This is a genomic window from Marinobacter sp., from assembly GCF_033722195.1.
Classification (GTDB): domain Bacteria; phylum Pseudomonadota; class Gammaproteobacteria; order Pseudomonadales; family Oleiphilaceae; genus Marinobacter.
The window spans coordinates 1-56,848 of record NZ_JAWVZL010000006.1; the positions used below are offsets into that span (position 1 = coordinate 1).

At 64.2% G+C, this 56,848-nt stretch carries 53 protein-coding genes and 1 tRNA gene (1 of these 54 cut by a window edge); 38 read left to right on the top strand and 16 right to left on the bottom strand.

The genetic code is table 11. The features are described 5' to 3' along the window. The 3 genes from R3280_RS02170 to R3280_RS02180 all read left to right on the top strand — a co-directional run. The coding region (locus tag R3280_RS02170) for a cupin domain-containing protein (protein WP_318996937.1) at positions 1–573 on the top strand (573 nt) is incomplete at its 5' end. An 85-nt stretch (positions 574–658) separates the two neighbouring features. Beyond that, positions 659–2,008: a hypothetical protein gene (locus tag R3280_RS02175; protein ID WP_318996938.1), complete on the top strand. Its 1,350-nt coding sequence runs from the start codon at positions 659–661 to the stop codon at positions 2,006–2,008. Positions 2,009–2,041: 33 nt separating this feature from the next. After that, complete coding sequence (locus R3280_RS02180; protein ID WP_318996939.1) at positions 2,042–2,419, top strand: hypothetical protein; 378 nt, start codon at positions 2,042–2,044, stop codon at positions 2,417–2,419. A 40-nt stretch (positions 2,420–2,459) separates the two neighbouring features. Here R3280_RS02180 and R3280_RS02185 read toward each other — a convergent pair whose 3' ends face one another. Continuing rightward, positions 2,460–3,029 carry a cold shock domain-containing protein gene (locus R3280_RS02185; protein ID WP_318996940.1) on the bottom strand — a complete coding sequence of 190 codons (570 nt, stop codon included), beginning with the start codon at positions 3,027–3,029 and terminating at the stop codon, positions 2,460–2,462. 276 nt (positions 3,030–3,305) lie between these two features. Between R3280_RS02185 and R3280_RS02190 the strand changes: the two genes are divergently transcribed. Beyond that, positions 3,306–3,524 carry a SlyX family protein gene (locus R3280_RS02190; RefSeq protein ID WP_318996941.1) on the top strand — a complete coding sequence of 73 codons (219 nt, stop codon included), beginning with the start codon at positions 3,306–3,308 and terminating at the stop codon, positions 3,522–3,524. Between the two features lie 3 nt (positions 3,525–3,527). Here R3280_RS02190 and dapE read toward each other — a convergent pair whose 3' ends face one another. From dapE to map, 6 genes are all read right to left on the bottom strand, one after another. After that, positions 3,528–4,658: a succinyl-diaminopimelate desuccinylase gene (gene dapE / locus R3280_RS02195; protein WP_318996942.1), complete on the bottom strand. Its 1,131-nt coding sequence runs from the start codon at positions 4,656–4,658 to the stop codon at positions 3,528–3,530. A gap of 231 nt (positions 4,659–4,889) precedes the next feature. After that, complete coding sequence (locus tag R3280_RS02200) at positions 4,890–5,852, bottom strand: DapH/DapD/GlmU-related protein (RefSeq protein WP_318996943.1); 963 nt, start codon at positions 5,850–5,852, stop codon at positions 4,890–4,892. Between the two features lie 45 nt (positions 5,853–5,897). Next, on the bottom strand, positions 5,898–6,239 hold the full coding sequence (locus R3280_RS02205) for an ArsC family reductase (protein WP_318997001.1): 342 nt from the start codon (positions 6,237–6,239) through the stop codon (positions 5,898–5,900). 37 nt (positions 6,240–6,276) lie between these two features. After that, positions 6,277–7,473 carry a succinyldiaminopimelate transaminase gene (gene dapC / locus R3280_RS02210; protein ID WP_318996944.1) on the bottom strand — a complete coding sequence of 399 codons (1,197 nt, stop codon included), beginning with the start codon at positions 7,471–7,473 and terminating at the stop codon, positions 6,277–6,279. Then, complete coding sequence (locus R3280_RS02215) at positions 7,470–10,115, bottom strand: [protein-PII] uridylyltransferase (protein WP_318996945.1); 2,646 nt, start codon at positions 10,113–10,115, stop codon at positions 7,470–7,472. Before R3280_RS02215 ends, dapC begins: the two co-directional genes overlap by 4 nt. After that, the gene (gene map, locus R3280_RS02220; protein ID WP_318996946.1) at positions 10,116–10,886 is read right to left on the bottom strand and encodes a type I methionyl aminopeptidase; all 771 of its coding nucleotides are present in this window, start codon (positions 10,884–10,886) and stop codon (positions 10,116–10,118) included. It abuts the gene before it with no gap. Between the two features lie 340 nt (positions 10,887–11,226). On the opposite strand from map, the gene rpsB reads away from it, so the two are divergent. The 16 genes from rpsB to R3280_RS02300 all read left to right on the top strand — a co-directional run bounded on the left by rpsB (position 11,227) and on the right by R3280_RS02300 (position 26,367). Next, entirely contained in the window at positions 11,227–11,973 is a 747-nt protein-coding gene (gene rpsB / locus R3280_RS02225) for a 30S ribosomal protein S2 (RefSeq protein ID WP_318996947.1), read from the top strand. Positions 11,974–12,182: 209 nt separating this feature from the next. Further along, positions 12,183–13,052, top strand: a complete 870-nt coding sequence (gene tsf / locus R3280_RS02230; protein WP_318996948.1) for a translation elongation factor Ts — start codon at positions 12,183–12,185, stop codon at positions 13,050–13,052. Between the two features lie 272 nt (positions 13,053–13,324). Continuing rightward, the gene (gene pyrH, locus R3280_RS02235; RefSeq protein ID WP_318996949.1) at positions 13,325–14,092 is read left to right on the top strand and encodes a UMP kinase; all 768 of its coding nucleotides are present in this window, start codon (positions 13,325–13,327) and stop codon (positions 14,090–14,092) included. A 51-nt stretch (positions 14,093–14,143) separates the two neighbouring features. After that, on the top strand, positions 14,144–14,701 hold the full coding sequence (gene frr, locus R3280_RS02240; protein WP_318996950.1) for a ribosome recycling factor: 558 nt from the start codon (positions 14,144–14,146) through the stop codon (positions 14,699–14,701). Between the two features lie 61 nt (positions 14,702–14,762). Then, positions 14,763–15,548 (top strand): polyprenyl diphosphate synthase, encoded by a 786-nt coding sequence (gene uppS / locus R3280_RS02245; RefSeq protein ID WP_318996951.1) that lies wholly within the window; start codon positions 14,763–14,765, stop codon positions 15,546–15,548. Between the two features lie 22 nt (positions 15,549–15,570). Beyond that, a complete protein-coding gene (locus tag R3280_RS02250; RefSeq protein WP_318996952.1) occupies positions 15,571–16,410 on the top strand; it encodes a phosphatidate cytidylyltransferase in 840 nt (279 codons plus the stop codon). Then, entirely contained in the window at positions 16,407–17,588 is a 1,182-nt protein-coding gene (ispC, locus tag R3280_RS02255; RefSeq protein ID WP_318996953.1) for a 1-deoxy-D-xylulose-5-phosphate reductoisomerase, read from the top strand. The genes R3280_RS02250 and ispC overlap by 4 nt, the downstream gene beginning before the upstream one ends. Positions 17,589–17,673: 85 nt before the next feature. After that, positions 17,674–19,023: an RIP metalloprotease RseP gene (gene rseP / locus R3280_RS02260; RefSeq protein ID WP_318996954.1), complete on the top strand. Its 1,350-nt coding sequence runs from the start codon at positions 17,674–17,676 to the stop codon at positions 19,021–19,023. A gap of 43 nt (positions 19,024–19,066) precedes the next feature. Further along, positions 19,067–21,385 carry an outer membrane protein assembly factor BamA gene (gene bamA / locus R3280_RS02265; protein WP_318996955.1) on the top strand — a complete coding sequence of 773 codons (2,319 nt, stop codon included), beginning with the start codon at positions 19,067–19,069 and terminating at the stop codon, positions 21,383–21,385. A 41-nt stretch (positions 21,386–21,426) separates the two neighbouring features. Further along, positions 21,427–21,924 carry an OmpH family outer membrane protein gene (locus tag R3280_RS02270; RefSeq protein WP_318996956.1) on the top strand — a complete coding sequence of 166 codons (498 nt, stop codon included), beginning with the start codon at positions 21,427–21,429 and terminating at the stop codon, positions 21,922–21,924. Between the two features lie 72 nt (positions 21,925–21,996). Then, on the top strand, positions 21,997–23,022 hold the full coding sequence (gene lpxD / locus R3280_RS02275; protein ID WP_318996957.1) for a UDP-3-O-(3-hydroxymyristoyl)glucosamine N-acyltransferase: 1,026 nt from the start codon (positions 21,997–21,999) through the stop codon (positions 23,020–23,022). 11 nt (positions 23,023–23,033) lie between these two features. Beyond that, on the top strand, positions 23,034–23,471 hold the full coding sequence (fabZ, locus tag R3280_RS02280) for a 3-hydroxyacyl-ACP dehydratase FabZ (protein ID WP_318996958.1): 438 nt from the start codon (positions 23,034–23,036) through the stop codon (positions 23,469–23,471). Next, entirely contained in the window at positions 23,471–24,262 is a 792-nt protein-coding gene (gene lpxA, locus R3280_RS02285) for an acyl-ACP--UDP-N-acetylglucosamine O-acyltransferase (protein WP_318996959.1), read from the top strand. Before fabZ ends, lpxA begins: the two co-directional genes overlap by 1 nt. After that, positions 24,262–25,440: a lipid-A-disaccharide synthase gene (gene lpxB / locus R3280_RS02290; RefSeq protein WP_318996960.1), complete on the top strand. Its 1,179-nt coding sequence runs from the start codon at positions 24,262–24,264 to the stop codon at positions 25,438–25,440. The genes lpxA and lpxB overlap by 1 nt, the downstream gene beginning before the upstream one ends. Then, entirely contained in the window at positions 25,440–26,123 is a 684-nt protein-coding gene (gene rnhB, locus R3280_RS02295) for a ribonuclease HII (RefSeq protein ID WP_318996961.1), read from the top strand. The genes lpxB and rnhB overlap by 1 nt, the downstream gene beginning before the upstream one ends. A gap of 167 nt (positions 26,124–26,290) precedes the next feature. Continuing rightward, positions 26,291–26,367: transfer RNA gene (locus R3280_RS02300), tRNA-Met, on the top strand. Between the two features lie 63 nt (positions 26,368–26,430). Here R3280_RS02300 and R3280_RS02305 read toward each other — a convergent pair. Together R3280_RS02305 and R3280_RS02310 are read right to left on the bottom strand one after the other, a co-directional pair. Next, on the bottom strand, positions 26,431–27,159 hold the full coding sequence (locus R3280_RS02305; RefSeq protein WP_318996962.1) for an RNA methyltransferase: 729 nt from the start codon (positions 27,157–27,159) through the stop codon (positions 26,431–26,433). 2 nt (positions 27,160–27,161) lie between these two features. Beyond that, complete coding sequence (locus R3280_RS02310; protein WP_318996963.1) at positions 27,162–28,805, bottom strand: NAD(P)/FAD-dependent oxidoreductase; 1,644 nt, start codon at positions 28,803–28,805, stop codon at positions 27,162–27,164. Positions 28,806–28,981: 176 nt separating this feature from the next. Between R3280_RS02310 and rlmE the strand changes: the two genes are divergently transcribed. Continuing rightward, positions 28,982–29,611 (top strand): 23S rRNA (uridine(2552)-2'-O)-methyltransferase RlmE, encoded by a 630-nt coding sequence (gene rlmE / locus R3280_RS02315; protein ID WP_318996964.1) that lies wholly within the window; start codon positions 28,982–28,984, stop codon positions 29,609–29,611. On the opposite strand, the gene R3280_RS02320 is transcribed toward rlmE, so the two are convergent. Beyond that, entirely contained in the window at positions 29,599–31,080 is a 1,482-nt protein-coding gene (locus R3280_RS02320) for an amidase (RefSeq protein WP_318996965.1), read from the bottom strand. The two genes, rlmE and R3280_RS02320, sit on opposite strands and share 13 nt — an antisense overlap. A 126-nt stretch (positions 31,081–31,206) precedes the next feature. Further along, positions 31,207–32,211: a hypothetical protein gene (locus tag R3280_RS02325; RefSeq protein ID WP_318996966.1), complete on the bottom strand. Its 1,005-nt coding sequence runs from the start codon at positions 32,209–32,211 to the stop codon at positions 31,207–31,209. Between the two features lie 238 nt (positions 32,212–32,449). Here R3280_RS02325 and trhA point away from each other — a divergent pair, with 238 nt between their 5' ends. The 3 genes from trhA to R3280_RS02340 are packed head-to-tail and all read left to right on the top strand — an operon-like array spanning position 32,450 to position 38,516. After that, positions 32,450–33,100 (top strand): PAQR family membrane homeostasis protein TrhA, encoded by a 651-nt coding sequence (trhA, locus tag R3280_RS02330; protein ID WP_318996967.1) that lies wholly within the window; start codon positions 32,450–32,452, stop codon positions 33,098–33,100. Further along, positions 33,100–34,812 carry an autotransporter assembly complex family protein gene (locus R3280_RS02335; protein WP_318996968.1) on the top strand — a complete coding sequence of 571 codons (1,713 nt, stop codon included), beginning with the start codon at positions 33,100–33,102 and terminating at the stop codon, positions 34,810–34,812. The genes trhA and R3280_RS02335 overlap by 1 nt, the downstream gene beginning before the upstream one ends. Next, positions 34,809–38,516, top strand: a complete 3,708-nt coding sequence (locus tag R3280_RS02340) for a translocation/assembly module TamB domain-containing protein (protein ID WP_318996969.1) — start codon at positions 34,809–34,811, stop codon at positions 38,514–38,516. Before R3280_RS02335 ends, R3280_RS02340 begins: the two co-directional genes overlap by 4 nt. 23 nt (positions 38,517–38,539) lie before the next feature. Here the strand turns inward: R3280_RS02340 and R3280_RS02345 are convergent, their stop codons facing one another. The 3 genes from R3280_RS02345 to R3280_RS02355 form a co-directional block, all read right to left on the bottom strand. Further along, complete coding sequence (locus R3280_RS02345) at positions 38,540–39,235, bottom strand: SIMPL domain-containing protein (RefSeq protein ID WP_318996970.1); 696 nt, start codon at positions 39,233–39,235, stop codon at positions 38,540–38,542. Between the two features lie 177 nt (positions 39,236–39,412). Further along, the gene (locus R3280_RS02350; RefSeq protein ID WP_318996971.1) at positions 39,413–40,183 is read right to left on the bottom strand and encodes a type 1 glutamine amidotransferase; all 771 of its coding nucleotides are present in this window, start codon (positions 40,181–40,183) and stop codon (positions 39,413–39,415) included. Then, on the bottom strand, positions 40,176–41,177 hold the full coding sequence (locus tag R3280_RS02355) for an amidoligase family protein (RefSeq protein ID WP_413468732.1): 1,002 nt from the start codon (positions 41,175–41,177) through the stop codon (positions 40,176–40,178). The genes R3280_RS02350 and R3280_RS02355 overlap by 8 nt, the downstream gene beginning before the upstream one ends. A gap of 154 nt (positions 41,178–41,331) precedes the next feature. On the opposite strand from R3280_RS02355, the gene lexA reads away from it, so the two are divergent. Both lexA and R3280_RS02365 read left to right on the top strand, forming a co-directional pair. Next, positions 41,332–41,940, top strand: a complete 609-nt coding sequence (lexA, locus tag R3280_RS02360; RefSeq protein WP_318996973.1) for a transcriptional repressor LexA — start codon at positions 41,332–41,334, stop codon at positions 41,938–41,940. A gap of 61 nt (positions 41,941–42,001) precedes the next feature. Continuing rightward, a complete protein-coding gene (locus R3280_RS02365; RefSeq protein WP_318996974.1) occupies positions 42,002–42,541 on the top strand; it encodes a cell division inhibitor SulA in 540 nt (179 codons plus the stop codon). A gap of 78 nt (positions 42,542–42,619) precedes the next feature. On the opposite strand, the gene R3280_RS02370 is transcribed toward R3280_RS02365, so the two are convergent. Both R3280_RS02370 and R3280_RS02375 read right to left on the bottom strand, forming a co-directional pair. Next, positions 42,620–42,883, bottom strand: a complete 264-nt coding sequence (locus R3280_RS02370; protein ID WP_318996975.1) for a hypothetical protein — start codon at positions 42,881–42,883, stop codon at positions 42,620–42,622. Positions 42,884–42,965: 82 nt separating this feature from the next. Continuing rightward, positions 42,966–43,439, bottom strand: coding sequence for a DUF6586 family protein (locus R3280_RS02375; RefSeq protein ID WP_318996976.1), 474 nt, complete (start codon positions 43,437–43,439; stop codon positions 42,966–42,968). A gap of 106 nt (positions 43,440–43,545) precedes the next feature. Here R3280_RS02375 and R3280_RS02380 point away from each other — a divergent pair, with 106 nt between their 5' ends. The 12 genes from R3280_RS02380 to R3280_RS02435 form a co-directional block, all read left to right on the top strand. Then, positions 43,546–43,866 (top strand): SOS cell division inhibitor, encoded by a 321-nt coding sequence (locus R3280_RS02380; protein WP_318996977.1) that lies wholly within the window; start codon positions 43,546–43,548, stop codon positions 43,864–43,866. A gap of 239 nt (positions 43,867–44,105) precedes the next feature. After that, complete coding sequence (locus tag R3280_RS02385) at positions 44,106–45,557, top strand: sigma-54 dependent transcriptional regulator (RefSeq protein ID WP_318996978.1); 1,452 nt, start codon at positions 44,106–44,108, stop codon at positions 45,555–45,557. A 214-nt stretch (positions 45,558–45,771) separates the two neighbouring features. Next, the gene (locus tag R3280_RS02390) at positions 45,772–47,025 is read left to right on the top strand and encodes a sensor histidine kinase (protein WP_318996979.1); all 1,254 of its coding nucleotides are present in this window, start codon (positions 45,772–45,774) and stop codon (positions 47,023–47,025) included. 15 nt (positions 47,026–47,040) lie between these two features. Then, positions 47,041–48,477, top strand: a complete 1,437-nt coding sequence (locus tag R3280_RS02395; RefSeq protein ID WP_318996980.1) for a sigma-54 dependent transcriptional regulator — start codon at positions 47,041–47,043, stop codon at positions 48,475–48,477. A gap of 295 nt (positions 48,478–48,772) precedes the next feature. Beyond that, on the top strand, positions 48,773–49,141 hold the full coding sequence (gene fliE, locus R3280_RS02400; RefSeq protein WP_318996981.1) for a flagellar hook-basal body complex protein FliE: 369 nt from the start codon (positions 48,773–48,775) through the stop codon (positions 49,139–49,141). Between the two features lie 15 nt (positions 49,142–49,156). After that, positions 49,157–50,866, top strand: a complete 1,710-nt coding sequence (gene fliF / locus R3280_RS02405; protein ID WP_318996982.1) for a flagellar basal-body MS-ring/collar protein FliF — start codon at positions 49,157–49,159, stop codon at positions 50,864–50,866. Continuing rightward, positions 50,859–51,905 carry a flagellar motor switch protein FliG gene (fliG, locus tag R3280_RS02410; protein WP_318996983.1) on the top strand — a complete coding sequence of 349 codons (1,047 nt, stop codon included), beginning with the start codon at positions 50,859–50,861 and terminating at the stop codon, positions 51,903–51,905. The genes fliF and fliG overlap by 8 nt, the downstream gene beginning before the upstream one ends. Then, positions 51,905–52,936 carry a flagellar assembly protein FliH gene (locus tag R3280_RS02415; protein ID WP_318996984.1) on the top strand — a complete coding sequence of 344 codons (1,032 nt, stop codon included), beginning with the start codon at positions 51,905–51,907 and terminating at the stop codon, positions 52,934–52,936. The genes fliG and R3280_RS02415 overlap by 1 nt, the downstream gene beginning before the upstream one ends. Further along, a complete protein-coding gene (gene fliI, locus R3280_RS02420) occupies positions 52,917–54,275 on the top strand; it encodes a flagellar protein export ATPase FliI (RefSeq protein WP_318996985.1) in 1,359 nt (452 codons plus the stop codon). The genes R3280_RS02415 and fliI overlap by 20 nt, the downstream gene beginning before the upstream one ends. Continuing rightward, on the top strand, positions 54,275–54,715 hold the full coding sequence (gene fliJ, locus R3280_RS02425; RefSeq protein ID WP_318996986.1) for a flagellar export protein FliJ: 441 nt from the start codon (positions 54,275–54,277) through the stop codon (positions 54,713–54,715). The genes fliI and fliJ overlap by 1 nt, the downstream gene beginning before the upstream one ends. Before the next feature lie 125 nt (positions 54,716–54,840). Then, positions 54,841–55,146, top strand: a complete 306-nt coding sequence (locus R3280_RS02430; RefSeq protein ID WP_318996987.1) for an STAS domain-containing protein — start codon at positions 54,841–54,843, stop codon at positions 55,144–55,146. A gap of 36 nt (positions 55,147–55,182) precedes the next feature. Next, on the top strand, positions 55,183–56,848 hold the 5' portion of the coding sequence (locus R3280_RS02435) for a SpoIIE family protein phosphatase (protein ID WP_318996988.1). 68 nt of this gene lie beyond the right edge of the window; the window shows 1,666 of its 1,734 coding nt (coding positions 1–1,666); its start codon is at positions 55,183–55,185; its stop codon lies beyond the right edge, outside the window.

The following is a 56,848-nucleotide window of genomic DNA, read 5'->3' on the forward strand; positions in this document are numbered from 1 at the left end:
ATCCAGCCCCAGGACGCCAACGGCAACGTCTGCCGCGGCGATGTCATCACCGAGGATGTGTCCGGTTCCTATATTCACTCCGAGGGCCGGCTGATTGCCGCCCTGGGGGTCAGCAACCATGTGATCGTGGAAACCGACGATGTGGTGCTGGTGGCGGACCGCTCCAAGGTTCAGGACGTCAAGAAGCTGGTGGCCCAGGTCAAGGCCCAGGGCCGCCTTGAGCACCGCTTTCACAAGAAAGTGCACCGGCCCTGGGGCACCTACGAGGGTATCGCCATGGGCGGCCGCTTCCCGGGCAAGCGCATTACCGTCAACCCGGGCGCTGCGCTGTCCCTGCAGAAGCACCATCATCGCGCCGAGCACTGGGTGGTGGTCAGGGGCACCGCCATGGTCAATCGGGGCAACGAGGAATTGCTGCTGACCGAAGATCAGTCCACCTACATCCCGCTCGGGGTCACCCACCGGCTCACCAACCCCGGTGTGATCCCGCTGGAACTGATCGAGGTGCAGACCGGCAGCTACCTGGGGGAGGACGACATCGTCCGCTTCCAAGACACCTACAACCGGGTCTGAGCACCCGGCGAACACCCCACTGCCAGGATGGCGGTGGCGATAGACACAGGGCCTGCCGGAAGGCCCTCTGACAAAGGAAGGACCCATGGAAGACTGGCAAGGATGCCTGAGTCCCCGCTGCCAGACCGCACTCCAGCAGGCCCGGAGTTCGGTGCTGGACCGCGGCGGCGCCGCCATCACGATCGAAGATTTTCTGCTGGCATTGATCGACCAGGAGCCCGCCTTGCCGGTGTTCCTGCGCCAGCGTGGCGTGGACCTGGACGAACTTACCCGCACCATCCAGTGCGAACAGCCCATCGTGACCGAGATCCGCAGTGAGCAGTTACTGTCGTCGCAGCTTCAGTACTGGCTGGCCCTGAGTCGGGAGATATCATCTTCTCCCTGGCTCGACTGGGCCACGCTGCTGCAGGCCCTGACCTGTTCCGCCGACCGGCTGGCGGGCAAGGCCTACGTGGCGGTGCTGGAACAGGTGGGGGAAAACTGGCCCCAGCCGGAGGCGGATCTCCAGCTGACCGGACCTCCGGCGCCGGCTGCGTCCGGGCCGGTGGTGGTCACCCAGGCGTCCTGGTTGCAGCTGGCGCAGGACGTGGCGGTGCTGGCGGCCGCCCGGCCCAAGGGTCTGCTCTGGCTCACCGGTCCGTCCGGTTCGGGTAAGACCACCTGGTTGCAGACTCTGGTGCCGGCACTTTCCATTCCCTACCTGGCACTGGATCTGCGGGCCGAGGCCGAGGTGATGGGCTCGGATGTCCCGGTGTTTCCGGTCGCGGGCACTGACGGGGTCGATGCTCCGGCGCCGCTGCTGATCCTGGATAACGTTTCGCCGGCGGCCCTGAACACGCTGATGGCCGATCCGGCGGGCCTGGCCCGAACCCTGCTGCCGGCCCACACCGGACCCATTCTGCTGTTGAGCAAGGCCGAGGAGGGCGTACACGCCGGATTGCTGGAGCACCGCCTGGGTCGTGCCGTGCATCGGCTGGCCATGCCCGGCTGCAAAGCGGGCCAGCATCGGGCGATTATGACCGCCCACCAGCCGCGAATTGAGCGGCAGTGGGGTGTGGAGCTGGCTGACGGAGCGCTTCGTTACGCCAGTTCCATGGCGGGTCTGACCAAGTTGACGCCGGGAGAGGGCCTCAGCTGGCTCGCGGCGGCAGCGGCCAGGGTGAGCACGCTGGCGGATCAGGGCGCCGTCGAGACCCAGCGGCTGGCTGGTGAGGTGGATACCCTACAGCGGCAGATCCTGGTGGCCATGGCCCGGGGTGAGCCGCTACAGGAGCTGGAAGCGGCGCTTGCGAGGGTTAGCCTGGAGCGCACCGCCTCCGAGGTGAGCTGGCACGAACGCCGTGCCGCCGGTCACCAGAGGCGTGTACTGGTGGAGGACCTGAAGCGGGAACGTGAGGGCGCCACCGCTTCCCTTCCGCTGGCGCATTCGGCATGATTCGGCCTTTGGCGAACAGAAGGAGAGGCCAGGGTGCAGGATCTGGAGATTTACGTGCGGGATCTGGAGCCAGGTCAGCTGAGCGGCTGGCTGGGGCAGCAGCTGGACAACCTGACACTGCCGGACGACGAGCTCACCGGCAAAGCCATGAAAGGGCGCGGCCACTATCGCGGCGACACGGTCACGGTGAGTGTCTACCCGGGCGCGTTCGGCAAGCGCTACACATCGGTGATCCTGGAGGGCGAGAACCTGCCCTGGGGCGGGGATCTGGACTGTGCCCGCAGTGCCTGGCGGGCGCTTGAGACCGAAATCCGGTGCAGCACCGGCGACTGGCAGGAAGGTGACCCGGTGGAGGACGAGAAATGGTGGCGCCTGGATGAGCGCGGCGAACAGCAGGTGGTGTGGAACTGAGCCAGGCCACCGGAGCGGCAGCCTGGCCCGTTGTCAGTGATCAGTCCAGGGTGGAGACGTTGTCCGCCTGCAGGCCCTTGTCGGCCTCCACCACATCGAACCGTACCAGTTGACCCTGGCGGAGGACCCGGCGGCCACGGCCTCGGATGGCGCGGAAGTGGACAAAGACCTCGTCGCCGCTTTCACGGACGATAAAACCAAAGCCCTTCTTCACGTTGAACCACTTCACGGTGCCTTCTTCCGCACCCTCAGGGGTGCTCTCGTCGAAGTCGTCCTCTTCGTCGTCCTGCTGCTGAGCCTGGCGGGCCTGACGCTTGGGCTGCCGGATCTGACGGGGTTCCGGGCTCGGGCCGCGGGGCTCGGAGCGCGGCGCCAGTGCCACGGTGAAAAAGCCCACCAGACCGAACACCACAAAGCTCAGGATATAGGCGGCGATGCCCTGGGGGCTGCCCAGAATGAAACTGGGACTGCTGGCAAGCTCACTCTGTCCGGACTGGGCGAGAATCTGGAATACTTCCGGGGTCAGCAACGACAGCAGGGCGGCCAGTATGAAGGGCGCGGGAATAGCAATCAGAACCGCCAGAAGAATCACTCTACCTGGATTACGCATTGACGAAAGTCTCTCCATTGATCAGTAACACAACAAAAAACCGGATATCGGGTAACATGGATGCCAATACGCTGATATCCCGTCTATCCAGTCGATGAAAACCGCCGCGACAAACCTGTAAAGACGCCCTGGCGGTGCAAAAGCGGCATGATACCAGATAACCCCATTTGCTGACCAAAGTGACGGCCCAATCGCCTGTGACGGTCGTCATGGACGGATTGACGAAGGGTTAAAGGGTTAAAGGGTTAAACGAATCAGGAACGGATCAACAACGGCATGAATGCACAGCAACTCGAAGCACGGATGGATGAGCTGGAAACCCGGCTCGCCTTTCAGGACGATCTGATCGCCACCCTGAGCGATCAGGTGGCGCGCCAGGAACTGGACCTGCGCAAGTTGTGGGAGGCCAAGCAGCTGCTCAATAAACAGCTCTCGGAAATCTCACCGTCCAACATCAAGCGGGACGAGGACGAGACGCCGCCTCCCCATTACTGAGCCTCAGGCCAGCAGCTTGACCAGGATCTGCTCGTAGATCTCCGAGAGGGTGTCCAGGTCGTCGGCTTTGACGCACTCGTCGATCTTGTGGATGGTGGCGTTGAGGGGGCCCAGTTCCACCACCTGGGCGCCGGTGGGCGCGATGAAGCGTCCGTCCGAGGTACCGCCGGAGGTGGACAGTTCGGTGTCGCGGCCGGTGACCGAGCGGATGGCGTCCTGGGCGGCTTCCACCAGCGCGCCGCGCGCCGTCAGGAAGGGCTCGCCGCTGAGGTGCCACTGCAGGTCGTAGCGCAGGCCGTGGCCATCGAGGATTTCCCGGACCCGGGTCTGCAGGCTCTCGGCGGTGTTCTCGGTGCAGTAGCGGAAGTTGAAGTGCACCAGCAGCTCGCCGGGTATGACATTGCTGCCGGTACCGGCCTCCACCCGGGTGACCTGGAAGGTGGTGGCGGGGAAGAACTCGTTGCCCTGATCCCACTGTTCGGCCGCCAGCGCGGTCAGGGCCGGCGCCGCCCGGTGCACCGGGTTTTCCGCCAGGTGCGGGTAGGCGACATGGCCCTGGATGCCGTGGACCGTGAGGTAGCCGTGGAGGGAACCCCGGCGGCCATTCTTGATGACATCCCCCACCTGATGGGTGCTGGACGGCTCGCCGATCAGGCACCAGTCCATCTTCTCGCCCCGGGCCTCCAGGGTTTCCACCACTTTCACGGTGCCGCTGTGGGCGGGGCCTTCTTCGTCGCTGGTGATCAGCAGAGCGATGGATCCGCGATGGTGCGGGTGGCGCTGGACGAAGCGCTCGCAGGCGGTGACAAAAGCGGCCAGGCTGCCTTTCATGTCGGCCGCGCCACGGCCAAACAGGTAGCCACCGTGGATGCCCGCTTCGAAGGGCGGGTGCGACCAGTTCTTCTCCGGCCCGGTCGGCACCACGTCGGTATGACCGGCAAAGGCCAGCACCGGGCCTTCGTTGCCCTTGCGGGCCCAGAGGTTGTCCACATCACCAAAGCGCATGCTTTCGCCCTCAAAACCAAGGGGAGCCAGGCGTGACATCATCAGATCCTGGCAGCCGGCGTCATCCGGGGTGACGGAGGGGCGGCGGATGAGATCCTGCGCGAGCTGCAGGGTGGGGGACAGCTTCATGTTCGGTCCTTAGTCGGGTTCTGGTTTTGCTTTGGTGCTGCCTGCCTCCCCCCTCTCCCCAACCCCTCTCCCGCCAGGGGAGAGGGGCATCATGGGGGCTCCCGCCAGGGAGAGGCGCTTTATGGGGGTTCCCGGCAAAAGCGAGGGGCTGCGCGCATGCCCTGGTATTTCGGCTTTTACCTCCCCTCTCCCCTCGCGGGAGAGGGGCCGGGGGAGAGGGGGAGCTTTCGATCAGTTATTGGCGTGCAGCTCTTCGTTCAGCTCGATGGCGGTCTTGTTGGTCTTGCACTCCACGGCGCCGGTCTGGCTGTTGCGGCGGAACAGCAGGTCGGTCTTGGTGGCGGCGGTGATGTAGAGGCCGGCCTCCACGGTGCAGCGGTCCCCGAGCGGAATGCCGATGCCGGAGTTGGCACCGATCAGGCAGTTCTTGCCCACCGAGATGATGATGTTGCCGCCGCCGGAGAGGGTGCCCATGGTGGAGCAGCCACCGCCGAGGTCGGAGCCTTCACCGACGATCACGCCGGCGGAGATGCGGCCCTCGATCATGCTCTTGCCTTCGGTACCGGCGTTGAAGTTGATGAAGCCCTCATGCATGACGGTGGTGCCTTCGCCTACGTAGGCGCCGAGGCGGACCCGTGCGGTGTCGGCGATGCGCACACCTTTGGGCACCACGTAATCGGTCATCTGGGGGAACTTGTCCACCGACTTCACTTCCAGCAGGCGGCCTTCAAGACGGGCCCGGAGCTGGCGCTCGGACAGCTCGTTCAGGTCGATGGCGCCTTCGTTGGTCCAGGCCAGGTTGGGCAGCAAACCGAAGATGCCATCCAGCTTGAGCCCATGGGGCTTCACGTAGCGGTGTGAAATCAGGTGCAGCTTGAGATAGACCTCCGGCGTGGTGGCGGCGGTGTCGTCGGTCTCAAGCAGGGTGACCACCACCGGGCGGGTGCTGCTGGCGGCCCGTACTGCCAGGTTGGCCTGCTCACTGAAGCCGGCCTGGCCAAAGCCCTCCGCCAGGGCTTCCAGCTGCTTGGGAGTGGCCGCGATGGCCTGGTTGCCGCTGCGGTAGTCCAGGGCGTTGCCGGCAATCTCCACCAGTTTTGCTTCGGGCATGTACACCGGGTGCTGGTAGAAGACCTCCAGCCATTCGCCCTGGTTGTTCTGGGTGCCGATACCGATTCCGAATGCAAAACTCATTGTGGGGGTTGCTCCTGTCTGAAATGGAAAATCAAAGGCGGAAACTCAGGAAAAACGGCGTTGCCAGTCCTCGGCACTGAAACCGACACTGACCTCACCCTGATGCTCCACAACCGGCCGCTTGATGATGGACGGGTTGGCCAGCATCAGCTCGTGGGCGCTGAGGCTGTCTATGTTATCACGAACCTCGTCGGGCAGTTTACGCCAGGTGGTGCCGCGGCGGTTCAGCAGGGTCTCCCAGCCGGCAGCGGTTTCCCAGCGGGCCAGCAGTTCCGGGTCCAGGCCGTCTTTCTTGAAATCATGGAAGTCGTAGGCGATACCGGCGTCGTCCAGCCATTTCCGGGCTTTCTTGACGGTGTCGCAGTTCTTGATGCCGTAGAGTTTCATCACGGGTGCTTCAATCTCGGTTCGAATCGTTTGGGTGTCAGAGTGAGCGCACGAATCGCACGATGCGTTCGGCGCCCTCGATGCAGTCCGCCAGTGGGGCCACCAGGGCCATGCGCACGCGGTGCTCGCCGGGGTTATAGCCGTCCACGGTGCGGGACAGGTAGCGGCCGGGCAGCACGTGCACGTTCTGCCGTGCGGACAGTTCCCGGGCGAAGGTTTCGTCGTCCACCGGCGTCCGCGGCCAGAGGTAGAAGCCGGCGTCCGGGAAGTCCACTTCCATCACCTGGCGCAGGATGGGCACCACTGCCTCGAACTTGGCGCGGTAGGCGGCCCGGTTCTCCGTTACGTGGCTTTCGTCCTGCCAGGCGGCGATGCTGGCCACCTGGTGCTGGATGGGCATGGCGGAGCCGTGGTAGGTCCGGTAGCGCAGGTAGTCCCGCAGGATGGCGGCATCACCGGCGACAAAACCGGAGCGCAGGCCCGGCAGGTTGCTGCGTTTGGACAGGCTGTGGAACACCACGCAGCGGGCGAAATCGTCGCGGCCAATGGCGGCGCAGGTCTGCAGCAGGCCTTCGGGGGCCTGGCCCTCTTGCGGGTAGAGCTCGGAATAGCATTCGTCCGAGCAGATGATGAAATCGTGTTCGTCCGCCAGCTCGATCACCCGGGCCAGGGTCTGGCGCGGAATCACCGCGCCGCTGGGGTTGCCGGGGGAGCACAGGAACAGCACCTGGGTGTCGCGCCAAACCTCGGCGGGAACCTGATCGAAATCCGGAATGAAGCCGTTACCGGCATCGCAGGCCACGTAGTGGGGTGTGGCGCCGGCCAGCAGGGCCGCACCCTCGTAGATCTGGTAGAACGGATTGGGGCTGACCACCCTGGCCGGCCGGGTGTTGTCCACCACTGCCTGCACCAGCGAGAAAATGGCTTCCCGGGTGCCGTTGACCGGCACCACGTGGTTGCCGGCGGTCAGGCTGCCCGGGGCCAGCTCGAAGCGCCTGGTTGCCCAGGCGGCAATAGCCTCCCGCAGCTCATCCATGCCCTTGGTGGTGGGGTAGTTGGCCAGCCGGTCCAGGTTGGCGGCAATCACCTCTTTCACGAAGGCCGGGGATTCGTGCTTGGGCTCACCGATGGACAGCGCACTGGAGCTCAGCCCCGCCGGGGGCTGAACGCCGGCCTTGAGTTTGGTGAGCTTCTCGAACGGGTAGGGGTGGAGCCGGGAAAGATTGGGATTCATCGGGTGTCGTCCAGCATTTTGCATAAATCGTCCTGCAGCGCCTGGCACACCTTCGGGTCCCGCAGCGGCTCGCCCTGCTCGTCGGTAATGAAGAAGACGTCTTCCACCCGTTCGCCCAGGGTGGCGATCTTGGCGGTGGTCAGGCGGACGCGGTGTTCCAGCAGCACCTGGCCGACCCGGGCCAGCAAGCCCGGGCGGTCCGGAGTGATCACTTCCATCACCGTGCGCTGGTTGATGGTGTCGTTGGAGAAGGTCACTTCGGTCGGGAAGGCGAAGTGCTTCAGCTGCCGGGGCGTGCGCCGGTGGATGATGTCCGGGTAGTCCTCGGGGTCGTCCAGTTCCTCCACCAGGCGGTTGCGCACCCGGTCGCGGCGGGCCGGATCCTTGCCCAGGGGCTTGCCCTGCTCGTCCAGCACCACGTAGGCGCTGATGGAATAGGGGCCGTCGCTGGTGCTGATGCGGGCATCGACGATGTTCAGGTTGAGCTGTTCCAGCACCGCCGTGGTGGCGGCAAACAGGGCGACCCGATCCTTCATGTAGATGATGATCTGGGTGTAGCCGTCACTGGGGCCGCCGCGGGTGTCCCGCATCAGCACCAGCGGATCCGGGTTGTTGCCGTGGCGGATGATGGCGGCGGTCTGCCAGGCAATGTCCACGGTGGAGTCCTGCAGGAAGTATTCCTCGTCCAGGGTTTCCCAGACCCGGTCGATCTGCTCGTCGCTCATGTTCTGGGCGTGCAGGATCTCCCGGGCCTCGGACTGGGTGGCCCGCACCCACTCGTTGCGGTCCACCGGGTTGTCGGTGCCCCGGCGTAGTGCCCGCTTGGCCTCGATATACAGCTGGCGCAGCAGGGACGCGCGCCAGGTGTTCCAGAGCTTGGGGTTGGTGGCGCTGATGTCGCACACCGTCATCACGTAGAGGTAGTCCAGGTGGACCTGGCTGGGCACCGCGCGGGCAAAGCCGTGAATGATGTCCGGGTCGGAGATGTCCTTGCGCTGGGCGGTCATGGACATCAGCAGGTGGTTCTCAACCAGCCAGGAAATCAGCTTGGTGTCGCGCTCGCTCAGGTGATGGCTGCGGCAGAAGTTCTCGGCGTCGATGGCGCCCAGTTCGGAATGGTCACCGCCGCGGCCCTTGGCCACATCGTGGAAGATGCCGGCGATGTAGAGCACTTCGAGCTTGGGCAGCCGGTGGATCAGCCGGGAGGCCAGCGGGTATTCGGTGCGGGCCTCGACGCTGGTCAGCCGCACCATGTTGCGGATCACCCGCAGGGTATGGGCATCCACGGTATAGATGTGGAACAGATCATGCTGCATCTGGCCGATGATCTGGCCGAATTCCGGCAGGTAACGCCCCAGCACGTTGTACTTCTTCATGTGGGAGAGGGTCTGGTCCAGGGCGTGGGGCGTCTTCAGCAGCTCCATGAACAGCGAAGTCACCGCCAGGTCGTGGCGGAAGGCGTCGTCGATCAGGTGACGGTGGGCCCGCAGCGAGCGGATGGTGGTGGCCCGGATACCCTTGATCTCCGGATGCTGCGCCATCAGCACGAAGATCTCCATGATGGCGTAGGGGGCGTAGGCGAAGACCTGGTTGTTGATGGCTTCGATGTACTGGTTGCGGATCTGGAAGCGCTTGTTCAGCGGCTGGATGTCTTCCTTGCCGTCGCTGTCCAGGATGGCCTCATCGTAATACTGCAGGATGACGTCGGTCAGCTCCGCCAGCGCCAGCACGGTGCGGTAGTAGACCTGCATCATCAGCTCCACCCCCAGGCGTTTGCCCTCGTCCTTGTAGCCCAGCATGCGGGCCAGGGTACGCTGGTGGTCGAACAGCAGGCGGTTTTCACTGCGCTTGGCGATGAGCTGAAGGCCATAGCGCAGGCGCCAGAGGAAGGTCTCGCCGTCCAGCAGGATCTGGTATTCCTCTTCGGTCAGGATGCTGAAGCGGGTCAGGTCGGCCACGCTCTGCAGGCCAAAGTGGCGCTTGGTGATCCAGCCGATGGTCTGGATGTCCCGCAGGCCGCCTGGGGAGCCCTTGACGTTGGGCTCCAGGTTGTATTCGGTGTCGCCGTATTTCTGGTGGCGCCGCTTCTGCTCGTCCCGCTTGGCGATGAAGTAGTCTCTGTCGCTACTGACATCGTCGGAATAGACCGCCTCGCTCAGGGTCGCCCGCAGGTCGTCGGGCCCGACGATGGTGCGGGTCTCCAGCAGATTGGTGAGGATGGTGACGTCGTCGCGGGCGGCGGCCTTGCTCTCTTCGATGCTGCGAACGCTGTGGCCGATATCCAGCCGCAGGTCCCACAGCAGGGTCACGAAGCTGCCCAGGTCCTCCTGCCAGGCTTCCTGCACCCCGTCCCGGGTGAGCACCAGCAGGTCGATGTCCGAGTGGGGATGGAGCTCGCCGCGGCCATAGCCGCCGACAGCCACCAGGGCGATGTCGCCGGACGCCGAGAAGGGGTAGCGGTTCCAGATCAGCCGCAGTACCTGGTCGACGGTCTCGGCCCGGGAGCGCACCAGCTGGCGGACATCGGCGCCGTCCTGGAAGGCCTGGGCATCGGCGTTATAGGCCGTCTTCAGCAATTCCCTGGCGGGAGCTACCGGTGAAGCTTCACTGCTGATGCGGGATTCCAGGACGGCTGCTGTCACCTAAAAGGTCTCTTCCGAACGTTTGGTGAGCACTTCGTAACCATCGGCGGTCACCAGGATGGTGTGCTCCCACTGGGCGCTGAGCTTGTGGTCCTTGGTGACCACCGTCCAGTCGTCCGGCAGCAGTTTGCACTCCTTCTTGCCCTGGTTGATCATCGGCTCGATGGTGAAGGTCATGCCTTCCTTGAGCTCCATGCCGGTGCCGGGTTTGCCGTAGTGCATGACCTGGGGCTCCTCGTGGAATACCCGGCCGATGCCGTGGCCACAGTACTCCCGCACCACCGAGTAGCGGTTCTTTTCGGCGTGCTGCTGGATCACGTGGCCGATATCCCCCAGCCGGGCGCCGGGGCGCACCAGCTCGATGCCTTTATAGAGGCACTCCTGGGTGATGCGCACCAGGCGTTCGGCGGCAATCTTGGGTTCGCCCACAAAGAACATCTTGCTGGTGTCGCCGTGGTACTCATCCTTGATGACGGTGATGTCGATGTTGACGATGTCGCCGTTCTTGAGCACCTTCTTCTCGGACGGAATGCCGTGGCAGATGACGTGGTTGACGGAGGTGCAGATGGACTTGGGGAATCCCTTGTAGTTCAGCGGCGCGGGAATGGCCTTCTGTTCGTTGACGATGTAGTCGTGACAGATACGGTCTAGCTCCTCGGTGGTGACGCCGGGCTTGACGTAATCGCCGATCATCTCGAGCACCTCGGCGGCCAGCCGGCCGGCAACGCGCATTTTCTCGATTTCTTCCGGCGTTTTAATGGTTACCTGCATTGGGATTCCCGTTGATTTGGATCAAGCCCCTATTTTAGGGAGCTGGCGCCACAGGTACAAGAATGCCGCTGCTATCACTGATATAGAGCGGCTCTACGCCGGCGCTTATGTCGCAGCGCCCGGCCGGTTATAATGACAGACCGCGGAACCAAAACCGGTGGCTTTTGCGCGCCCGTTTATGGTATAAACGCGCCGCCGGAAAGTGATCCGGGCTCTCAGCCCCGGGCTTTTCCAGGCAAATTCGCACACGCGTCGACACGTTGTCCCAGGGTGCCTGTTCAGACAGGTTGGGGCAATTGGACGTGTGGAGGACTAACCCGAAGCTAAAAAGGTAATCATCATGGCTCAGGTAAACATGCGCGACCTGCTCAAGGCAGGTGCACACTTCGGTCACCAGACCCGTTACTGGAACCCGAAAATGTCCAAGTACATTTTCGGCGCCCGCAACAAGATTCATATCATCAACCTTGAGCAGACGGTTCCTGCCTTCAACGAAGCCCTGAACTTCGTACAGAAGCTGGCAGAGAACAAGAACAAGGTCCTGTTCGTCGGCACCAAGCGCGCCGCCGCCAAGATCGTCAAGGAAGAAGCCGAGCGTGCCGGCCAGCCTTACGTCAACCATCGCTGGTTGGGCGGTATGCTGACCAACTACAAGACCATCCGCCAGTCCATCCGTCGCTTCCGTGACCTGGAAACCCAGAGCCAGGACGGTACCTTCGACAAGCTGACCAAGAAGGAAGCCCTGGAGCGCACCCGCGAAATGGAAAAGCTGGAGCGCAGCATCGGTGGTATCAAGGAAATGGGCGGCCTGCCGGATGCCCTGTTCGTTATCGACGTTGACCACGAGCGCATCGCCATCAAGGAAGCCAACAAGCTGGGCATCCCGGTTATCGGCATCGTCGATACCAACAGCGATCCCGACGGCGTGGACTACGTGATTCCGGGCAACGACGACGCCATCCGCGCAATCCAGATCTACGTGAAGGCCGTGGCCGACACCTGCGTGGAAGCGGCGACTTCCGGCGCCGGCGCTGACGAGTTCGTGGAAGTCAGCGAAGACGTGGCTGGCGCCTCCGCCGCTGAGTAACCGGCGGGGCGTAACCGCCGTAGACACACAGGGTTGTTTCAGTGTGTCCGGCCGGGAGAAGGGGACTGCGGAGTGCGCTTCCGGTCCCCGTTTCTTTAAGTGGCCGACGGCGATGCATGACGGGACCTGATGTCCCGGCGACTGAATTGAATACGGTGCCGGCCTGAGCCGGCATCGATCCCAGATTCGTGATAACGAGAGGATTGAACATGGCTGCAATTACCGCTGCAATGGTCAAGGAACTGCGTGAGCGCACCGGTCTTGGCATGATGGAGTGCAAGAAGGCACTGGTTGAAGCCGGTGGCGACGTCGACGCGGCAATCGAAGAGCTGCGCAAGTCATCCGGCCTGAAGGCCGCCAAGAAGGCCGGCCGGACCGCCGCCGAGGGTGTTTCCCTGGTCAAGGTCAACAGCGAGCACACCCGCGCCCTGATCCTGGAAGTGAACTCCGAGACCGATTTCGTTGCCCGCGACGACAACTTCCTCAACTTCGCCCGCGAAGTGCTGGAAGTGGCCTTCAACAACGACGAGACCGACGTTGCCAAACTGATGGCCGGCGAGCTGGAAAGCAAGCGTGAGGCGCTGGTCCAGAAGATCGGTGAAAACATCACCGTGCGCCGCCTGGTACGTGTCGAAGGCGCGGTTGTGGACGGTTACGTGCACAACACCAACAAGATCGCCTCTGTTGTGGCTCTGACCGGTGGCAGCGCCGAGCTGGCCCGCGACGTGGCCATGCACGTGGCCGCCGTCAACCCGCGGGTTGGCAAGGCCGAGAACATGCCGGCCGAGGAAGTCGAGAAGGAGCGTGAGATCATCCGCGCCCAGCCCGACATGGAAGGCAAGCCGGCGGAAATCGTCGAAAAGATGACCACTGGCCGCATCAACAAGTTCCTCAAGGAAAACAGCCTGTGGGACCAGCCTTTCGTCAAGAACCCGGACCAGACCGTTGGTGCGCTGATCAAGGCCGAAGGTGCTGACCTGGCCGGATTCGTGCGCCTGGAAGTGGGTGAGGGCATCGAGCGTGAGGAAGTGGACTTCGCGGCCGAAGTGGCTGCCGCCGCCGGTACCGGCAAGTCCTGATCCCTCCGTCCTGAGGCGCTTGCACCGGCCGCGGAGGGGCTTGCTCCCTGCGACCGGTAAAAGCGCCGCCAAGTCCGCCACGTCGGTCGGGTTACCCGGCTGCCGTGGCTGGCTTGTATCTGAGATGGCCTTTTTTGTCCCCGTCGGGCGAGGGCCATGTCAGATACAGGCCCGGCCCAGCGGTGACAGCGGTTACCGTCCGGCCAGCCCGCTGAGCCATCAGGCCAGGATTCCATCATCCTGGCTGACACCGTAAGAGGGGACCCATCACCATGCCGAAATCTTCCAGTACCCAGCCCAGATATAAACGTGTGTTGCTCAAACTCAGTGGTGAAGCGCTGATGGGGGAGCACGATTTCGGTATTGACCCCAAGGTACTGGACCGCATGGCACTGGAGATCGGCGCCCTGATCGGCATCGGCGTCCAGGTGGGCCTGGTCATCGGCGGCGGCAACCTTTTCCGGGGCGCGGCCCTTAACGCCGCCGGCATGGACCGGGTAACCGGTGACCACATGGGCATGCTGGCCACCGTGATGAACGGCCTGGCCATGCGGGACGCCCTGGAGCGCTCCAACATCCGGACCCGGGTGATGTCGGCCATTCCCATGAGTGGCGTTGTGGAGCATTACGACCGTCGCCGAGCCCTGCGGGACCTGAAGGACGGGGACGTGGTGATCTTCTGCGCCGGCACCGGCAATCCCTTCTTCACCACCGACTCCGCCGCCTGTCTGCGGGGCATCGAGATCGAGGCCGACGCGGTTCTCAAAGCCACCAAGGTGGACGGTGTATACTCTGCCGACCCGGTCCTGGATCCCACCGCCGAGAAGTACGAGCGCCTCACCTACGACGAGGTCCTGGACAAGAAGCTGGGCGTGATGGACCTGACCGCCATCTGCCTTTGCCGTGACCAGGGCATGCCGGTACGGGTATTCAACATGAGCAAACCCGGTGTGCTGACCCGCATTGTCGTGGGTGAGAATGAAGGCACCCTGATCGAGGCCGGTGACAACCCGGAAATCGAGCCCAGCGCAATCGCCTAACACTCGACGGGCGCCCGCGGGCCGCCCGGATAACGATTTGAGGATAGAGACGTGATTAACGAGATTAAGTCCGACGCTGAAAACCGCATGCAGAAAAGTCTGGAGGCCCTCAAGGGCGCCTTCAACAAGATCCGGACCGGCCGTGCCCACCCGTCGATTCTCGACAGCGTGATGGTCAGCTACTACGGTCAGGAAACACCGCTCAAGCAGGTGGCCAGCGTCAACGTGGAAGACAACCGCACCCTGGTGGTTGCCCCCTACGAGAAAAGCATGAGCCCGACCGTGGAAAAAGCCATCATGATGGCGGACCTGGGCCTGAACCCCTCGTCCTCTGGCGATGTGATCCGTGTGCCCATGCCCATGCTGACCGAGGAAACCCGTCGCAACATGGTCAAGCAGGCCAGGGCTGATGCCGAACACGGCCGGGTGTCCATTCGCAACGCCCGCCGTGACGCCAACAACGACCTCAAGGAACTGCTGAAAGAGAAGGAAATCAGCGAGGACGAGGAGCGTCGTGGCCAGGAAGAGGTCCAGAAGCTGACCGACAAGTACATCGCCGAAGTGGACAAGATGCTCAAGGCCAAGGAAGAGGACCTGATGGAGGTCTGACCCGCCTGACATATCAACAACAGTCGGCCGGGCCATGGGTACCGGCCGATCAGGGGATGGCATGACGGAAAGTGTTTCAGCCGGGAAACCGGCCGCGGGAGTGCCCCTTGCCGCCGGCTCGCGCCCACGGCATGTGGCAATCATCATGGACGGCAACAACCGTTGGGCCAAGGCGCATCGGCTGACTGGCGTGGCAGGCCACAAGGCCGGCGTCAACGCGGTCAAGTCGGTGGTGGAAACCTGCGCCCGGGAAGGCGTGGAAGTGCTCACCCTGTTTGCCTTCTCCAGCGAGAACTGGCGCCGGCCCGCGGATGAGGTGTCCGCCCTGATGCGGCTGTTCCTGTTCGCCCTGGAGCGGGAGGTCAAGAAACTCCATCGCAACAACATCCGCCTGCGCATCATCGGTGACCGTTCCGCGTTCAGCGAAACCCTGCAGGAGCACATGGCCCGGGCGGAAGAGATGACCCGGCACAACAGCCAGATGACCTTGGTGATCGCTGCCAACTATGGCGGGCAGTGGGACATTACCCAGGCCACCCGCCAGCTGGCGCGGCGGGTCCAGGCCGGGGAGCTGACCCCCTCCGACATCACCGACGAGACCCTGACCGCGCACCTGTCCATCGGCGATCTGCCCATGCCGGACCTGATGATCCGCACCGCCGGGGAGCAGCGCATCAGCAATTTCCTGCTCTGGCACCTGGCCTACACGGAACTGTACTTCTCCCCGGTATACTGGCCTGATTTCCGCGAAGAGCAGATGCGTGAGGCCCTGAAGGCCTACGCGGGCCGCAAGCGCCGCTTCGGTCAGACCGACGACCAGATTGCCAGTCAGGCCGTTTCAGAATAACGACAATAGAGCGAATCGCCCTGTGCTCAAGACCCGCATCATCACAGCCTTGATTCTCGCCCCCATCGCCGTGGGTGGTATCTTTTTCCTGCCGCCGGTCGGGTTCGCCGTCTTCACAGGCATCATCATCGCCATCGGCGGCTGGGAGTGGGCCAACATGGCGGGCATGACGTCCCAGGCGGCCCGTTGCGCCTACGCCGCGGTCATGGCGTTGATCCTTTTCGCGCTGTGGCAGGTTCATGCCCTCAGCGTGCTCTGGCTGGCGCTGCTCTGGTGGCTGGTGTGCCTGGTGCTGGTGCGGTCCTACCCCGGGCTCTCCGAACACTGGCGGACGGTGCCGGTGCGGGCATTGCTGGGGCTGCTGGTGCTGGTGCCGGCGTGGGTGGGCCTGAACCACCTGCGTACCGGCGTGGTCGAGTTCGGCCAGGTCAGCACCGGCCTGCTGTTCATTCTCTACGTGTTCTTCATTGTCTGGGTGGCCGACATCGGCGCCTATTTCGCCGGCCGTGCCTTCGGCAAGGCAAAGCTGGCCCCGAGGGTCAGCCCGGGTAAATCCTGGGCCGGCGTCTGGGGCGGTCAGGTGGCGGTGGCGGTACTGGCGATTGTGGCCAGCCTGCTGGTGGGCGCCAGTCCGGCCCAGACCCTGCTGCTGGTGATCGTCAGCCTGTTCACCGGGCTGGTGTCGGTACTGGGGGATCTGCTGGAATCCATGTTCAAGCGCCACCGCGGTATCAAGGACAGCAGCCAGCTGCTGCCGGGCCATGGCGGTATCCTTGACCGCATCGACAGTCTCACCGCCGCCATTCCGGTGTTCGCGCTGCTGGTGACCCTGCTGGGGTGGTTGCGGGCGGGTGCGCTGTGAAACGCCAGGTCACCATCCTTGGCGCCACCGGCTCCATCGGTCTGAGTACCCTGGATGTGGTGCGCCGTCATCCGGACCGGTTTGCCCTGCATGCCCTGACCGCCAATACCAATGTCGATGAGATGGCCCGCCTGTGCCGGGAGTTCCGGCCCCGGGTGGCGGTGATGGCGGACAGCCGGAGCGCCGAGGCGCTGGTACAGGCACTCGGCCAGAACACGGAAACTGAGGTGTTGGCGGGGGAGCAGGGCCTGTGCCAGGTTGCCGAGGCGCCGGATACCGATACGGTTATGGCCGCCATTGTCGGCGGCGCCGGGCTGCCGCCCACCCTGGCGGCGGTTCGTTCCGGCAAGCGGGTATTGCTCGCCAACAAGGAAGCCCTGGTGATGTCCGGCCAGCTGTTCATGGACGCGGTCAGCGAATCCGGTGCCGAACTGCTGCCCATCGACAGCGAACACAACGCCATCTTCCAGTGCCTGCCGGTGGCCCGGAACCGGGATTTGGGAGTGGATGGCGTCCGGCGGATCCTGCTGACCGCTTCCGGTGGGCCCTTCCGCAATCACACCGCCGAGGCCTTGCGGACGGTGTCGCCGGCCCAGGCCTGCAAGCATCCCAACTGGTCCATGGGGCAGAAGATTTCGGTGGATTCCGCCACCCTGATGAACAAGGGCCTGGAGCTGATCGAAGCCTGCTGGCTGTTCAACGCCCGGCCGGAGCAGGTGGAGGTGCATGTGCATCCGGAGAGCATCATCCACTCGATGGTGGAGTATGTGGACGGCTCGGTGCTGGCCCAGCTCGGCAGCCCGGATATGCGAACCCCCATCGCCAACGGGCTGGCCTGGCCGGAGCGCATCGATGCCGGCGTACCGCCGCTGGATCTGTTCGCCATTGGCCGCTTCCATTTCGAGCGCCCGGACCTGGAACGCTTCCCCTGCCTGCGGCTGGCGGCGGAAGCCTATCGCGCCGGCGGCACCGCGCCGGCGGTACTCAACGCCGCCAACGAGGTGGCAGTGGCGGCGTTTCTGGACCGGGCGCTGTGTTTTGCCGATATCCCCGCTATCATAGAGCGCACACTGGCAGAGCTACCGGTCCTGCCGGCGGACAGTTTTGACACCATTTTCGCCCAGGATCGGGCGGCGCGTCAGGTGGCCCGGGAACAGATAGCCCGGCTGCCTGTCTGAACGTTTCAGCGCCAAGTCGCCGGCCGTCCACCATGGCCGGCCTCCACCCGAGACTCTAGGCAGACTCTAGGTAGACAGTACCGATATGCAGATCCTTCAGACCGTCCTGGCATTGATCGTGACCCTGGGCATCCTGGTCACCATCCACGAATTCGGCCACTTCTGGGTGGCACGGCGCTGTGGCGTGAAGGTGTTGCGGTTTTCCGTCGGCTTCGGCAAGCCCATGTTTTCCCGTTATGACCGCCACGGCACTGAATTCGCGGTGGCCGCCATTCCACTGGGCGGTTACGTCAAGATGCTGGACGAGCGGGAGGGCCCGGTACCTGAGGACCAGCGCCACCTGGCGTTCAATACCAAGTCCCCCGGCAAGCGGATCGCGATCGCCTCCGCCGGCCCCATCGCCAACTTCCTGTTTGCCATCGCCGCCTACTGGCTGCTGAGTGTGGTGGGATTCACCACCATGGCGCCGGTGGTGGGGGATGTGGAGCCTGAGTCCATCGCCGAGCGCATGGGGCTGTCGGAGGGCATGGAGATCCACCAGGTGGACGGTCGCCCGGTCACCTCCTGGCGTGACGTCAACATGCGCCTGCTGGAGCGGGCAGGCGAGCAGGGCAGTATCAGCCTCGAGATCAGTGAGGACAGCCGGAAGCGCACCCTGTCAGCGGACCTGGGGGGCTGGCGCCTGGATGAGGACACCCCCAACCCGCTGCAGGAATTCGGGGTCCAGCCCTGGCGCCCCGAGGTGCCCCCGGTGCTGGGCCAGATCGTCAGCGGCGATCCTGCCGACCGGGCCGGGCTGAAGGCCGGCGACCGGGTGGTGGCGGTCGATGGTGAACCTGTGGCGGACTGGTTCGCACTGGTGGAGAAAATCCGGGCCAACCCGGGGCAGACCCTGGAGCTCACCGTCGAGCGCAGCGGTGATACCCTGGACGTACTGGTGACACCGGCCTCCTTCACCACCGAGTCCGGCGAGACCATCGGCCGGGTCGGTGCCGGGGTGAGCGAGGTCAGCTGGCCCGATGAGCTGCTGCGGGAAGTGCAGTACGGTCCGCTGGCGGCCATACCCAACGCGGTGGCGGAAACCTGGGGCGACACCCGCCTGACGCTGGTGGCGATCCAGAAGATGGTCACCGGTCTGCTGTCCCCCACCAACCTCAGCGGCCCCATTACCATCGCCCGGGTCGCCGAGGCCAGCGTCAGCTCCGGGTTCGAGGATTTCATCCGCTTCCTGGCCTACCTGAGCGTCAGTCTCGGAGTGCTGAACCTGTTGCCGATACCGGTGCTGGATGGCGGCCACATCGTCTACTACAGCATCGAGGCGATACGCCGGAAGCCACTTTCCGAACAGGCCCAGGCCCTGGGTCTTCGGATTGGCATGGCAATGATTTTCACTTTAATGGTGTTTGCACTTTACAACGACCTGATGCGGTTGTGAGAATTGCCACCTCCTTACGCGCGTAAACAGGCGAAATAACTGAATGAGACGTTCCTTGAAAGGGCTGGTTCTCGGCCTCGTGACGATAACATGTAGTATTCAGCCGGCCCTGGCCGATGAATTTGTGGTCTCCGATATCGAGGTGGAAGGTCTGCAGCGGGTATCCGCCGGTAGCGTTTTCTCAGCCTTCCCGGTGGACATCGGTGAGTCCATTAACGAGCTGGTGCTGGCGGACGCCATCCAGACCCTGTTTCGTACCGGCCTGTTTACCGATCTGGAAGCCAGCCGTGACGGCAATGTGCTGATCCTGAGTGTGAAGGAGCGCCCGGCCATCAGTTCCATCGAGATCGAGGGCAACAAGGCCATCGAGACCGAGATGCTGACCCAGGCCCTGAACAGTGCCGGCCTGCAGGAAGGCCAGGTATTCCGCCGCGCCACCCTGGAGCGCCTGGAGCTTGAGATCCTGCGGTCCTACGTGGCCCAGGGTCGCTACAACGCCCGTGTCAAGGCCACTGCCGAGGAGCTGCCCCGCAACCGGGTGGCGGTCAAGCTGGACATCAACGAAGGCGATGTGGCCGCCATCCAGCATATCAATATCATCGGTAATCAGGACTTCAGCGACGACACCCTGCTGGACCTGTTCGAACTTCAGACCAGCGGTCTCTGGGCCTCCATCACCAGCGCCGACAAGTACGCCCGAGAGCGCCTCAGTGGCGACCTGGAGTCCCTGCGCTCGTTCTACCTTGACCGGGGCTATCTGGACTTCAACGTGGAGTCCAGCCAGGTTTCCATCTCGCCGGACAAGCAGCAGGTCTTTATCGCCCTGGCCATCAACGAGGGCCCCCAGTACACCATTTCCGAGATCAACCTGCGCGGCGAGCTGATCGTGGAGCCCGAGGAGCTGCGCCAGCTGATCACCCTGGAGGAGGGCGACACCTTCTCCCGCAGTGAGGTCACGGCCATTTCCGAGGCCCTGTCCCGGCGCCTGGGCCGTGAGGGCTACACGTTTGCCAACGTCAACGCGGTGCCCGAAACCGGCGCCGACAACACCGCGGCGGTGACCTTCTTCGTGGAGCCGGGCAACCGGGCCTACGTGCGTCGCATCAATTTCGAGGGCAACGTCTCCACCCGCGACGAAGTACTGCGCCAGGAAATGACCCAGATGGAAGGCGGTGTTGCCTCCACCGACCGCATCGAGTTCTCCAAGACCCGCCTCGAGCGCCTGGGCTTCTTCAAGACCGTGGATGTGGAAACCCAGCCGGTGCCAGGCACCGAGGACCTGGTGGACGTCAACTACACCGTGGAAGAGCAGCCAACCGGCAGCCTGTCAGCGTCCGTGGGCTTCTCCCAGGTATCCGGCGTGATCCTGGGCGCCAACATCTCCGAGAACAACTTCTTCGGGACCGGCAAGCGGGTGTCCATCGGCGCCAACTTCAGCGACTCCATCAAGAGCGCCAACTTTTCCTACCAGAACCCGTACTACACGGTTGACGGCGTCAGCCGCGGCTTCAGCCTGTTCGCCCGGGAGACCGACTTCGAGGAGCAGGACATCTCCTCCTTCCTGCTGGACGAGTACGGCGGCCGCCTCAGCTTTGGTTATCCCATTGATCCGGTCACCCGCCTGAACTTCGGTGTCGGCTACACCCTGTCCAAGATCAAGGCCGGCGCCTTCACCTCTCTGGAGGTGCTGGATTTCATCGAGGAGGAGGGCCGGGACTTCCACAACTACTTCCTCAACGCGTCCTGGCGTCGTAGCACCCTCAACCGCGGGGTCCTGCCCAGTGACGGTTACAGCCTGTCACTGGCGGCCGATGTGGCGGTGCCCGGCAGCGACCTGACCTACTACAAGCTGTCCCACCAGGCGGATCTCTACGAGCCGCTGAACGACAACCAGACCTGGGTGTTCCGGGCCCGGGGCCAGCTGGGTTACGGTGGTGGCTATGAGGGCCGTGATGTGATGCCGTTCTACGAGCATTTCTTCGCCGGCGGGTATGGTTCGGTAAGGGGTTACCGGGCCAACTCACTGGGTCCGCTGGCCACCAACGCGCCCAACGATTTTTCCGATCCGGATCCGTTCGGCGGCAGCATTCTCACCGAGGGCAGCCTGGAGCTGATTTTCCCGACGCCCTTCGCCGGCGACACCCGTACCATGCGGACATCCTTCTTTGTGGATGCCGGTCAGGTGTTCGATCCGGAGCGCAGCTTTGACCCGGAGCTTGGCGAGGTCCGCCTGTCTGCCGGTATCGGATTTCAATGGATCACCGCGGTGGGCCCCCTGGCGTTCAGCCTCGCCAAGCCCCTCAACGATGAACCAGGTGATGACACCCAGGTATTCCAGTTCTCACTGGGTCAGAGTTTCTGATCAACCTGGCATAACAAGACAATCAACAAGGAGTTCGTAACATGTTCAAGCGTCGCATGATGGCCGGGCTACTGGCCCTGGCAGTGGCGGTACCGGCCCTGGCCGAAACCCGCATTGGCGTTGTGGACCTGCGCCAGGCGCTGTTTTCCTCGGACGATGCCAAGGTCTTCAGTGAGCAACTGCAGAAGGATTTCTCCGGCGACGAGGCCAAGGTCCGCGAGGTTCAGGAGCAGGCCCGCAAGCTCAAGGAGCGCCTGGAAACCGACGGCGCCATGATGAACGAATCCGAGCGCAACAAGCTGGCCGCTGAATTCCAGGAGAAGGTAAAGGAGTTCAACTTCCTCAAGCAGCGCCTGGATTCCACCGTTGCCAGCCGCAAGCAGTCGTTCCTGGAGAACGCCCGGCCGGAAGTGGACAAGGCGGTAAAGGAGTTGCTGGAAGAGAACAACCTGGACCTGATTCTGCCCAGCGAGGCGGTGGTCTACGCCAAGCCTGACATGGACCTGACCGGCCAGCTGCTGGAAAAACTCAACCGTTAATCGCCGATAACAACCGGGAGCCAGGGCGCCAGTGCCGGCTCCGGTGCTTGCTGGACTGAACCGGAGCAGACTATGACACAGGCTTCCTACACGCTGGGGGAGATCGCCGGGGCGCTGGGTGCCGAGCTCAGGGGTGATCCCGACCTGGTGATTCACGGGCTGGCCACGCTGCAGGCTGCCAGGCCCGGTCAGATCTCCTTCCTGGCGAACCCCAGTTATGGTCGCTATCTCGCCGATACCAAGGCCTCGGCGGTGATCTGCGCAGCCAGTGTGGCGGACAATTCTCCGACCAATGTCCTGTTACTGGACAATCCCTACCTCGGGTATGCTCACCTCAGCCACTGGTTCGACCCGGCACCCGTTGCCGAGGCCGGTGTTCACCCCAGCGCCGTTGTGGATCCCTCCGCCGAGGTTCCGGCGTCGGCGTCGGTGGGGCCCCTGGCAGTCATCGGGCCGGGCGTGGTACTCGGTGAGAGGGTGGAAGTGGGTGCCGGTACCGTCATCGGCGCACGCTGCCAGATCGGGGCGGACTCACGGCTGCGGCCAAGGGTAACCCTGGCTCACGATGTCGTGGTTGGTGAGCGCTGTCATATCCTCAGCGGGGCCGTGCTCGGCTCCGACGGTTTTGGTTTTGCCAACGACAAGGGTGTCTGGCACCGCATTGCCCAGGTGGGGCGGGTGGTGCTCGGCAACGACGTGGAAGTGGGCGCCAATACCACCATCGACCGGGGTGCCCTGGACGACACGGTGATCGGGAACGGCGTCAAACTGGATAACCTGATTCAGATCGCGCACAACGTCAGCATTGGCGACCATTCCGCCATGGCGGCCTTCGTCGGCATCTCCGGCAGCACCAAGATCGGTCGCCACTGTGTCTTCGGTGGCGCGTCCGGCGTGGCCGGCCATCTGACCATCGGCGACCAGGTTCACCTGACCGGCATGACCCTGGTCACGGGAGACATCCGTGAGCCTGGCGTCTACTCTTCCGGAACCAGTGCCGATACCAACAGACAGTGGCGAAAAAACGCAGTTCGCTTCCGACAGCTCGATGCCATGGCACGGAAGCTGAAAGAGCTGGAAAAGAAATTGGAGGGCTGAGGCCAAACCTGATGATGAATATTGACGAAATAATGGAATATCTGCCCCACCGGTACCCGTTTTTGCTGGTGGACCGGATCGTGGAGCTCAACAAGGGCGAGTCGATCATCGGTTACAAGAACGTGACCATCAATGAACCCTTCTTCACCGGCCATTTCCCCCACAAGGCGATCCTGCCGGGCGTCCTGATCATCGAGGCCATGGCGCAGGTGGCCGGGGTACTCGCATTTGTGACCGTTGACCGGAAGCCGTCCGACGGCGTGGTACACTACCTCGCCGGTTCCAGTAAGGTCCGCTTCAAGCGCCCGGTGGTGCCGGGAGACCAGCTGCAGTTGGAAGCCCGCTACATGTCCGGCAAGAACGGTATCTGGAAGTTCGACTGCCGTGCGCTGGTGGAGGGCAAGGTGGTGTGCGTGGCAGAGTTGTTGACCGCTGAGAGAGAGGCTTGATGGCAAACAGGCATTGGTCGGGAGTTCATCCCCAGGCAATCGTGGACCCTTCCGCAAAACTGGGGGAAGGGGTCACCGTAGGGCCCTGGAGCTACATCGGGCCGGATGTGGAAATCGGTGAGGGCACCGAGATCCTGTCTCACGTGGTGGTGAAAGGCCCGACCGTGATCGGTCGCCACAACCGCATTTTTCAGTTCTCCAGTATCGGTGAGGAATGCCAGGACAAGAAGTACGCCGGCGAACCCACCACCCTGGTGATCGGCGACCACAACGTCATTCGGGAAAACTGCACCATTCACCGGGGCACTGCCCAGGACCGCGGTGAGACCCGGATCGGCAGTCACAACCTGCTGATGGCCTACGTCCATGTGGCCCATGACTGCATCGTCGGCGACCGCACCATCCTGGCCAACTGTGCCACCCTGGCCGGACACGTCACGGTGGGGGACTGGGCCATTCTGGGCGGTGGCACCATGGTGCACCAGTTCTGCCACATCGGACCCCACAGCATGGCGGCCGGCGGCAGCATCGTACTCAAGGATATTCCCGCCTACGTCATGGCCAGCGGCCAGTCTGCCTCCCCCTTCGGCATGAATGTGGAGGGCCTCAAGCGCCGTGGCTTCGACAAGGATACACTCATGGTCCTGCGCCGCGCCTACAAGGTTATCTATCGCCAGAACCTGACCACCGAACAGGCCATCGAGGAGCTGGAAGCCAGCTTTGCCGATGTCCCTGCTGTCCGCCCCCTGATCGAGTCCCTGCGTGGAGCAGATCGAGGCATCATCCGGTAGTGAGTAATCCGTCCACCAGCGTGGTCAGCGACCGCCGGCTGACCATCGGCATTGTGGCGGGGGAGGCCTCCGGGGACATCCTTGGAGCCGGGCTGATCCGCTCCCTGCGCAAGCGCTACCCCAACGCCCGCTTCACCGGTATCGGCGGTGACGAGATGATCGCCGAGGGTTTCCATTCCCTGGTGCCCATTGAGCGGCTGTCGGTAATGGGGCTGGTGGAGGTGCTGGGCCGCATTGGTGAGCTGGTGGCCATTCGCCGCCGCCTGCTGGACTATTTCCTGGCCACCCCGCCCGAGGTGGTCATCGGTATCGATTCCCCCGATTTCACCCTGGCGGTGGAGCGCCGCTGTCGGGAAGCCGGCATCGCCACCGCGCACTATGTCAGTCCCACCGTCTGGGCCTGGCGCCAGAAGCGCATCTTCAAGATTGCCAAGTCCGTCGACCTGATGCTCACGCTCTTCCCCTTCGAAGCCCGTTTTTATGAGGACCACGGTGTGCCGGTCAGGTTCGTCGGTCATCCCCTGGCGGACCGGGTGCCGATGGAAACCGACACCCCGGCTGCGCGCCAGGCCCTTGGTTTGAAACCGGAGGTGCCGGTGCTGGCGATACTGCCGGGCAGTCGTGCCGGCGAGATCGACCGGTTGGGACGGCTGTTCCTGGAGGCTGCACGGGGTATCCAGAACCGGGTGCCGGAGCTGCAGTTGGTGATTCCCTGCGTCAACCGGACCCGCCAGAGGCAGGTCCAGGCCTTGGTAGACTCGCTGGAGGTGGCGCTGCCGGTGACCCTGGTCGCCGGCCGCTCCCGGGAAGTCATGGCCGCCGCCGATGTGATCCTGCTAGCCTCCGGCACCGCCACCCTGGAAGCCATGTTGCTGAAGAAGCCGATGGTGGTGGGCTACCGTCTCAGTGGCTTCAGTTACCGGCTGCTGTCCCGGCTGGTGAAAATTCCCCACATTGCACTGCCGAACCTGCTGGCCCGCCAGGCGCTGGTACCCGAGTTGATCCAGGACGAGGCCACCCCTGAGGCCCTGGGCACGGCCATACTCGGCCAGCTTCAGGATACTGCCGAAAGGACCCATGTGAAGGCGGCGTTCACTGATCTGCACCTGCAGCTGCGCCAGGGCGCCGACGAGCAGGCGGCCATCGGCATCAGCGAGCTGATCGAGGGCCGGGTCTGATGGCGCCCGGGGTCCAGCCGCTGCCGCCGTTTCGGTGCCGCTACACCGGCTGGAAGCTGGCCGGCGTCGACGAGGTGGGCCGTGGCCCCCTGATCGGCGCTGTGGTCACGGCCGCGGTGATCCTGGATCCGGCCCGGCCCATTGCCGGCCTGGCGGATTCAAAAAAGCTCACCGAAAAGCGCCGGGAGGCGCTCTACGAAGAGATCACCGAACATGCGCTGGCCTGGAGCCTGGGCCGCTGCGAGGCCGAGGAAATCGACCGCCTGAACATCCACCAGGCCACCATGCTGGCCATGGAGCGGGCCGTGGCCGGTCTCGGCATCGAGCCGGAGTACGTGCTGGTGGACGGCAACCGCTGCCCCAGGTGGCGCTGGCAATCGGAGCCGGTGATCAAGGGCGACAGCCGGGTGGCGGCCATCAGTGCCGCCTCCATCCTCGCCAAGGTCAGCCGCGATCGAGAAATGGCGGCGCTGGAGCTGCAGTACCCGGGCTATGGCCTGGCCCAGCACAAGGGCTACCCCACACCGGTTCACCTGGAGGCCCTGGAGCGCCTCGGCGCCACACCCCTTCACCGCCGCTCCTTCCGGCCGGTACAGGAGATCATCGAACGGGTGGGCATGTTCCAGCCGGCGCAGGCGGAAAACCTGACGTTTCCCACCGATCTCTTCGCCGATACCAATTGACAAACACCCTGCATGCTCGTAGTATACGCGCACGTTGATCGGGGTGGAGCAGTCTGGTAGCTCGTCGGGCTCCCCAAACCAAAAAAGCCGAAGGGAGTCATCGACCTTCGGGTTTTGAGCCGACCCATCAGGGAACGCCAGAACATAAGGTGAATACAAGGTTTTATTGCGGGGTGGAGCAGTCTGGTAGCTCGTCGGGCTCATAACCCGAAGGTCGTAGGTTCGAATCCTGCCCCCGCTACCATCTTCAAGGAAAAGCCGGCTTATGCCGGCTTTTCTGCTTTCTGGCGTCCCATTTTTGCGGTCGCTAGCCCCGATTGAGCTCATACACCGCCATGTTGACGGCCGCTGCCAGGTTCAGGGATTCCACGGCGCCGGCGCCGGGGATGGTGAAGCGGCCGGCGTTGAGCTCGCCGAGGGCCTCGACGGGCACGCCTCGCGCCTCATTGCCGAACAGGTAGCAATCGTGGTGCCGGAAATCGGCGCTGGTGATGGCCTCACCACCGGTGTCCAGGCAGGCAATACGTTGGTAGCGGCTGGCCAGGGCATCGAGGCTTACTTCGGTTTCCAGCGGCACGTGGAAGAGGGCGCCCATGCTGGCCCGCACCACCTTGGGATTGAACGGGTCGACACTGCCGGGGCTGAGCAGGCAGCGGAAGCCGTCAAACCAAGCCAGGGTACGCAGGATGGTACCCAGGTTGCCGGGGTCCTGGACCTCGTGCAGGTAAACGGCCCGCTCCCTGGAGTCCGGACCTAGCTCCCTGGCCCCTGGCAGTGGCGCCACCGCTAGTATGCCCTGGGGTGTCCTGGTGTCCGCCAGCTGGGCCATCTGGCGGTCACTGACCAGGTGCCGGGGCCAGGGGCTCTGCCAGTCCTGGTAGGCGCTGGTGACGAACAGTTCAGCCTGTCGCCAATGAGGGTTGCTGGCCGCCGCCTTTTCAAGCTCCAGCACCAGGTGTTCACCCTCCACCAGGAAGTGACCGAAAGCCTGGCGGTATTTCTTCTGGTGCAGCTTCTTTACGTCGTCCAGCTTCACGGTCAGGCTCCCGCCCGGCGTGCTGAACCGGTTTCCAGATCCGCCAGCATCGCCCTGGCGACCGCCTCCGCGATCTTGACGCCGTCCACGCCGGCGGACAGGATACCGCCGGCGTAGCCGGCGCCTTCTCCGGCCGGATACAGGCCACGGGTGTTCAGGCTTTGCAGGCTGTCCCGGTCACGGGTGATGCGCACCGGCGAGGAAGTCCGGGTCTCAACACCGGTCAGCAGGGCATCGGCGCGGTCGAAGCCCCGGATCTGACGCCCGAAGGCCGGCAGGGCTTCGCGGATGGCGTCGATGGCGTAGGGTGGCAGGGAAGGGGCCAGGTCGCCCAGGCGAACGCCGGGCTTGTAGGACGGTTCCACCTCTCCCAGTTCCCGGGACGGCCGGCCGGCAATGAAATCCCCCACCAGCTGCGCCGGCGCGCAATAATCACTGCCCCCCAGCTCGTAGGCTCTGGCTTCGAGCTCTTCCTGTAGCGCAACCCCGGCCAGCGCATCACCGGGGAAATCCTGCTCCGGTTCGATATTCACCACGATGCCCGAGTTGGCGTTGCGCTCGTTGCGGGAATACTGGCTCATGCCGTTGGTCACCACCCGCCCCGGCTCCGACGTGGCGGCCACCACGGTGCCGCCGGGGCACATGCAGAAGCTGTACACCGCACGACCGTTGCGGGCGTGGTGCACCAGTTTGTAGTCAGCGGCCCCCAGGGCGGGGTGGCCGGCGTACTTGCCCAGACGGGCATGGTCGATCAGGCTCTGGGGATGCTCGATCCGGAAGCCGATGGCGAAGGGCTTGGCTTCCACGAACACGCCGCGCTGGTGCAGCATACGGAAGGTTTCCCGGGCACTGTGACCCAATGCCAATACCACATGACGGCTGGCCAGGGTTTCACCACTGGCCAGGGCAACGCCGCGGACCTGGCCGTCCTCCAGCAGCAGGTCGGTGACCTTCTGCTCAAAGCGAATCTCACCCCCGAGTCTGAGGATCTCCTCCCGCATGCGGGACACCACGCCGGTAAGCCGGAAAGTGCCGATGTGGGGCTTGCTGACGAACAGGATCTCCTCCGGCGCGCCGGCCTTGACGAACTCCGCCATGACCTTGCGGCCGTAGAACTTGGGATCCTTGATCTGGCTGTATAGCTTGCCGTCGGAAAACAGGCCGGCACCGCCTTCACCGAACTGGACGTTGGATTCCGGCGACAGCCGCTTCTTGCGCCAGAGGGCCCAGGTGTCCTTGGTGCGCCGCCGCACGTCCTTGCCCCGCTCCAGCACGATCGGGCGGAAGCCCATCTGGGCCAGCAGCAGGGCGGCAAACAGGCCGCAAGGGCCCAGACCCACCACGATGGGCCGTTCCGAAAGCCCCTCGGGAGCCTGGGCAACCACCTGGTAGGAGGTGTCCGGGGCGGGCCGCACGTGGGGATCGTCCGCAAAGCGGGCCAGTACCGCCCCCTCGTCCCGCACCGCCAGGTCGATGATGTAGACGAACTTGATCTCGCTGTTTTTCTTGCGGGCGTCGTAGCTGCGCTTGAATACGGTAAAGTGCAGCAGCTCGGACTCCCGGAGTTGCAGGCGCTGCAGAAGGGCGGCCCGCAGCGCCTGTTCCGGGTGATCAAGGGGTAGGGCGAGTTCGGTAACGCGAATCATGGGACTTCCTGGCTGGCGGAGCTTTCTGGCTGGCGGACGCTGGCCCGGCAGATGGCGGCTGGAGAAGTGGCCATTGTACTGTCGCCCGAGGTGCTTGTCAGGCACCGCTCCGCTTTTGCGGGCGGGCCCGTGGCGGCGTACAATGCCCCGTTTCACGCAGTGATTAGAAGACACCCATGGCCCGTTCCAAAAGCAGTAACCGCTGGCTCGAAGAGCACGTCAACGACCCCTTTGTGAAACAGGCACAGGTGGATGGCTATCGCTCCCGAGCCAGCTACAAATTGCTGGAAATCAACGACAAAGACCGCCTCATCCCGCCGGCCGGCCTGGTGGTGGATCTTGGCTCGGCGCCGGGCGGCTGGTCACAGGTGGCCGCCAAGTTGGTGGGCCACAAGGGTCGCGTGGTGGCATCGGACATCCTCGCCATGGACACCATCGCGGGCGTGGAGTTCATCCAGGGGGACTTTACCGAGCAGGCCGTGTTCGATCAGATCATGGCAACGCTGGATGGCGCCCGGGCGGATGTAGTCATCTCCGACATGGCGCCCAACATGAGCGGGGTCAACGTGGCCGACCAGGCCGCTTCCATGTACCTGGTGGAGCTGGCGCTGGACCTGGCCTGCCAGATCCTCAAGCCCAGGGGTAGTTTTGTCACCAAGGTCTTCCACGGCGAGGGCTACGACGACTTTGTCAAAACCGTGCGTGAGTGCTTTGACAAGGTGGTGGTGCGCAAACCGGACTCATCCCGAGCCCGGTCCCGCGAGGTCTACCTGGTGGCCCGAGGTTTCCGGCCTCAATCCCGGTAACGCTCCGGCGGCTGGAATCCCGCCAGGCCTTCCTTCTCCAGCAGTTCCGCAAACCGGATGGTGGTCAGGTCCTTGCCGGGCGCGCCAATCACCTGGACGGCGTAGGGCAAACCCTCTTTGGTCCTGCCAACCGGTACCGATGTCGCCGGCAACCCCAGCAGAGTGGCCAGGGCAATCCAGCAGAACTGATCCAGATAGGCTCGCTGCTCCCCGTTCACGGTGATCCGGCGCTTGAACACCGGCTGGCTATGGTCGTGGCGGATGGCGGTAGTCGGAGTGATGGGGGTCAGCAGCACGTCGAACTCCCGGAACAGCGTGTCCACCTCATAACGCATCTTCTCCCGGGTCTCCTGCATCACCATCCACTGATGGATGGGCTGATTGACACCCCGACCGTATTCACCGAGGCCGGCGGTCATGGGGGCAAACAGGCGCAGCAGCTTCTCCAGCCGCGCGACCCAAAGCATCTGCCGGCGCTGTTTCGGGGTCAGGGAAACGCTGATCACGCTGCCCAGCAGATTGAAGTAGAGCGGCAGGATGTGGGCCATGTTGAGCAGGTCGTGCCGGGCGGGGCTGACCACGGCACCGGTCCCGGCGATCTTGTCGGCCAGCGTCTGGTAGCCTTCGCTCAGCGCCGTCTCAAGCGGGCACAACGGGTCCTGCAGCCAGAGTCCGACGCGGCTTTCCTTCAACTCAGTCAGGCTGGGCTCCTGTAGTTTCAGGGACCAGTTCCTGGCTTCCAGCGGCCGCGGTCCGGCAATGACCTTGAGCATCAGCGCGAGATCGGCGGCGTTGCGGGCGAGGGGGCCGGCTTCCGCCAGGTCGGGCTGGGACAGGGTGCCAGGCGGTCCGGGAATGTGGCCCCGGAAGGACACCAGCGAGCGGCTGGGTTTGTGGCCGAAGACACCGCAGAAGTGGGCCGGGGTGCGGATGGATCCGGCCAGGTCGGAGCCCATCTCCAGCGGGGTCATGCCGACGGCTGTGGCTGCCGCGCCACCGCCGGATGAGCCGCCGGAGGTGTGATCCGGGTTGTGGGGGTTGTTGGTCACGCCGAACAGCTTGTTGTAGCTCTGGATATCGGTGGCGTAGAGGGGCACGTTGGTCTTGCCGATGATGATGGCGCCGGCGTCGGTGAGGCGCTGGATCACATCGGCGTGCTGCCGGGGGCGGTAATCCCGCAGCGCCGGGGCGCCGGCCGTGCAGGTCATGCCCGCAACTTCCCAGGTGTCCTTCACGGTCAGCGGCAGACCGTGAAGGGGCCCGGGCTGCTCGCCGTTTTTCAGGCGCTCATCGGCGCTGCGGGCCTGGGCCATGGCCTCATCCTCGGCCTGGGTGACCACAGCGTTGATGTCCCCATTGACGGCCCGGATACGCTCGAACAGGGCGCGGGTCAGCTCGACGCTGGACAGGGCACCCGACCGCAACTCCTCCACCAGCTCATGAGCAGGCCGGTAATACAGGGGGATCATAGGCAAGCCTCTTGATGGTCCGCCGGGGCGATCCGGCGGGTAGTGGAATCTGGTTTCGTATTAAAACCAACAACCCTGCAAAAGTAAAACAACTGCTTTAATCTTTTCGGGCCATCCCCTGGAGCCTCAGAGCGCCTTGCGCCAGTGCTTGACGTGAACCTGTTTTTTGACCGCCTCCAGCACCTCGTTGATCAGGCTCATCAGGGCCTCGTTGTGTTCGTAGGCGCCGGCTTCCGGATGCCGCTCCGGCAGGAAGACATTGACGATGTCCTCGATGAAACCGTGGTTGCGGGTGGAGGCCAGGTCGTCCAGGAGCTGGTGAATCACGCTGGCCACTATGTCGCCCACCGCCTCTTCCAGGGTTTCCTGGATGGTGGGGCCCACCACCGGCAGGTATTTCAGCCGGGAGAGCTCGACGTTCTGCTTCAGGGCCTGGTCGACACGGTCCTCCAGGTAACTGCGCAGGGCGCCACGGCGTGGCACGTAGCCCTCTTCGGTGGCCTGCGCCACGCGCTGCGAGATCCAGTCGGCGATCATGGCCCGGCGCGGGTAGAGGATGTCATGCTGGATCCGCTCGAACAGCGGCGAGCCGCGCCGGATCTCGTCCTGCATGCCGGTGAGGATCTTGATGACGATGCGGTCCGACAGCTCCTCCATGAAGGCGTCGTAGTAGAAATCGAAGAAGCGGTAGACCCGGGTTTGGGTAAAATCGATGACGCCGTACTTGTGCAGGCGGTAGATGATGGAAATAACCCTGAGTACCCGGAGGAAACGCAGCGTGCCCACCGGGATGCAGCCAATCAGGTCATACCAGTGGATGAAGGGATAGAAGTACCAGCGGGAATAGAGTTTGGCCCTGATGGCGTAGGCCCAGCGCACGAGGAACTCGGTCAGGAAGATGCTGACAAAAATCAGGTCGTAGAAGATGAAGTTTTCGTGGATCGGGTCGTAGGCGGTCTTCAGAGCCGGTAGGTTCTCCGCCATCAGGCGCTGGACTCCGGCGAAGCTGTAGATGGCATCGAAGATGATCAGGCAGAGGTTCAGGATCAGCAGCCCCAGCATGAGGAAATCGATGGTGAACCAGATCAGCTGGTGACTTTTTCGCAGGTTTTCCCGATTGATCGTGAACATGGGTTCAGGACGCCTTCTGTGACACAACGCCCGCTAGCCTAGCCCATTTGCGGTTCGGCGACGACTTTGCCGGCTACTCCCGGCTGCCCGGGGCGGGACTGAGGGGTTGGATTAACTGGACGATGAAACGCTACACTTACAGTCTGTTACCAGTTACCAGCCGTCATGGCGGCCTGGGCTGTCGAGCTCCGCGGAGAACTGTGTGTCCAGATCAGCAACATCGGAAGACCGCCAAGTCATGGCGGAACCCTATTCAAAAGCCGAAGAGTGGCTCAACTTCGTAACCCACGGCCTGGCGGCCCTGTTCAGTGCCGCCGGCATGGTGGTCCTGATCGTACTGGCCGCTCTTGAAGCGGATGTCTGGAAGATCGTCAGCTTCAGCATTTTCGGAATCAGCATGACCCTGCTGTTCCTGGCCTCGACGCTATACCATTCAGCGCGCCGGCCGGAGGCCCGGCGTTTGTTCAAGATGCTGGATCATTGCGCGATTTTTCTGCTGATTGCCGGCACCTACACTCCCTTTCTGCTGGTGAACATGCGGGGTCCGGTGGGCTGGACCCTGTTTGGCATCATCTGGAGCCTCGCGCTGCTGGGAATCCTGTTCAAGTTGGTGTTCGGCCACCGTTACAAACCCCTGCAGATTATCATCTACCTGTTGATGGGCTGGCTCATCGTGTTTGCCTCCCGGGAGCTGGCAGCGACCGTGAATTCGCTGGGGCTCTGGCTGGTTGTGGCCGGCGGCGTCACCTACACCCTGGGGGTGGTGTTCTATCTGGTCAAACAGATTCCCTTCAATCATGCCATCTGGCACCTGTTCGTGATCGGCGGCAGCACCTGTCACTTTCTCGCCATCTACCACGGTGTCCTCTACGGCCAGCTTGTCTCCTGATGCGGCGCTGGCTTCTGATCTGCCTGGCGGCCCTGCCGGCGCTGGCCTGGGGCCAGCAGCTGGAACTGCGCTTTGAGGGCGACTACCCGGCTCTGAGGCAGAACGTGGAGGCCTTTCTGGGCACTGTCGAGGACCGCTCGGAGGATGGCCTCAGGCGCTATGCCGACCATGCCGTGGAGCAGGCGCAACAGGCACTGCGGGCCCTGGGCTACTACAACCCGGATATCGAATGGCGGATCAGCGCCGAGACCCCGCCCAAGCTGGTGATGAGGATTGCGCCGGGCGAGCCGGTACGCATCACCTCACGCACCGTCAGGGTGGTAGGGGCTGCGGCCAGTGATCCCGAGTTCGCCCCCATTGCTCCGGACCGTCTGGCGGTGGGCAGCGTGCTGGACCATTCGGCCTACGAAAGTGTCAAAAGCACCCTGCAGAATCGGGCTGCGCGGCTGGGCTATTTTGACGGTCGCTTTACCAGCAGCCGGCTGGCGGTGGATCCGGATGCCCTGAGCGCGGAGGTCGAGCTGGTGTATCGAAGCGGCGAGCGCTACCGCCTTGGCGAAGTCCGCTTTGAGCCCGGCCATCCCTTTGAAGAGGACCTGCTGGAAAAATTCGTCACCTTCGAGCCGGGCACGCCCTACCACGCCGACAAAGTGGCCAAACTGAGCAAGGATCTGTCCGACAGCGGCTATTTTTCCCAGGTCTTTGTAGACTCCTCGCCTCAGGACACCCAGGATCGGACGCTGCCGGTGACGGTACGCCTCAGCGCCCGGGACCGTAGGTCGGTGGCGGCCGGTGTGGGTTTTTCCACCGACGTGGGGCCGCGGGTGCGGGGCAGCTGGACCGAATACTGGGTCAACCCCATGGGCCACCGGCGCAGTGTCGAGAGCGAAGTGTCCGCACCGCGCCAGAGTCTCAGCGCCTGGTACGAGCTGCCCCTGGACCCGCCCATGACGGATTCCATCCGCTTCACCACCGGCTACCTGAGGGAGGACATCGAGGATGTGGAATCCCAGCGCCTGACCCTCGGCCAGCAGTGGCAGCACGGTCTGGCGGACGGCTGGCAGCAGATCCTGTCGCTGCGCTGGGAAGGGGAGCGCTTCCAGATCGGCGACGAAGACACCAATACCAGTAGCCTGTTCCTGCCCGGCGCCAGCTATTCCAAGCTCGTATCCGACTCCCCGGTGGACCCCTCCCGGGGCTACCGGCTCACCTTTGAGACCGTGGGCTCCCACCGCAGCCTGCTGTCCGATGCCGACATCCTCCAGCTGCAGGCCCTGGCCCGGGGCCTGATTACGGTTGGTGACGGCCACCGCTTCCTGGCGCGCCTGAAGCTCGGGGCTGTGGCCACCAACGATTTCGAGGACGTGCCGCCTTCACTGCGATTCTTCGCCGGTGGCGACCAGAGTGTGCGGGGCTACGGCTATGAGACCCTGTCGCCGAAAGACGAGAACGGCAATGACATTGGCGGGCGCTACCTGTTGGTGGGCAGCGTGGAGTACCAGTTCCCGTTGACCGACAACTGGCGCCTGGCGGCCTTTGCCGATGAGGGTAACGCCGTCAATGACTTCTTCGAGCCGCGGGCCAGCGGTGTCGGCGTCGGTATCCGCTGGGTCAGCCCGGTGGGGCCGCTGCGGCTGGACATCGCCAAGGGCCTGGACCGGGACCTGGGTGGCGGCTGGCGCATCCACTTTTCCATGGGGCCTGAGCTATGAGGGTCCTGAAGAAGCTTGGCAAGGGCCTGCTGATCCTGCTGGCAGCCATTCTGCTGCTGGTCGTCCTGGTGCTGACTGCGGCGGTGCTGGCCCTGCGGTCGGAAACCGGCACCGCCTGGATGCTGGATCAGATCGAGGGCCTGACGGTGGCAGGCGGCCAGGGCTCCCTGGTGGGCACCTGGCAGGCCGAGATTCTGACCTGGCAGGGCTACGGCGTCGGGGTGGAGGTGCGGCAGCCCTACCTGTCATGGGCGCCGGGCTGTCTCCTGCAGAAGCGGGTCTGTGTAAACACCCTGCTGGCTAAAAGCATCAATGTCACCACCCAGCCGGCGGGGGAGAGTCAGGATGACACCGGCGGACCCATCACCCTGCCTCTGGTGGACCTGCCGGTCGCGGTGGTGATCGGCGATGTCCGGCTGGGGACCTTCGAGCTGAACGGTACACCAATCTGGCAGACCCTGGAGCTGACCGCCGACGGCTCCGGGTCGGCGCTGCGCATCGACCGCCTCCACTACGAGGGCAGCGGTATCACCGCCACGGTAGCAGGCAACGTCACCATGCGGGGAGACTGGCCCCTGAACCTGGACCTGGATACCACGTTGCCGGCGCCCACCGATGATGACTGGTCCCTGGACCTGACGCTGGCCGGCAGCGTTGCAGACCTGAGGCTCGAGGGCACTAGCCAGGGCTATCTGGAGGCCGACCTGGACGGCAGGGTGAAACCCCTGAGGCCCGAATTGCCGGCCAGCCTGAACCTCAAATCTGGACGCTTTCTGGCCTTGGACAGCCTGCCGGCGACCCTGGCGCTGGAGAACTGGCGGGTCGCCATCGACGGCACCCTGGCACAGGGCTTTGATGTACAGACCCGGGCGCGGCTGCCGGGCGAGGAGGGCCCGGTTCAGCTCGACCTGAAGGGGCTGGTGACGCCCTCATCGGCGCAGGAACTGGCACTGGAGCTGAGCGCCCCCTATGTCGCCGGGAAGCCCGGCACCCTGGCCCTGACCGGCTCGGTGAACTGGGCCGGAGCGCTGACGGCGGATGCCCGCGTCGATCTTGATGGCTTTCCCTGGCAGCACCTGGCGCCCATGGTGGGTGAGCTGCCGGTGACGTTGAAAACCCTGAACGGCAGCGCCAGTTACAACGCCGGCAGTTACCAGGCCGAGCTGGCCGCCACCACCGAAGGCCCGGTGGGCGAAACCAGCCTGGAGACCAGCGTTGCCGGCGATCTGACCGAAGTGCGGCTGGACCCACTGCGGCTGGAGGCCGGACCGGGACAGGTCACCGGCAAGGCCCGTCTGGGCTTTGCCGAGCAGTTGGCCTGGCAGGCGGAGCTGGCGCTGGCCAGTTTCAACCCGGGTTTCTGGCTGGCGGAGCTGGAGGCGGACCTCAGTGGCCAGGTTACCACCAGCGGCGAAGTCACCGGCGAGGGCCTGCCGGACATGACCGCGGACTGGCAGCTGGACGGCACCTGGCGCGGCGAGCAGACCCGAACCGCCGGCAAGGTGACGGTGGCGTCAGACCGCTGGAACCTGGAGGAGTTGGCGCTGGTGGTGGGGCCCAACCGGATCACCGGGCAGGGCCAGCTGAATAACCAGTTGCAGGCGGCCCTGGAGCTGGATCTGCCGGAGCTGTCCATGTTGTTGCCCGGTCTTGCCGGTCGCATCACTGGCGACATCAACGCCAGCGGCCAACTCGCCAATCCCAGCGGCCGGGTCCGGCTCAGCGGGGCCGGCATCCGCTGGCAGGATCAGGTGGCGCTGGCGGATCTGAAGGTCAACGCCCGGCTCAGCGAGGGCCGCTCGGTGGAGGCGGATATCCGCGGCCAGCAGCTGGAGGTTGGCGGCCAGACCCTGTCCGAGCTGGCACTGTCGGTTTCCGGCTCGCTGGACGATCACGCCCTGGTGGTGCGGGCCGTGCATCCGCAGGCCACTAGCCGGCTGCGGTTCGCCGGTGGCTGGGACCAGGGCTGGCAGGGCGCGATCACCGAGGGCCGGGTCGAGCTGCCACAACAGAACATGGTGTGGAACCTGGCAGACAGGGCGAGCCTCGCCTACACCGGGACTGGTCGCCTGACCCTGGGGGAGCACTGCTGGGTCTGGCAGGACAGTCGCCTGTGCGCTGCCGACCAGACTCTGCTGCCCAGTCAGGATGTGGCCTGGCAGCTGACGGAGTTCCCATCCTGGGCACTGGCGCCCCTGCTGCCGCCCAATCTGCGCTGGCAGGCCGCCATTGATGCCAGCGTGGCGCTGACCATGACCGACGCCGGCCCGGATGGCCGAATAACCGTGGATGCCGCCCCCGGCGAGGTATCGGTGAAGGTGGGCGAACAGTGGCAGCCGCTGAACTACGACACCCTCAACACCACCCTGGTGTTGCGGCCGCAGCAGGCGGACCTCGAGCTGACCCTGGCAGGGCCCGGGATCGGCGATTTCAATCTGGGGATGACGTTGGACCCGTCGGTGCAGAGCCTGCCGGTGGAGGGCCGCTTCACCCTCAACGGCCTGGATGTGGGCCTGGCCACGGCCTTCGTGGATCTGGAAACCATCGCCGGCCGGCTGAACGGCAGCGGCCAGTTCCAGGGTCCGCTCCGGGATCCGCGGCTGCAGGGCGAGCTGGTGCTGTCGGAGGGCCGGCTGGCGGACCCGGACCTGCCGACTCCCTTCGAGGCGCTGCGGGTTGCCGTGCAGTTCAACGGTCGCCAGGCGGACATCGAGGGTCGCTGGCGGGCCAACGGCGAAGGCCAGGGCCGCATTGACGGCCAACTGTCCTGGCAGGAAGGGGTGTCGGCCAGGGTCAGCATTACCGGCAGCCGCCTGCCTTTCACCTACGAGCCATACGCCCGCCTGGAGATGGCGCCGGATCTCCAGATTGCCTTCTCCCAGGGTAATCTGGGCATCACCGGGAGCCTGGGAATTCCCCGCGGCGAGATCGAGGTCCGCCAGTTGCCTCCCCAGGCGGTGAGCGTCTCCGGCGATGAAGTGGTGGTGGGTGAGGAGCCTGAACAGCCGGCCCTTGAGGCCATCAATATGGATGTCACGGTCAACGTGGGGGAAGACGAAGTGAGCTTCTCCGGCTTCGGGGTCACCGGTGATCTCAAAGGCTCCCTAAGGATCGGCAACAATATGGACACCCGCGGCTCTCTGCGGCTGGTGGACGGCTCCTTCCAGGCCTACGGCCAGGAGCTGAGGCTGCGGCGGGCGCGGCTGGTGTTTGTCGGGCCGGTGTCCCAGCCGTATCTGGATATCGAAGCGGTCCGGAAGGTGGGTAATGTGGTGGCCGGCCTGCGGCTCAGCGGCCCGGCCACCGAGCCCACGACCGAGGTGTTCTCGGAGCCACCGATGCCCGAAAACGAGGCCCTGGCCTACTTGGTTCTGGGCCGCCCCCTGCGCGGCGGCGGCGATGACGGCCAGCTTGGCCAGGCCGCGCTGGCGCTCGGGTTGGCCCAGACCAGTGAGCTGACCCGCGGCATTGGCGAGGAGGTGGGTATACGCGACCTGCAGCTGGAGACCGAAGGCTCCGGGGAGGCCGCGTCGGTGGTGGCCAGTGGCTATGTCTCCGAGAACCTGAGTGTGCGCTATGGGGTCGGGGTGTTCGAGCCCATTACCAAGGTGGCTCTGCGGTATGACCTGGGACGCTACTTCTACCTGGAGGCCGCCAGCGGTCTGGCGGCCTCACTGGACCTGTTCTACACCCGGGACTTCTGACCGGCGCCGGGAAGCCTGCGGCACTATTCAAGCACGAAGGTGGCGCTGACGCTGACCTGGACCTCCCGCGGGCCGATGGAAGACACTGACATGCCGGTATCCCGGGCCTCGGACATCATCATGGGCATGGGCCGCCCGCCATCATTGATATTCAGGGATTTGACCTCGCCGCAGTCCATGTCCATTTCCGCCGCGACGAACTGGCATTGGGCCCGGGCGTCCGCCAGCGCCCGGGCCAGCGCCTGGCGCCGGAACTCGGCTTCATCGGAGTGATAGAACTGGTGCGGGCCCAGATGGTATTCCATGCCAAGGTCCTGGGCGGTGGCGATCAACGGATTCAGCAGTTCCAGCTCATCGGTGCTGAACGAGACGGTCTGGGAGGCGACGGCGCTCTGGTCCGGGGCCTGATCGTCCCTGTCCACCGGCAGATGCCGGGTGTAGAGATTGACGGTGGCGTCACTGTAGTCGTCCAGGTCGTCCCGGTAGGACTCGATGGCCTGGTTCCATTGGGCGAGGGTCTTGCTGACCTGTTCGGTGGCGGTCTCGGCATCGGGGTGCTCGGCACTGGCGGTGAACTGCAGGCGAACGCTGTCAGGGGTATACTGCACTGAGCCCTGGCCGGTCAGGCTGACTTCGCCCGCCAGCAGCAGGGGTGAGAAGGCAAGCGTCCACGCAGCAGCGCTGGTGGTGAAGAAACGACGACTCGCAAAGCGGGGCATAAAGCGTCTCCATGCTGGTACACGATCAACAGATAAGGTTAACCGGTCGCGAGCGGGCAGTACTGCGCCGGCTCACCGGATCCGACCCACACTATGTGACAACCCGGGATGAACTTAAAGCCTGGGTCGATCGCCACCTCCAGGACCGGCCCCGGGACGAGCGGACGGTGAGCCTTCTCAAGGACCTTCTGCGTCGTCATCTGCCGCTCTGACCCGGCTGTCGTTCGGGTAGCGGCCCTCCAGCCGGGCCAGTTTCAGCTCCCGTGCGGCGTCCACCAGACAGCCGAACAGGCGGCGGTGGAGCGGATGGTACAGCAGATATTCCGGGTGCCATTGCACCCCCATCAGCCACTGGCCCTGGGTATTCTCGATGGCCTGAACGAACAGGTCGTTGTCGATGGCCACTACCCGCAGGTGCCGACCCAGCTGCTTGATGGCCTGGCTGTGAATGCGGTTGGCGCCAATGCTGGGACCCAGCATCACGCTGGCCAGACGGGTGCCCCTCACCACCCGCACGGTCTGCAGCGGCAGCAACAGTGGACGGTGACGGGTGTTGACCCGCAGCGGGGTGACGTTCTGGCACAGCGAGCCGCCGCGGAAGATGTTGATCAGCTGGGCGCCCCGGCAGATGCCCAGGACCGGCAACCCGAGGGCCTCGGCCTGACCCAGCAACTCCCAGTCGGTCGTGTCCCGCTGCTCGTCATAGCGGGCGGTGACCTCCGGTTTCTGGCCAAAGTGGCTGGGGTGGACGTGGGTTCCGCCTGCGAACACCAGGCCGTCCAGCAGCGACACGTCCACCCGGCTACCGGGCCGGATGTAGAGTGTGCGGGCCCCGTGCATCCGCAACCCAAGGCTGATCAGCCGGTGGGTGAGGCGGCGGCGGGACGGGCCGGAAATCCCAATGGTCAGGCCCGGTATATCCGGTGCCTCGTGATCCTGTTCAGACATATCCCTTGCTTTCCAGCCAGCGGTGGCAGTGATCTTTCCAACTGCGGGTAAGGTTGCCGAAACTCAGTTTGCGGCTGTCCCTGAACAGCATGGTGAGTTCCTGCAGATCGGCGGCGTTGTCCGCCAGTTGCTCCAGCACCACCCAGTCGTTCCAGACCGTGGAGAAGTGCCACCGAGGATTGTCAATGTCACAGTCCGGCAACCGGTAATGCAGGGTGGGACGGGCCTTGATGCGGGGGTCCTGGACATGCTGGCGCAGCAGGTCGTCGTTCAGGTGGGAGAACAGCGGCAGCAGATCCAGGGCCCGGTTGCGGGTTGGGTTGTCCCGCAGGTAATCCTCCATCAGGGTCACCATGTCTGGCTCGTAGTCCTCCGCTATCAGCACGTCAACGTAGTCGCTGTGCCAGGGCTCGATGTAGGTGGTGAACTTGCGACTCAGGTCCAGTTGGTGCCGGGACTTCAGCCAGTCGTAAAGGGCGGCAAAGGCCCTCAGGTAACGCACCAGGGTGTCCGGTTCCAGGTCCGGCAGTTCCGGATTGAGCTGCAGCCCGAAGGCATAGAGGATGGCCTCCCGGCTGCCCACGGCGCCGGCCTCACGAAGCCGGTTGCAGAGTACTTCGATCTGTTCCAGTTCCGACAGGGGCATTGGCGGGCTGATGATCTCCAGCGGCACGATCATCTCGGCGGCGGCATCGATGAGATCCATGGCGTGGCCGCCCAGCTCCCGCACCGATTCCGGCAGGCGTTCATCCCGGAGATCGAGATCCTTCACCGGTTCGGAGTCCAGCTCTACCACGAATTCGCCAACCGGGGCGTCAATGGTGCTGACAAAACGGGAAACCTCCCGGGCCTTGCCGGCGAGCAGGTCCGCCGCCAGGGCCACCAGCTTGTGGTACTTCAGACCGGAAATCTCGATCTCGACGCCAACCCGGCGCTCGTCACCCGACGCTGTGTACTGGCGTCGGGGCATCTTGCAGGCTCCACTGCCGTCCATCGATACATCCCCCTGAAAAACTGACTTTTACCCTACCACAATCACCCGCGTATGCGGCAGGCCGCCGCCTGTGGGGCAGGGTTGGAGATGGGCTTTACACTGGATAAAACACTGTATATATTTACCCTACTGTATATAAAGACAGGATACGGACATGAAGCTGACCGCACGACAGACCCAGGTACTGGACATTATCCGTCGCAACCTGGAAGAGACCGGCTATCCCCCCACCCGGGCGGAAATCGCCGCCGAGCTTGGCTTCAAATCAGCCAACGCCGCCGAGGAGCATCTGCGCGCCCTGGCCCGCAAAGGCGCCATCGAGATGGTGCCCGGTGCCAGCCGGGGTATCCGGCTGCCGGAGGCGGAAGCCGATCTGGGTCTTCCGGTGATCGGCCAGGTGGCGGCCGGCAGTCCCATCCTGGCGCAGGAGCACATCGAGGATCATTGCAGCCTGCAGCCGGAATTCTTCTCGCCGTCGGCGGACTACCTGCTGCGGGTACGCGGCATGAGCATGAAGAACATCGGCATCCTGGACGGTGACCTGCTGGCGGTGCACCGGACCCAGGACGTTCACAACGGCCAGGTGGTGGTGGCTCGGGTCGGCGAGGATGTCACCGTCAAGCGATACCGTCGTGACGGCACCAGAGTCCTGCTGATCGCCGAGAACGAAGAATTCGAACCCATTGAGGTGGACCTGCGTGAGCAGGAGCTGGTGATCGAGGGTCTGGGTGTTGGCGTCATCCGGCGCTCCGATCTGCACTGAGCATCCCGGCCAGTAACCATCATTACGACTGCGGCGCGGTCGACAGGTATACGAGGGCACCATGGAACAACTGAGCTTCAACCAGAATCTGGCCTACGCGCCAGTCAGTCACGACAGCATCCGGTCAGGTCGGGAAGCGCGGGTGATCGGTTCGGTCAGTATCGGAACCAGTGCTGCCGTTGAACGCCAGGGTCAGGCTGTACGTCTGCCGGAATCGGGGGAAGGCGGTGGCAGCACGGAGGCCGTCACCGGTAACGTCACCGAGATCATCCTGCCGGCCGGTCAGGTGGAGAACTTCCAGTTGCTGCTGCCGATGCTGACCCAACTGAACCAGGAGCGGCGCTGGCTGGCCTGGATCGATCCGCCCCAGGCGCTGGTAAACAAGTGGCAGACCATGCGGGGTATTATCGCCGGGGAAATTCTGGTGCTGCGCTCTTCCGAGCAGCATCCGGCCCTGGACTTGGGGCAGCGCGCGCTCAGCGCCGGCACTTGCCACGCGGTGGTGATGTGGACCGGTAAACTGGGTCGGCAGGCATTCCAGTCCCTGCAGCAGGCGTCTGCGGCCGGCAACAGTCACGGCGTGGTACTGCGCCAGCGCTAGAACGCGCCTGAGAAGTGTCCGGGCCGGCCTTTGGCGTCAGGGCCTGTCCGGTTTTCCGAAACGATCGACAGTATCGGGTCAGTGCAGGGTGTGGGAGCGGCGACGCTCAACCCGGTCGGACTCGTCCTCTTCCCAGTCGATATCGTGGGCGACGTTGCCCACCGCCTCAATGCCGGCCGCGATCATGGCCTTGGCGACACTCAGCTCCCGGTCGTCCATCATGTCACGGGCTTCGCTTGAGAAGGAGATCCGTACCAGCGGCGAGGCCTCGTCGTCGTCGATGCGGCGCAGGGCGTAGTCACCATCCTTCAGCTGCACGATTTCAAAAAAAGATGCGGACATGTAGATAGCCTTTGTCAGTCGGGCGTCGTGCCCGTTAAGAATGAATACGTCGAATTCCGTCCGGCGCCGGTAAAGTCTCCGGCTACCATTCCTCGTGGCGTTCAGCCAGGTCTGCCAGAAACACTTTCATGCCTGCCAGTGTGCGTTCCAGGGCTTCCGGCGAGCGCTCGGGGCCGGTATCCACGGCCACCGCAATGATGTTGTCGTCGGAGACCGTCTTTTTCTTCGCCGGTGGCCGTGACTGGTGGACCGCCAGCTGCTCCAGGTGGTTCCACCAGCTGCCGGCCTGGTTTTCCAGCTCCGCCAGTGCCCGGCTGTCGGTGGCCTCGGCACCGATCAGTGCCTGCAGCTCCGCCAGGTTCGACGGTCGCTGGTGCTTGTGCTGGTAATAGTTGGCCAGCAGGGCCAGCAGCGTTTGGCGTGCCCTCAATGCCAGTTCGATGCAGCCTTGCAGATGCGCCTCATGGGCCGGGCCGGGCTGCTCCGGGCGCTGCCTGAGCAGGGTTTGGGCCAGGAAAAGCTTCTGCGACGCCAGGGTGTGCCACTCGGATGCCATGCTGTGCCTCGTCTTTCAATCCGGCGTTGATTGTATCAGCTTTGGCCACCAATTTCGCCGGCTTTGACGCTATACTGGCGGCTCATCGCGGCAAGAGAACTGTCACATGGCCCAGCCCCTGGAACGACTCGACAACCTCATCGACCAGCTTCGCAACGCCATCGCCCAGGACCGCTGGGAGGCGGTGGCTCAACTCGCAGCGCAGGTCCAGCCTGCCATCGAGCCGGTCATGGCCGAACTGGCGGCGGGGGACACTGACCCCGGCGTGGTGCAGGAGCGGCTCACCGAACTGCAGTCCCTGTGCGACCAGGCCCAGACCGGCGCCGAGGGTTATCGTGCCGAGGCGCTGGCAGCCCTCAAGGGGCTCAGCCGAACCCGCGCCGCCGCCCGTAGCTATGAGGATGTGTCGTCCCGCCGCAACGGCTAGCAGGTCGTTAACCGAGTCGGACGGCCGCTTCTTGGGCTCCACAGTCCCGTCGGTTTCTGTTGACTGGCAGAATTGGTAGGCTTGAGCGTCAGGAAATTGACTCGGGCTTTCTAACCGTCTTAAATACCGCACAGACTGCACCATGAACTTTGGGTAATGCCCAAAATCGGGAACGGCCACCGCCATTGCCCGGCTGCTGTTGAGCCGGGTCGTCATGTTCGGACAAGAGATTCAACTGAATGTCGAAAAACAATCGGGTGCTGGTCATCAGCCAGGACCAGACGCGCCGCCGCGATCTTGCCGTTATTCTGGAGTTTATCGGTGAAGAGGTGATCGCCAGCGCTCAGCAACCTGAGGGTGTTTTCGCCGGCGACGCCGCCAGCGAACTGGCCGACGTCTCCCTGGCGGTGGTGAACGGCGAGGAGCCGGGCGCTGCGGGCAGCATACAGGCCATTGTCCGGACCGATCCGGGGATTCCGGTTTTGCTGCTGGGGGATCCCGACTTGAAGGGGCTGAGCGAAGAAGAGCTCAGCCGCGTCATTGCGAGACTCCGTTGGCCGCTCAACTACACCAAATTCGTGGATTCCGTGTACCGCGCCCAGGTGTTCCGGGATCAGGTCAGCCGGTCTCACAGCCGCGGCCAGCAACGCGGTATCCAGCTCTTCCGCAGCCTGGTGGGCACCAGCCGCAGTGTGTTCCATGTGCGCCAGCTCATGGAGCAGGTGGCGGACAAGGAGGTCAGCGTACTGATTACCGGTGAATCCGGCACCGGCAAGGAAGTGGTGGCCCGCAATCTGCATTACCACTCAAGCCGCCGCGAGAAGCCCTTTGTGCCGGTCAACTGCGGCGCCATTCCCGCCGAATTGCTGGAGAGCGAGCTTTTCGGCCACGAGAAAGGCGCCTTTACCGGAGCCATTACCGCCCGGGTAGGGCGCTTCGAGATGGCCGAGGGCGGCACCCTGTTTCTTGATGAGATCGGGGACATGCCCCTGAACATGCAGGTCAAGATCCTTCGGGTCCTGCAGGAAAAAACCTACGAGCGGGTGGGCAGCAACCGTACCCAGAGTGCCGATGTGCGGGTGGTGGCAGCCACCCACAAGAACCTGGAGGAGATGATCAGCGCCGGGGAGTTCCGGGAAGACCTCTACTACCGTCTCAACGTGTTCCCCATTGAGATGCCACCGCTACGGGAGCGGGTGGAGGATCTGCCGCTGCTGATCAACGAGCTCATTGCCCGGATGGAGAAGGAGAAGCGTGGCTCCATCCGGCTCAATTCCGCCGCCATCATGAGCCTGTGCCGCCACGACTGGCCGGGCAATGTGCGGGAGCTGGCGAACCTGATCGAGCGCCTGGCCATTATGCATCCCTACGGCGTCATCGGTGTCCAGGAGCTGCCCAAGAAATTCCGCTACGTGGACGATCTGGACGAGAACCGGCCGTTGGAGGATGTGGGCATGCCCTCGGGTATCCCCGGTCTGGTGGGTCTGGATGCGCCCGCGCTGCTGCCGGTCAACGGCATCGACCTGAAGGACTACCTCGGCAACCTGGAAAAGCAGCTCATCCAGCAGGCCCTGGACGAGTCCGGTGGCGTGGTGGCACGGGCCGCGGAGAAGCTGCGTATCCGCCGTACTACGCTGGTGGAGAAGGTCCGCAAGTACGGTCTGCGGGAAGACGAGGGCGGCGAAGGCTGACCCCTCCGGCGGCCCCGGCGACGCGTCAAGTAACTGGTGACGGGGCCGCCCGGGCCGGTTTCCCACCGACGGAAAACCGTCACATCCCCCTCCGTTGTTTTTCTTACCTACTGAATTAAAACGATAAAAAATTTCTGGCACGGCTTTGGCTTTAGTGCTCCCAGATGAATTTCACAGTGGCGGCGAGAGACCGTCACGGTTGTCAGGGGGCACCATGAACCAGAGCCAGACTGTCGTGAAACCGGCCCGTGTCGGCATTGCGCCAAACCGGGATGCAGCCGCGGACGCCAACCACAAGGTCACCGCCCTGTTCCCGCAGCAGCGGGAAGGGGAGGCTGTGGACAGCGCCCTGGAGCTGTTCAACCAGATGTCTCGACAGATCACCGACTCCTACCGCACCCTGGAATCCCGGGTCAACCAGCTGTCCGGCGAGCTCTCGGCCGAGTGCCGTCAGCGCCAGCACGAGCTGGAGGAGAAGGAGCGGCTGGCGGATCGGCTGTCCACCCTGCTGGCAGTCATGCCGGCCGGTGTGGTGGTGCTGGACAGCCAGGGGGTGGTCAGCCAGACCAACCCAGCCGCGGTCAGTCTTCTCGGTGAGCCGCTGGACGGCGAGCGCTGGGTGGACGTGATCCGCCGCTGCTTCGCACCCCGCCGGGACGATGGCCACGAAGTGTCCCTCAAGGACGGCCGCCGGGTGAGCATCGAGATCCGGTCGATGGAGAACGAGCCGGGTCAGTTGATCCTGCTCACCGACCTGACCGAGACCCGCCAGCTCCAGGCCCAGCTTTCCCATGCCCAGCGACTGTCGGCCATGGGTAAGATGGTGGCCTCCCTGGCCCACCAGATCCGCACCCCGCTGTCCGCCGCCATTCTTTACGGTGGCCACCTGTGCCAGACCGACCTGGAAGAGGAAATGCGCCAGCGCTGCGCCACCCGCCTGATGTCGCGGCTGACCCATCTGGAGCAGCAGGTGCGGGATATGCTGATTTTCGCCCGCGGCGAGACCCGGCTGGCGGAGGAGCTGTCTTCGGCTTCCCTGCTGGCTGCCCTGGAGTCGGCGGTGGAGGGCCTGAGTGTGGCCAGCCACCAGCGGGTAACGTTGGAAGGGCCGGGCCGGGAAGTGTTTCTGATGTGCAACCGTGAGGCCCTGGTGGGCGCCTGCCTGAACCTGGTCAACAACGGCCTGGAAGCCGGTGCATCCGAGGTCCGCGTCACCCTGGCGGTGACCGGCCAGAGTCTCGAGATCCAGGTTCGGGACAACGGCCCGGGCTTTGACCCGGCGCAACGCTCGCAGCTGCTGGAAGCCTTCTATACCACCAAGTCCCACGGCACCGGCCTAGGCCTTGCGGTGGTGCAGGCGGTGGTGAAAGCCCACAACGGTGAATTCGATATCCAGGCGCCGGAGGCCGGGGGCACCCGGGCTCTGGTGCGGCTGCCGCTGGTGACACGCAGCGGCAAGAACGATTGATAGGTGGAGGTAATCATGGCCAGGCCCCAGATCCTGATTGTTGAAGACGACCGCGACCTGCGCGAAGCGCTGGTGACCACGCTGGAACTGGCGAAATTCCGGGTCCGTGAAGCCGATTGCGCGGAGCAGGCCCTGCTGCGCCTGGCGGAAGCACCGGTGGATATGGTGGTCAGCGACGTCAACATGCCGGGCCTGTCGGGTCATGAGCTGCTGGCGGAAGTCCAGCGCCAGTATCCGGGCCTTCCGATGATGCTGATCACCGCCTATGGCCAGATCTCCCAGGCGGTGTCCGCCATGCAGGCGGGCGCCATCGATTACCTGGTCAAGCCCTTTGAGCCTGCGGTGCTGGTGGACGCAGTGAGCCGGGTCACCGGCGGCGACCGCCAGGGCAAGGCCGACGCGCCGGTGGCGGAAGACCCCATCAGCCAGCGCATGTTCCAGCTCGCCCGCAAGGTGGCCGGCAGCGATTCCACGGTGATGATTTCCGGTGAGAGTGGAACCGGCAAGGAGGTGCTGGCCCGCTATATCCACCAGCAGTCGCCCCGGGCCGATCAGCCCTTCGTCGCCATAAACTGTGCGGCCATCCCCGAGAACATGCTGGAGGCCATCCTGTTCGGTCATGAGAAAGGCGCCTTCACCGGTGCCCACGCCTCGGCACCGGGCAAGTTCGAGCAGGCCAATGGCGGCACGCTACTGCTGGACGAGATCTCAGAAATGGACCTGAGCCTGCAGTCCAAACTGCTGCGGGTGCTGCAGGAGCGGGAAGTGGAGCGGGTTGGCGGCCGCAAGACCATCGCCCTGGATGTGCGGGTGCTGGCCACCACCAACCGGGACCTGGCGGATTACGTCCGCGAGGGCAAATTCCGCGAAGACCTCTACTACCGCCTCAGCGTGTTCCCCATGCAGTGGCGCCCCCTGCGGGAACGGCCGCTGGACATCCTGCCCCTGGCCCATGCCTTGCTGAAACAGCACTGCCGCAAGATGAAACTCACCGGCGTGACGTTTGGCGCCGACGCCAAGGCTGCCCTCCAGGGCCACTCCTGGCCCGGCAACGTGCGGGAGCTGGACAACGCCATCCAGCGAGCGCTGGTACTGCATCAGGGCAACACCATCCAGGCCGAGGACCTGTGCCTGGAGCACGGCATCAGCGGACTGGTGAGCACGGCGCCCCAGGTGTCGGTGGCTGTGCCCGCGCCGGTGGCCGCGGAGGCGGTGGCGCCGGAGCCGGCCAGCCCCGAGCAGACGGTCTCCGCCGGGCCGGAATCCTCATCACTGGGTGACGAGATCCGCCAGCGGGAATTCCGCATCATCATCGACACCCTTCGCAACGAACGTGGCCGCCGTAACCGGGCTGCCGAGAAGCTGGGCATCAGCCCCCGCACCCTGCGCTACAAGCTGGCCCAGATGCGGGAATTCGGCATCGATCCGGACGTGGAACTGGCCATGGCCTGAGTCGGCCAGCTATTCAGGAACTCCTTCGTGCGGCACCTTCGGGTGCCGTTTTTTTAGCAGGAGGTCAGATGAAATTTTTTATGTGACCCCAAGTTCATCTGACCCCGCCCTCGCTCAATCGACCAGTCGGCGTCAAGACTTTGTCGCCAGGCCGCTCCCGCTGGCCCCATTAGTGCGCATATACCTGTAATTATTAATAAAAATAAATCTGGCCGTATTCTTGCTAAGACCTGTTCAGAGTCTTTGTGAGAATTACAGCGCCCGCTTTAAGGCGGGCCTGTCAGGAGAGTGAATCATGGTCGAACGTGCCGATATCAACAGCGTGCTTTCCGACATCCGGTCCCTGCGGGCGCAGATGATGCAGAACCAGCGGGTTGAGCAGGACAACGCCATCCAGGGTCGCATCGATCGTCCCGGCCGCGCCGAGTCCACCCGGGAGGTGCCGGGTTTCAGCGACATGCTCAGCCAGGCGGTCAACCAGGTGAACGACCTGCAGCAGACCGCCGGCGACCTGCGCACGGCCTATGAGAAAGGCGACCCCAATGTGGACATCACCCGGGTCATGATCGCCTCCCAGAAATCGTCTGTGTCCTTCGAAGCCCTGACCCAGGTTCGTAACCGGGTGGTACAGGCCTACGAAGACATCATGAACATGCCGGTTTAACAGCGGAGCTGAACCATGGCGAGTGTACCTGCCCCAACCACGTCCAATAACGCCGGTGACGACGACCAGACCAGTGGCCTGGAGAGTCGCAGCGACCTGTTCCTGGGCTTCAACCGGCTCACCCTGCTGCGCCAGATCGGCCTCATGGTGGGCCTGGCGGCCAGCGTGGCGCTGGGCGTCGCGGTGGTGCTCTGGGCCCAGGAGCCCAACTACCAGCCGGTGGTGGGGGACCTGTCCAGCTACAACCCGCAGGAAGTCACCGCCATCCTCGACCAGTCCGGCATCGAATACCGTATGGAGCCGCGCACCGGCGCTTTGCTGGTGCCTGCCGACCAGGTCTACAACGCCCGCCTGAAACTGGCGGCCCAGGGTGTCACCGATGAGCAGACCATCGGTTACGAGCTGCTGGACCAGGACCGTGGCCTGGGCACCTCCCAGTTCATGGAGAACATCAGCTTCCGCCGTGGCCTGGAGGGCGAACTGTCACGCACCATCGCCAGCATGAACAACGTCAAGGGTGCCCGGGTCCACCTGGCCATCCCGAAGGAGACGGTGTTTGTACGGGACGCCCGCGAGCCCACCGCCTCCGTGTTCCTGGAGGTCTTCGCCGGCCGTCGGCTGGCGGAAGAGCAGATTGCCGCCATCACCAATCTGGTGGCCGGCAGCGTGCCGCAGATGTCGAAGGAAAACGTCACCATTGTCGATCAGACCGGCAACCTGCTGAGCTCCCAGGACAAGAACGACGAGCGCTGGCGCATGCAGGACCAGTACGACTACAACGCCAAGGTGGAACAGCGCCTGGCCCAGCGCATTGCCGGCATCATCAACCCGATTGTGGGGGATGGCCGTTTCCGCGCCGAGGTGACCGCGGACCTGAATTTCTCTTCCGTGGAGCAGGCCGAGGAGCTGTTTAACCCCGGCCAGAAAGCGGTCCGAAGTGAGCGGGAAATGAGCGAGCAGCGGGTCGCCGGCGGCATGGGTGGTATTCCCGGCGCGCTGTCCAACCAGCCCCCGGGCGAGGCCACCGTACCGGAGGATGCCCAGCCGGTGGAAGGCGAGGAGGGCGCGGCCGCACCGCCACCGCCGGTGAACGTGCGCAACGAATCCACCCGCAACTATGAAATGGACCGCACCGTCAGCTATGTGCGCCAGGAGCAGGGCAAGATCGAACGCCTGACCGTGGCGGTGGCGGTGGACGACATGCGCACCGTGGATCCCCAGACCGGTGAGGTCAGCTACGAGCCCTGGCCCGAGGCCGAGCTGCAGCGCCTCACCATGCTGGTACGGGACGCCGTGGGCTATTCCGCCTCCCGGGGTGACAGCGTGACGGTCATGAACACCGCCTTCGCTCCCGAGCAGGCCATCGAATACCAGGAGCCGGCGTTCTGGGAGCAGGCGTGGTTCTGGGACCTGATGAAGCAGGTGCTGGCGGGGCTGGTGATTCTGGTGCTGGTACTGGGTCTTCTGCGGCCGACCCTGAAGAACCTCTCCGGCACCGCCCGTCAGGATCGTGAGCGGGCCCTGAGCGGCGACGGTTACGACGACCTGGAAGGCCTGGGCAGTGACGAGGCCCTGAAGAACGCCATGTCCGGCTCCGACGAGTTGCTTTTGCCGGGTGCCACAGACAGCTATGATAGACACTTGAATGCTTTGAAAGGTTTGATCGCCGAAGACCCGGCCCGGGTTGCCCAGGTGATGCGCCAGTGGGTGAATGTGGATGACTGACGAAAATACCGCAACACAGCAGGGCGATGCCCCCAAGAAGCTGCGGCGCAAGATCCCCCGGGTGGAGCAGGCGGCTATCCTGCTAATGTCCCTGGGTGAGTCCGATGCCGCCCAGATTCTCAAGCACATGGGCCCCAAGGAGGTCCAGCGGGTGGGTGTGGCCATGGCCCAGATGAAGGACGTCAGCAAGGATGACGTCGCCTTCGTCATGGACCAGTTCATCGACGCGGTCGGTGGCCAGACCGGCCTGGGGGTGGGCAACGACGAATACATTCGCGCCATGCTGACCCAGGCCCTGGGGGACGACAAGGCCGCCAGCCTGATCGACCGGATCCTGATCGGCGGCAACACCACCGGTCTGGACACCCTGAAGTGGATGGAGCCCCGTGCCGTGGGTGACATCATCCGCTACGAACACCCACAGATTCAGGCCATCGTCATTTCCTACCTGGACCCGGACCAGGCCGCCGAGATACTCGGCACCCTGGATGAAAAGGTGCGGCTGGACGTGATGATGCGTGTCGCCTCGCTGGAGAGCATCCAGCCCCAGGCCCTGCAGGAACTCAACGACATCCTGGAGAAACAGTTCTCCGGTGGCTCGGCGGCTCAGACCAGTCGCATCGGCGGCATCAAGCGGGCGGCGGACATCATGAACTTCATGGACCGCAGCATCGAAGGCAGCCTGATGGATTCCATCAAGGACATGGACCCGGATCTTGCAAGCACCATCGAGGATCTGATGTTCGTGTTCGACAACCTCAAGGACATCGACGACCGGGGTATCCAGGCGCTGCTGCGGGAAGTCTCCTCCGATGTGCTGGTGGTGGCTCTCAAGGGCTCCGATGACGCCGTCAAGGACAAGATCTTCCGCAACATGTCCAAGCGGGCAGCCGAGTTGCTGCAGGACGACCTGGAGGCCAAAGGTCCGGTTCGGGTCAGCGAAGTCGAGGCTGCCCAGAAAGACATCATCTCAGTCGCACGGCGTATGGCCGAGGCTGGTGAGATCACCCTCGGCGGCGCCGGGGAAGAAATGATGTAATGAAAAACCGCCGCAACCTTGATCGTATTCCCTCCGAAGAACTCACCGCCTACGAACGCTGGGAGTTGCCCCTGCTGGACCAGGAGGGCAATGAGGTCGGCCGCGAGGAAGAGCGCGACGTCAAACCGCTGACCGCCGCCGACATCGAGGAGATTCGCCAGGCGGCCTGGAACGATGGCCACGCCGAGGGCCGCGAGGCCGGCTACCAGGCCGGCCACGAGGAAGGCCGCAAGCAGGGTCACCAGGAGGGCTTCGAGAGCGGCCGGCAGGAGGGCCGCGACAGTGGCCGCAGCGAAGCGATGGAAGCCACCCGCGGCGATGTGGAGGCCGCCATCGGCCGCCTGGAGACCGTCATGGCCGAGCTGCTGGAGCCCATTGCCCGGCACCAGGAGGAAACCGAGGCCGCGTTGGTGAACCTTACCACGGTGCTCGCCCGGGCGGTGATTTTCCGGGAGCTCAGCATCGACTCCAGCCACATCCAGGCCATTGTCCGGCAGGCCATCGCCGGTCTGCCTTCCACTCGTGAAAATGTCCGTATCCGGGTCCATCCCGAAGACGCCGATTACCTCCGCCAGGCCGCCGGACGCTTCGAGGTGGAGGCCGCAGTGGTGGAGGACGACGCTATTCTCAAGGGTGGCTGCAAGGTGGAAACCCGCCACAGCCTGGTGGACTTTACCGTCGAGAAGCGCTTCCAGAAGGCCATCCAGGGCATGCTGGACCGCCAGCTGGCCAGTGACGACGCCGGCGACCACGGCGAGCTGGATGCCATGATGGGCGATCTCAGTGATTTCCACGGCGACCTGCTGGCCACGCCCTCCGAAACGGACGCGCCAGGCCGGGAGGAACCCGCTCAGGCCGATTCCGCTCAGAACAAGTCGAATCAGAACGAGCCGAATGAGCGTGATTCAGGCCGGGATGAGCCGGATCAGCGCGAACCGGATCAGGATGAGCCTGTTCAGAACGAACCGGGGGCCGGCCAGGGCGCCGACACGTCAGAGCCGGGAGATGACCATGACCAGTCCCCTGGCTGAGCGTCTCGCCCGCCTCGAGGATTACGTTCCCCGCCAACTGGAGCCGGAGCTGTCCGGACGGCTGACCCGCATGGTGGGCCTGACCCTGGAATGCGTTGGCTGCCCCATGGTGGTGGGCGACCGCTGCATGATCCAGGGCCAGGGTGTGGGTTCGGTGGAAGCCGAAGTGGTGGGTTTTGAGGATGAACGGGTCTACCTGATGCCGCTGACCGCCATCGAGGGCCTGAGGCCCGGGGCCCGGGTTGTGCCGGTCGCGGCTGCCAGCCGGGTACCGGTGGGGCCGGGCCTGCTGGGCCGGGTGGTCAACGGTACCGGCGAACCGCTGGACAACAAGGGCCCGCTGCAGGCCGAAGCCCAGGTGCCGCTATCCGGCGCCATCATCAACCCCCTGCACCGGGCGCCGGTGCGTCAGTCCATGGACGTGGGCATCCGCGCCATCAATTCCCTGCTCACCGTGGGCCAGGGCCAGCGGCTGGGCCTGTTCGCCGGCAGCGGCGTGGGCAAGAGCATGCTGCTGGGCATGATGACCCGGTTCACCGACGCCGATATCACCGTGGTGGGCCTGATAGGCGAGCGGGGCAGGGAGGTCAAGGAGTTCATCGAGGACATTCTCGGCGACGAGGGCCTGGACCGATCCGTGGTGGTGGCCTCGCCGGCGGACGATTCGCCGCTGATGCGGCTGCGGGCGGCCATGCTGACCACCCGCATTGCCGAATATTTCAGGGACCAGGGCAAGCGTGTGCTGCTGCTGATGGACTCCCTCACCCGCTATGCCCAGGCCCAGCGGGAAATCGCCCTAGCGGTTGGTGAGCCGCCAGCCACCAAGGGTTATCCGCCGTCGGTCTTTGCCAAGCTACCACAGCTGGTGGAGCGGACCGGTAACGGCAAGCCAGGTGGCGGCTCCATCACCGCCTTCTACACCGTCCTCACCGAGGGCGACGATCAGCAGGATCCCATAGCCGATGCCGCCCGGGCCATTCTGGATGGTCACATCGTGCTGTCGCGACGGCTGGCGGAGGAGGGCCACTACCCAGCCATCGACGTCGAGGCCTCGGTCAGCCGGGTCATGCCCCAGGTCACCGATCGGGAGCATTTCGGCCAGGCCCAGCGCTTCAAGCAGGTCTATGCGCGCTACCAGCAGGCCCGCGACCTGATCAGTGTGGGTGCCTACGTCAAGGGCTCGGACCCGGAAACCGATTTTGCGATCGAGCACATCGACGGTATGCGCGCTTTCCTGCGTCAGGACCTGGACGAAAGCGCACCCCTGGAGGCCAGCGTCGAGCGGCTACACCAGGTGGTGCCGGAGCGCCGCAAGGTCCGTCGGGGAGCCAGTGAGTGATGCTCAGGTCCAAGCGGCTGGAAGTGGTGCTGAAGCTTGAGCAACGCCGAGAGCAGGCGGCCCTGGATGCCATGACCGCCGCCCGCCAGAACCTGGAACAGCAGCAGCAACGCCTTGTCGAGCTGCGCAGTTACCAGGCCGATTACCGCAAGCAGATGCGCGCCAGCCAGCAGGGCGTTGTGTCCATTCCCAAACTGCAGGGCTGGCAGGCTTTCATTGTCCAGCTTGACCAGGTCATAACCCAGCAGGAGCGCCAGGTCAGCCAGGCCGAGAATCGCTTCGAGGCGGCCCGCAAGGGCTGGCAGCAGGCTTATGAGCGCCGTCGCGGCATGGAGCGTCATATCGAGACCTGCCGCCAGCAGGAAGAGCGCGAGCGGGACCAGCGAGAGCAGAAGCAGGCCGACGAGGCCGCGGGCCGCGCCTTTGCCCGGCGGCGCTGATGGCGACCGGTTCCGTTGCCAAAAGCCAATGCAATTTACCGTTCGTGAACTATCCTCTATCGTGTAGCCGCACATCTTGATATTCACTCTGCAGTCGCCAGCGACAGATCAACGGAGGACGCCGTATGGCTATCCAGACACGACGAAGTGAAGACGGGCGTACCCTGACCATCAAGATTGATGGCCGCTTTGATTTCAGCACCCACCAGTCGTTTCGCGATGCCTACGAGCATGGGGACCAGGAAGTCAGCGAATACGTCATCGACATGTCCGACACCACCTACCTGGACAGCTCCGCGCTGGGCATGTTGCTGCTGTTACGGGACTATGCCGGCGGTGATTCCGCCAATATCCGCATCGAGAACTGCAACAGCGATGTCCGCCGGATCCTGACCATTTCCAATTTCGAGCAGTTATTCGCCATCCGCTAGCCGGACTGGCCAGCGCCCAGGGAGGAGGCCTGTTTGGTGGACGACCCGCTGGATGAACACGGTCCCCTGCGTGTCCTGATCGCGGATGACAGCGACAGTGACCGCCTGATCCTGAAGACCATGGTGCGACGCCAGGGTCACCAGGTGATAGAAGCCCGGGACGGCCTCGAAGCGGTGGAGCAGTTTCGCAGCACCCGGCCCCAGATCGTCCTGCTGGACGTCATGATGCCCCGCATGGACGGCATGGAGGCGGCGCGCCAGATCAAGGCCCTGGCCGGCGAGACCCTGGTGCCCATCATTTTCCTGACCTCCCTGTCCGATGCCGATGCCCTGGCCCGCTGCCTGGAGTCCGGCGGCGACGATTTTCTCTCCAAGCCCTACAACCGGGTCATCATCGAGGCCAAGATCAACGCCTTCAACCGGATGCGGCTGATGCACCGTACCCTCAGCCGCCAGCGCGACCTTATCCACGACCGTAACCGGCAGTTGCTGGCCGAGCAGGAGGTGGCCAAGCGGGTGTTCGACAACGTCGCCCACACCGGCTGCCTGGACGCCAGCAATATCCGCTATCACGCCTCGCCGATGTCCATTTTCAACGGCGATGTGCTGTTTGCCTGCCCGCGGCCCTCTGGTGGCATGCACATCCTGATCGGCGACTTCACCGGCCACGGTCTGCCGGCGGCGATCGGCGCCATGCCGGTGGCGGAGATCTTCTACGGCATGACCAGCAAGGGCTTTGGCTGTGGCGACGTGCTGCGGGAGATCAACCAGAAACTCAAGCGCATACTGCCCGGCGGCATGTTCTGCTGCGCGCTCTTCATCGAGGCGGATTTTCACCTCAGTCATGTCCGGGTCTGGAACGGTGGCCTGCCGGACGGCTACCTGATCCGCCGCGACGGCGAACGCATTGCCTTGCCGTCCCGGCACCTGCCCCTCGGTGTGCTGGCGCCGGAGCGCTTCGCCGCCGAGGTGGACCATTTTCACACCGAGCCCGGCGATACCCTGCTGGTGGCCACCGACGGATTGCTGGAGGCGGAGAGCCCGGCCGGCGAGATGTTCGGCGAGGACCGCCTGCGCCTGGCCCTGGAGCGGGTGGGAGACAGCAGCGAGGCGCTGGATACTGTGATTGCCGCGGTGGGCGCCTTTACCGGCAACCAGCAGGTGCAGGACGACCTCACCATCGTGTCCATGACCATGGTGAGCGACGCCGCTATGGCGGATCTGCCCAAACGCCTGCCCCAATCGGCGCTGCGTGGGCCGGCCACCTGGCAGTGCGTGTACGAGATCAGCGAAACCACGCTGAACCATTTCAACCCCTTGCCCCTGCTGCTGCACATCTGCATGGAGGTGCCGGGGCTGAGACGGCGCAGCGGCGAAGTCTACACGCTGCTGTCTGAGCTCTACACCAACGCGCTGGAGCACGGCATCCTGAATCTGCCTTCGGAATGGAAAAATTCTCCCGAAGGCTTCGGGCGGTACTATGCTGAGAGAGAGCGCCGGCTGGCGGAGGTCAGCGGTCACCGCATCGCATTTACCCTGCAGCACACCATGACCGACGAGGGCGGCACCCTGCGAATGGTCTGCGAGGACTCCGGTGACGGCTTTGATCACGAGCACTGGCACCGCCAGAACGGGGGCAGTGCCCGCTATGCCGGCCGCGGTCTGGCTTTGCTTCGACAGCTGAGCGAGTCACTCACCTTCA

Bases quoted from the DNA above. Each gene is read 5' to 3' on its own strand.
- R3280_RS02175 (WP_318996938.1), top strand. From the start codon at position 659: ATGGAAGACTGGCAAGGATGCCTGAGTCCCCGCTGCCAGACCGCACTC.
- R3280_RS02185 (WP_318996940.1), bottom strand. From the start codon at position 3,029: ATGCGTAATCCAGGTAGAGTGATTCTTCTGGCGGTTCTGATTGCTATT.
- R3280_RS02190 (WP_318996941.1), top strand. From the start codon at position 3,306: ATGAATGCACAGCAACTCGAAGCACGGATGGATGAGCTGGAAACCCGG.
- dapE (WP_318996942.1), bottom strand. From the start codon at position 4,658: ATGAAGCTGTCCCCCACCCTGCAGCTCGCGCAGGATCTCATCCGCCGC.
- R3280_RS02200 (WP_318996943.1), bottom strand. From the start codon at position 5,852: ATGAGTTTTGCATTCGGAATCGGTATCGGCACCCAGAACAACCAGGGC.
- R3280_RS02205 (WP_318997001.1), bottom strand. From the start codon at position 6,239: ATGAAACTCTACGGCATCAAGAACTGCGACACCGTCAAGAAAGCCCGG.
- dapC (WP_318996944.1), bottom strand. From the start codon at position 7,473: ATGAATCCCAATCTTTCCCGGCTCCACCCCTACCCGTTCGAGAAGCTC.
- map (WP_318996946.1), bottom strand. From the start codon at position 10,886: ATGCAGGTAACCATTAAAACGCCGGAAGAAATCGAGAAAATGCGCGTT.
- rpsB (WP_318996947.1), top strand. From the start codon at position 11,227: ATGGCTCAGGTAAACATGCGCGACCTGCTCAAGGCAGGTGCACACTTC.
- tsf (WP_318996948.1), top strand. From the start codon at position 12,183: ATGGCTGCAATTACCGCTGCAATGGTCAAGGAACTGCGTGAGCGCACC.
- pyrH (WP_318996949.1), top strand. From the start codon at position 13,325: ATGCCGAAATCTTCCAGTACCCAGCCCAGATATAAACGTGTGTTGCTC.
- uppS (WP_318996951.1), top strand. From the start codon at position 14,763: ATGACGGAAAGTGTTTCAGCCGGGAAACCGGCCGCGGGAGTGCCCCTT.
- rseP (WP_318996954.1), top strand. From the start codon at position 17,674: ATGCAGATCCTTCAGACCGTCCTGGCATTGATCGTGACCCTGGGCATC.
- bamA (WP_318996955.1), top strand. From the start codon at position 19,067: ATGAGACGTTCCTTGAAAGGGCTGGTTCTCGGCCTCGTGACGATAACA.
- R3280_RS02270 (WP_318996956.1), top strand. From the start codon at position 21,427: ATGTTCAAGCGTCGCATGATGGCCGGGCTACTGGCCCTGGCAGTGGCG.
- lpxD (WP_318996957.1), top strand. From the start codon at position 21,997: ATGACACAGGCTTCCTACACGCTGGGGGAGATCGCCGGGGCGCTGGGT.
- fabZ (WP_318996958.1), top strand. From the start codon at position 23,034: ATGATGAATATTGACGAAATAATGGAATATCTGCCCCACCGGTACCCG.
- lpxA (WP_318996959.1), top strand. From the start codon at position 23,471: ATGGCAAACAGGCATTGGTCGGGAGTTCATCCCCAGGCAATCGTGGAC.
- rnhB (WP_318996961.1), top strand. From the start codon at position 25,440: ATGGCGCCCGGGGTCCAGCCGCTGCCGCCGTTTCGGTGCCGCTACACC.
- R3280_RS02310 (WP_318996963.1), bottom strand. From the start codon at position 28,805: ATGATTCGCGTTACCGAACTCGCCCTACCCCTTGATCACCCGGAACAG.
- rlmE (WP_318996964.1), top strand. From the start codon at position 28,982: ATGGCCCGTTCCAAAAGCAGTAACCGCTGGCTCGAAGAGCACGTCAAC.
- R3280_RS02320 (WP_318996965.1), bottom strand. From the start codon at position 31,080: ATGATCCCCCTGTATTACCGGCCTGCTCATGAGCTGGTGGAGGAGTTG.
- R3280_RS02325 (WP_318996966.1), bottom strand. From the start codon at position 32,211: ATGTTCACGATCAATCGGGAAAACCTGCGAAAAAGTCACCAGCTGATC.
- trhA (WP_318996967.1), top strand. From the start codon at position 32,450: ATGGCGGAACCCTATTCAAAAGCCGAAGAGTGGCTCAACTTCGTAACC.
- R3280_RS02335 (WP_318996968.1), top strand. From the start codon at position 33,100: ATGCGGCGCTGGCTTCTGATCTGCCTGGCGGCCCTGCCGGCGCTGGCC.
- R3280_RS02340 (WP_318996969.1), top strand. From the start codon at position 34,809: ATGAGGGTCCTGAAGAAGCTTGGCAAGGGCCTGCTGATCCTGCTGGCA.
- R3280_RS02345 (WP_318996970.1), bottom strand. From the start codon at position 39,235: ATGCCCCGCTTTGCGAGTCGTCGTTTCTTCACCACCAGCGCTGCTGCG.
- R3280_RS02350 (WP_318996971.1), bottom strand. From the start codon at position 40,183: ATGTCTGAACAGGATCACGAGGCACCGGATATACCGGGCCTGACCATT.
- R3280_RS02355 (WP_413468732.1), bottom strand. From the start codon at position 41,177: ATGGACGGCAGTGGAGCCTGCAAGATGCCCCGACGCCAGTACACAGCG.
- lexA (WP_318996973.1), top strand. From the start codon at position 41,332: ATGAAGCTGACCGCACGACAGACCCAGGTACTGGACATTATCCGTCGC.
- R3280_RS02365 (WP_318996974.1), top strand. From the start codon at position 42,002: ATGGAACAACTGAGCTTCAACCAGAATCTGGCCTACGCGCCAGTCAGT.
- R3280_RS02370 (WP_318996975.1), bottom strand. From the start codon at position 42,883: ATGTCCGCATCTTTTTTTGAAATCGTGCAGCTGAAGGATGGTGACTAC.
- R3280_RS02375 (WP_318996976.1), bottom strand. From the start codon at position 43,439: ATGGCATCCGAGTGGCACACCCTGGCGTCGCAGAAGCTTTTCCTGGCC.
- R3280_RS02380 (WP_318996977.1), top strand. From the start codon at position 43,546: ATGGCCCAGCCCCTGGAACGACTCGACAACCTCATCGACCAGCTTCGC.
- R3280_RS02385 (WP_318996978.1), top strand. From the start codon at position 44,106: ATGTCGAAAAACAATCGGGTGCTGGTCATCAGCCAGGACCAGACGCGC.
- R3280_RS02390 (WP_318996979.1), top strand. From the start codon at position 45,772: ATGAACCAGAGCCAGACTGTCGTGAAACCGGCCCGTGTCGGCATTGCG.
- R3280_RS02395 (WP_318996980.1), top strand. From the start codon at position 47,041: ATGGCCAGGCCCCAGATCCTGATTGTTGAAGACGACCGCGACCTGCGC.
- fliE (WP_318996981.1), top strand. From the start codon at position 48,773: ATGGTCGAACGTGCCGATATCAACAGCGTGCTTTCCGACATCCGGTCC.
- fliF (WP_318996982.1), top strand. From the start codon at position 49,157: ATGGCGAGTGTACCTGCCCCAACCACGTCCAATAACGCCGGTGACGAC.
- fliG (WP_318996983.1), top strand. From the start codon at position 50,859: ATGACTGACGAAAATACCGCAACACAGCAGGGCGATGCCCCCAAGAAG.
- R3280_RS02415 (WP_318996984.1), top strand. From the start codon at position 51,905: ATGAAAAACCGCCGCAACCTTGATCGTATTCCCTCCGAAGAACTCACC.
- fliI (WP_318996985.1), top strand. From the start codon at position 52,917: ATGACCAGTCCCCTGGCTGAGCGTCTCGCCCGCCTCGAGGATTACGTT.
- fliJ (WP_318996986.1), top strand. From the start codon at position 54,275: ATGCTCAGGTCCAAGCGGCTGGAAGTGGTGCTGAAGCTTGAGCAACGC.
- R3280_RS02430 (WP_318996987.1), top strand. From the start codon at position 54,841: ATGGCTATCCAGACACGACGAAGTGAAGACGGGCGTACCCTGACCATC.